General features: G+C 57.9%; 47 protein-coding genes, 2 tRNA genes and 3 rRNA genes (1 of these 52 only partly in view). 26 read left to right on the top strand and 26 right to left on the bottom strand.

Translation table 11 applies throughout. From position 1 onward, the window contains the following. From AB6729_RS08860 to AB6729_RS08835, 6 genes are all read left to right on the top strand, one after another. A protein-coding gene (locus AB6729_RS08860) for a YihY/virulence factor BrkB family protein (RefSeq protein ID WP_371081257.1) crosses the window boundary here: on the top strand, window positions 1-780 show its 3' portion. Its footprint begins 246 nt before the window's first position; 780 of the gene's 1,026 nt are visible here — the last part of the coding sequence; its start codon lies beyond the left edge, outside the window; the stop codon is at window positions 778-780. 70 nt (window positions 781-850) lie between these two features. Further along, window positions 851-2,296 carry a sodium:solute symporter gene (locus AB6729_RS08855; RefSeq protein WP_371081256.1) on the top strand — a complete coding sequence of 482 codons (1,446 nt, stop codon included), beginning with the start codon at window positions 851-853 and terminating at the stop codon, window positions 2,294-2,296. Between the two features lie 82 nt (window positions 2,297-2,378). Then, window positions 2,379-2,999, top strand: coding sequence for a hypothetical protein (locus tag AB6729_RS08850; protein ID WP_371081255.1), 621 nt, complete (start codon window positions 2,379-2,381; stop codon window positions 2,997-2,999). Continuing rightward, on the top strand, window positions 2,996-5,833 hold the full coding sequence (locus AB6729_RS08845; RefSeq protein WP_371081254.1) for an IPT/TIG domain-containing protein: 2,838 nt from the start codon (window positions 2,996-2,998) through the stop codon (window positions 5,831-5,833). The genes AB6729_RS08850 and AB6729_RS08845 overlap by 4 nt, the downstream gene beginning before the upstream one ends. A gap of 70 nt (window positions 5,834-5,903) precedes the next feature. Further along, window positions 5,904-7,235 carry an NAD(P)/FAD-dependent oxidoreductase gene (locus tag AB6729_RS08840; RefSeq protein WP_371081253.1) on the top strand — a complete coding sequence of 444 codons (1,332 nt, stop codon included), beginning with the start codon at window positions 5,904-5,906 and terminating at the stop codon, window positions 7,233-7,235. Between the two features lie 107 nt (window positions 7,236-7,342). Further along, window positions 7,343-8,515: a Gfo/Idh/MocA family protein gene (locus AB6729_RS08835; RefSeq protein ID WP_371081252.1), complete on the top strand. Its 1,173-nt coding sequence runs from the start codon at window positions 7,343-7,345 to the stop codon at window positions 8,513-8,515. 36 nt (window positions 8,516-8,551) lie between these two features. Here AB6729_RS08835 and AB6729_RS08830 read toward each other — a convergent pair whose 3' ends face one another. From AB6729_RS08830 to AB6729_RS08820, 3 genes are all read right to left on the bottom strand, one after another. Next, window positions 8,552-9,292 (bottom strand): class I SAM-dependent methyltransferase, encoded by a 741-nt coding sequence (locus tag AB6729_RS08830; protein ID WP_371081251.1) that lies wholly within the window; start codon window positions 9,290-9,292, stop codon window positions 8,552-8,554. 99 nt (window positions 9,293-9,391) lie between these two features. Further along, the gene (locus tag AB6729_RS08825) at window positions 9,392-9,832 is read right to left on the bottom strand and encodes a RidA family protein (protein ID WP_371081250.1); all 441 of its coding nucleotides are present in this window, start codon (window positions 9,830-9,832) and stop codon (window positions 9,392-9,394) included. Window positions 9,833-9,857: 25 nt separating this feature from the next. Further along, on the bottom strand, window positions 9,858-10,799 hold the full coding sequence (locus tag AB6729_RS08820) for a branched-chain amino acid transaminase (RefSeq protein ID WP_371082606.1): 942 nt from the start codon (window positions 10,797-10,799) through the stop codon (window positions 9,858-9,860). Window positions 10,800-10,887: 88 nt separating this feature from the next. On the opposite strand from AB6729_RS08820, the gene AB6729_RS08815 reads away from it, so the two are divergent. The 6 genes from AB6729_RS08815 to rrf all read left to right on the top strand — a co-directional run bounded on the left by AB6729_RS08815 (window position 10,888) and on the right by rrf (window position 18,935). Next, the gene (locus AB6729_RS08815) at window positions 10,888-12,423 is read left to right on the top strand and encodes a S10 family peptidase (RefSeq protein ID WP_371081249.1); all 1,536 of its coding nucleotides are present in this window, start codon (window positions 10,888-10,890) and stop codon (window positions 12,421-12,423) included. Between the two features lie 1,025 nt (window positions 12,424-13,448). Beyond that, window positions 13,449-14,950, top strand: a 16S ribosomal RNA gene (locus AB6729_RS08810). Between the two features lie 291 nt (window positions 14,951-15,241). Continuing rightward, window positions 15,242-15,318, top strand: a tRNA-Ile gene (locus tag AB6729_RS08805). Between the two features lie 52 nt (window positions 15,319-15,370). Next, a tRNA-Ala gene (locus tag AB6729_RS08800) sits at window positions 15,371-15,446 on the top strand. Window positions 15,447-15,725: 279 nt separating this feature from the next. Continuing rightward, window positions 15,726-18,673, top strand: a 23S ribosomal RNA gene (locus AB6729_RS08795). Window positions 18,674-18,818: 145 nt separating this feature from the next. After that, a 5S ribosomal RNA gene (gene rrf, locus AB6729_RS08790) occupies window positions 18,819-18,935 on the top strand. Together the 16S, 23S and 5S rRNA genes with 2 tRNA genes alongside form the textbook arrangement of a ribosomal RNA operon. Window positions 18,936-19,189: 254 nt before the next feature. Here rrf and AB6729_RS08785 read toward each other — a convergent pair. Next, a complete protein-coding gene (locus AB6729_RS08785; RefSeq protein ID WP_371081248.1) occupies window positions 19,190-19,870 on the bottom strand; it encodes a ribonuclease HI family protein in 681 nt (226 codons plus the stop codon). 116 nt (window positions 19,871-19,986) lie between these two features. Continuing rightward, window positions 19,987-21,678 (bottom strand): hypothetical protein, encoded by a 1,692-nt coding sequence (locus tag AB6729_RS08780; protein ID WP_371081247.1) that lies wholly within the window; start codon window positions 21,676-21,678, stop codon window positions 19,987-19,989. A 58-nt stretch (window positions 21,679-21,736) separates the two neighbouring features. On the opposite strand from AB6729_RS08780, the gene AB6729_RS08775 reads away from it, so the two are divergent. Next, the gene (locus AB6729_RS08775; protein WP_371081246.1) at window positions 21,737-22,192 is read left to right on the top strand and encodes a peroxiredoxin; all 456 of its coding nucleotides are present in this window, start codon (window positions 21,737-21,739) and stop codon (window positions 22,190-22,192) included. A 14-nt stretch (window positions 22,193-22,206) separates the two neighbouring features. On the opposite strand, the gene AB6729_RS08770 is transcribed toward AB6729_RS08775, so the two are convergent. After that, window positions 22,207-22,728 (bottom strand): hypothetical protein, encoded by a 522-nt coding sequence (locus tag AB6729_RS08770; RefSeq protein ID WP_371081245.1) that lies wholly within the window; start codon window positions 22,726-22,728, stop codon window positions 22,207-22,209. Window positions 22,729-22,897: 169 nt separating this feature from the next. On the opposite strand from AB6729_RS08770, the gene AB6729_RS08765 reads away from it, so the two are divergent. Then, window positions 22,898-24,067 (top strand): FAD-dependent oxidoreductase, encoded by a 1,170-nt coding sequence (locus tag AB6729_RS08765; protein WP_371081244.1) that lies wholly within the window; start codon window positions 22,898-22,900, stop codon window positions 24,065-24,067. Window positions 24,068-24,076: 9 nt separating this feature from the next. Here AB6729_RS08765 and AB6729_RS08760 read toward each other — a convergent pair whose 3' ends face one another. The 4 genes from AB6729_RS08760 to ftsZ all read right to left on the bottom strand — a co-directional run bounded on the left by AB6729_RS08760 (window position 24,077) and on the right by ftsZ (window position 29,642). Next, a complete protein-coding gene (locus AB6729_RS08760; protein WP_371081243.1) occupies window positions 24,077-24,793 on the bottom strand; it encodes a M15 family metallopeptidase in 717 nt (238 codons plus the stop codon). 32 nt (window positions 24,794-24,825) lie between these two features. Continuing rightward, window positions 24,826-26,421 (bottom strand): NAD(P)H-hydrate dehydratase, encoded by a 1,596-nt coding sequence (locus AB6729_RS08755; RefSeq protein WP_371081242.1) that lies wholly within the window; start codon window positions 26,419-26,421, stop codon window positions 24,826-24,828. A 69-nt stretch (window positions 26,422-26,490) separates the two neighbouring features. After that, window positions 26,491-27,882, bottom strand: coding sequence for a penicillin-binding transpeptidase domain-containing protein (locus tag AB6729_RS08750; protein ID WP_371081241.1), 1,392 nt, complete (start codon window positions 27,880-27,882; stop codon window positions 26,491-26,493). Window positions 27,883-28,025: 143 nt separating this feature from the next. Further along, window positions 28,026-29,642: a cell division protein FtsZ gene (gene ftsZ / locus AB6729_RS08745; RefSeq protein ID WP_371081240.1), complete on the bottom strand. Its 1,617-nt coding sequence runs from the start codon at window positions 29,640-29,642 to the stop codon at window positions 28,026-28,028. A 291-nt stretch (window positions 29,643-29,933) separates the two neighbouring features. Between ftsZ and AB6729_RS08740 the strand changes: the two genes are divergently transcribed. Then, window positions 29,934-31,259 carry a sugar porter family MFS transporter gene (locus tag AB6729_RS08740; protein ID WP_371081239.1) on the top strand — a complete coding sequence of 442 codons (1,326 nt, stop codon included), beginning with the start codon at window positions 29,934-29,936 and terminating at the stop codon, window positions 31,257-31,259. A 68-nt stretch (window positions 31,260-31,327) separates the two neighbouring features. On the opposite strand, the gene AB6729_RS08735 is transcribed toward AB6729_RS08740, so the two are convergent. The 5 genes from AB6729_RS08735 to AB6729_RS08715 all read right to left on the bottom strand — a co-directional run bounded on the left by AB6729_RS08735 (window position 31,328) and on the right by AB6729_RS08715 (window position 35,196). Then, the gene (locus AB6729_RS08735; RefSeq protein WP_371081238.1) at window positions 31,328-31,918 is read right to left on the bottom strand and encodes a hypothetical protein; all 591 of its coding nucleotides are present in this window, start codon (window positions 31,916-31,918) and stop codon (window positions 31,328-31,330) included. 28 nt (window positions 31,919-31,946) lie between these two features. Next, window positions 31,947-32,261 carry a type II toxin-antitoxin system RelE/ParE family toxin gene (locus AB6729_RS08730; protein ID WP_371081237.1) on the bottom strand — a complete coding sequence of 105 codons (315 nt, stop codon included), beginning with the start codon at window positions 32,259-32,261 and terminating at the stop codon, window positions 31,947-31,949. Then, window positions 32,258-32,545 carry a hypothetical protein gene (locus AB6729_RS08725; protein WP_371081236.1) on the bottom strand — a complete coding sequence of 96 codons (288 nt, stop codon included), beginning with the start codon at window positions 32,543-32,545 and terminating at the stop codon, window positions 32,258-32,260. The genes AB6729_RS08730 and AB6729_RS08725 overlap by 4 nt, the downstream gene beginning before the upstream one ends. Window positions 32,546-32,580: 35 nt before the next feature. Further along, a complete protein-coding gene (gene ftsA, locus AB6729_RS08720; protein ID WP_371081235.1) occupies window positions 32,581-33,810 on the bottom strand; it encodes a cell division protein FtsA in 1,230 nt (409 codons plus the stop codon). 81 nt (window positions 33,811-33,891) lie between these two features. Further along, window positions 33,892-35,196, bottom strand: a complete 1,305-nt coding sequence (locus tag AB6729_RS08715) for a cell division protein FtsQ/DivIB (protein ID WP_371081234.1) — start codon at window positions 35,194-35,196, stop codon at window positions 33,892-33,894. A gap of 141 nt (window positions 35,197-35,337) precedes the next feature. Between AB6729_RS08715 and AB6729_RS08710 the strand changes: the two genes are divergently transcribed. Further along, window positions 35,338-36,576, top strand: a complete 1,239-nt coding sequence (locus AB6729_RS08710; RefSeq protein WP_371081233.1) for an SGNH/GDSL hydrolase family protein — start codon at window positions 35,338-35,340, stop codon at window positions 36,574-36,576. 34 nt (window positions 36,577-36,610) lie between these two features. Here the strand turns inward: AB6729_RS08710 and AB6729_RS08705 are convergent, their stop codons facing one another. The 4 genes from AB6729_RS08705 to AB6729_RS08690 form a co-directional block, all read right to left on the bottom strand. Further along, a complete protein-coding gene (locus AB6729_RS08705) occupies window positions 36,611-37,081 on the bottom strand; it encodes a hypothetical protein (RefSeq protein WP_371081232.1) in 471 nt (156 codons plus the stop codon). Window positions 37,082-37,189: 108 nt separating this feature from the next. Beyond that, complete coding sequence (locus AB6729_RS08700) at window positions 37,190-37,348, bottom strand: hypothetical protein (protein WP_371081231.1); 159 nt, start codon at window positions 37,346-37,348, stop codon at window positions 37,190-37,192. Between the two features lie 49 nt (window positions 37,349-37,397). Beyond that, complete coding sequence (locus AB6729_RS08695) at window positions 37,398-37,808, bottom strand: hypothetical protein (protein WP_371081230.1); 411 nt, start codon at window positions 37,806-37,808, stop codon at window positions 37,398-37,400. A gap of 152 nt (window positions 37,809-37,960) precedes the next feature. Continuing rightward, complete coding sequence (locus tag AB6729_RS08690) at window positions 37,961-38,413, bottom strand: hypothetical protein (protein WP_371081229.1); 453 nt, start codon at window positions 38,411-38,413, stop codon at window positions 37,961-37,963. A 347-nt stretch (window positions 38,414-38,760) separates the two neighbouring features. On the opposite strand from AB6729_RS08690, the gene AB6729_RS08685 reads away from it, so the two are divergent. Both AB6729_RS08685 and AB6729_RS08680 read left to right on the top strand, forming a co-directional pair. Then, on the top strand, window positions 38,761-39,141 hold the full coding sequence (locus AB6729_RS08685; protein WP_371081228.1) for a DUF2314 domain-containing protein: 381 nt from the start codon (window positions 38,761-38,763) through the stop codon (window positions 39,139-39,141). Window positions 39,142-39,219: 78 nt separating this feature from the next. Continuing rightward, window positions 39,220-39,669 (top strand): transposase, encoded by a 450-nt coding sequence (locus tag AB6729_RS08680; RefSeq protein WP_371081227.1) that lies wholly within the window; start codon window positions 39,220-39,222, stop codon window positions 39,667-39,669. Between the two features lie 453 nt (window positions 39,670-40,122). On the opposite strand, the gene AB6729_RS08675 is transcribed toward AB6729_RS08680, so the two are convergent. After that, window positions 40,123-42,726, bottom strand: a complete 2,604-nt coding sequence (locus AB6729_RS08675) for a bifunctional (p)ppGpp synthetase/guanosine-3',5'-bis(diphosphate) 3'-pyrophosphohydrolase (RefSeq protein ID WP_371081226.1) — start codon at window positions 42,724-42,726, stop codon at window positions 40,123-40,125. Window positions 42,727-42,928: 202 nt separating this feature from the next. Further along, window positions 42,929-43,066, bottom strand: coding sequence for a hypothetical protein (locus tag AB6729_RS08670; RefSeq protein WP_371081225.1), 138 nt, complete (start codon window positions 43,064-43,066; stop codon window positions 42,929-42,931). 168 nt (window positions 43,067-43,234) lie between these two features. Between AB6729_RS08670 and AB6729_RS08665 the strand changes: the two genes are divergently transcribed. Continuing rightward, window positions 43,235-44,221 carry a right-handed parallel beta-helix repeat-containing protein gene (locus AB6729_RS08665; protein ID WP_371081224.1) on the top strand — a complete coding sequence of 329 codons (987 nt, stop codon included), beginning with the start codon at window positions 43,235-43,237 and terminating at the stop codon, window positions 44,219-44,221. Between the two features lie 80 nt (window positions 44,222-44,301). Here AB6729_RS08665 and AB6729_RS08660 read toward each other — a convergent pair whose 3' ends face one another. Next, complete coding sequence (locus tag AB6729_RS08660) at window positions 44,302-45,978, bottom strand: PQQ-binding-like beta-propeller repeat protein (protein WP_371081223.1); 1,677 nt, start codon at window positions 45,976-45,978, stop codon at window positions 44,302-44,304. A gap of 314 nt (window positions 45,979-46,292) precedes the next feature. Here AB6729_RS08660 and AB6729_RS08655 point away from each other — a divergent pair, with 314 nt between their 5' ends. Then, complete coding sequence (locus tag AB6729_RS08655; RefSeq protein WP_371081222.1) at window positions 46,293-46,751, top strand: helix-hairpin-helix domain-containing protein; 459 nt, start codon at window positions 46,293-46,295, stop codon at window positions 46,749-46,751. Window positions 46,752-47,230: 479 nt separating this feature from the next. Here the strand turns inward: AB6729_RS08655 and AB6729_RS08650 are convergent, their stop codons facing one another. Together AB6729_RS08650 and AB6729_RS08645 are read right to left on the bottom strand one after the other, a co-directional pair. Further along, the gene (locus AB6729_RS08650) at window positions 47,231-48,847 is read right to left on the bottom strand and encodes a PQQ-binding-like beta-propeller repeat protein (protein ID WP_371081221.1); all 1,617 of its coding nucleotides are present in this window, start codon (window positions 48,845-48,847) and stop codon (window positions 47,231-47,233) included. Beyond that, window positions 48,847-50,454, bottom strand: a complete 1,608-nt coding sequence (locus AB6729_RS08645; protein ID WP_371081220.1) for a hypothetical protein — start codon at window positions 50,452-50,454, stop codon at window positions 48,847-48,849. The genes AB6729_RS08650 and AB6729_RS08645 overlap by 1 nt, the downstream gene beginning before the upstream one ends. Before the next feature lie 531 nt (window positions 50,455-50,985). Here AB6729_RS08645 and tsaB point away from each other — a divergent pair. The 5 genes from tsaB (at window position 50,986) to AB6729_RS08620 (ending at window position 54,961) form a co-directional block, all read left to right on the top strand. Next, window positions 50,986-51,660 carry a tRNA (adenosine(37)-N6)-threonylcarbamoyltransferase complex dimerization subunit type 1 TsaB gene (gene tsaB, locus AB6729_RS08640; protein ID WP_371081219.1) on the top strand — a complete coding sequence of 225 codons (675 nt, stop codon included), beginning with the start codon at window positions 50,986-50,988 and terminating at the stop codon, window positions 51,658-51,660. Next, window positions 51,651-52,133, top strand: a complete 483-nt coding sequence (rimI, locus tag AB6729_RS08635; protein ID WP_371081218.1) for a ribosomal protein S18-alanine N-acetyltransferase — start codon at window positions 51,651-51,653, stop codon at window positions 52,131-52,133. Before tsaB ends, rimI begins: the two co-directional genes overlap by 10 nt. Window positions 52,134-52,185: 52 nt before the next feature. Then, window positions 52,186-52,830: a phosphatidylserine decarboxylase family protein gene (locus tag AB6729_RS08630; protein ID WP_371081217.1), complete on the top strand. Its 645-nt coding sequence runs from the start codon at window positions 52,186-52,188 to the stop codon at window positions 52,828-52,830. Between the two features lies 1 nt (window position 52,831). Then, window positions 52,832-53,671, top strand: coding sequence for a CDP-diacylglycerol--serine O-phosphatidyltransferase (gene pssA, locus AB6729_RS08625; protein ID WP_371081216.1), 840 nt, complete (start codon window positions 52,832-52,834; stop codon window positions 53,669-53,671). Between the two features lie 294 nt (window positions 53,672-53,965). Then, window positions 53,966-54,961, top strand: coding sequence for an Asd/ArgC dimerization domain-containing protein (locus tag AB6729_RS08620; protein WP_371081215.1), 996 nt, complete (start codon window positions 53,966-53,968; stop codon window positions 54,959-54,961). A 332-nt stretch (window positions 54,962-55,293) separates the two neighbouring features. Here the strand turns inward: AB6729_RS08620 and AB6729_RS08615 are convergent, their stop codons facing one another. Beyond that, window positions 55,294-56,124 (bottom strand): alpha/beta fold hydrolase, encoded by an 831-nt coding sequence (locus AB6729_RS08615; protein ID WP_371081214.1) that lies wholly within the window; start codon window positions 56,122-56,124, stop codon window positions 55,294-55,296. A gap of 224 nt (window positions 56,125-56,348) precedes the next feature. On the opposite strand from AB6729_RS08615, the gene AB6729_RS08610 reads away from it, so the two are divergent. Continuing rightward, window positions 56,349-56,978 carry a GDSL-type esterase/lipase family protein gene (locus AB6729_RS08610; RefSeq protein ID WP_371081213.1) on the top strand — a complete coding sequence of 210 codons (630 nt, stop codon included), beginning with the start codon at window positions 56,349-56,351 and terminating at the stop codon, window positions 56,976-56,978. Window positions 56,979-57,051: 73 nt separating this feature from the next. Here the strand turns inward: AB6729_RS08610 and AB6729_RS08605 are convergent. Continuing rightward, the coding region (locus tag AB6729_RS08605; RefSeq protein ID WP_371082605.1) for a hypothetical protein at window positions 57,052-57,129 on the bottom strand (78 nt) is incomplete at its 5' end.

Raw genomic sequence — 57,129 nt, 5'->3', positions numbered from 1 at the left:
CCCGCGTTGATTGCAATTTCATCCTTAATGGGATTGGTCGCGAAATCGTCGAGCCATTTGTACTTTGCACTGTTGAACAAGGTGGGACAGTTGATTCCGCCTTCTGCGTTTGCGCTGGTGACGGACACGTTTCGCCAGACGACGAGTGCATCCACTACGGGGAAAGTTACGTTCGGGTTGTTGTTCGCATTGTTCTCTGCAAGCGTAGGTCTATCCGCATTGCAGGACACACTGAACTCTGTGTATCGCGTGCGGGAAACTCGGCCTTTCTGGAAGGCGCGTGTGGAGGCGATGGGACTTACGCTGGTGGTGGGCGCACTGATTCTGGCGTCCGTGCTGGTTCTATTTGGCGGCGGTATTGCGGCGAACCATCTGACTCATATGTTTCGCGGCGCTTATGTGCTGGCGATGATTTTGCGTGGGTTGTACTGGATTATCGCGTCATTGTTGATGATCCTTTCATTTGAAGTGATGTATTGCTTCTGCCCGGATGTGCAGCATCGCGTATGGCGGTGGTTTACGCCGGGTGGCCTCGTCGCATTGCTGGGATGGATTGCGGGCTCTGTGGCGCTGCGTGTGTATCTGCATTACTTCAACAGCTATTCAGTGACCTATGGATCGCTTGGGGCCGTAATCATCCTGCTGCTGTGGTTTTATCTGTCCGGTGTGATGATTCTGCTGGGTGGTGAAGTGAACTCGAAGATTGAGCACGCGGTGGCGGAGAAGAAGATCATCCGCGGTGAGCTGCCTCCGGTATCGGCGATCGAGAGGGTGATGTGAATGCGGGGAAGGCGGCAAGTTGAGTCGTGCCGATTTCCCAGAGCTTCTGCCGGAGTAGACTCATTCGCACATGAGTCTTTATGGGATTGTGATTGGGCTGATCGTGGTGACACTGCTTGCGGTGTCGCTCTCGCGCGTTCGGCAGGTGCGTACGAAAGCGGATTACCTGGTGGCGGGGCGAACACTACCTGCGGTTGTGCTCGTCTTCACGCTGCTCTCAAGCTGGATCGGTTCAGGGTCGCTGCTGGGCGGCGCGGAGAACGCGTATCGTCATGGCTTTGCGGCGTTGTGGCAGGGCGGCGGCGGATGGGCCGGGTTGGCCCTGATCTTCTTCATTGCACCGCGTGCGCGCAAGTTTGCAAAGTTCACGATTCCGGATTTGCTTGAGGCTCGTTATAACCAGACGGCGCGCGTGCTTGGCGTGATTGCGGTGCTGTTCACTTACACGGCCATCACCAGCTATCAGTTGATTGGTGGCGGCGACATTCTTCATCTCATCTTTCCGGACCGTGTAAGCGCCGTGATGGGGCGCTACATTATTGCTGGCTTCGTCATTATCTTTACGGCGATTGCCGGCATGGGGTCCGTAGCGTATATGGATGTGGTGATTGGCTCGTTGGCAACGGTAACGATCCTGGTGTCACTCCCGATCCTGATTCATCTGACGGGCGGATGGCACGCGGTTCATGCGGCGCTTCCCGCAACGCACTTCATGGTGCTGGGTGACATTACGCCGGTGCAGGCGGTGGAATTGTTTCTGCCTACGTGCCTGTTGATGCTGGGTAATCAGTCGATGTATCAGAAGTTCTTTTCCGCGAAGAGCGAACGGGATGCACGCAACGCCGTGGTGGGGTGGGTGATTGGCACGGTAATTCTGGAGACAGCAATTGTGGCGCTGGCACTGGTTGGCTCCGCGATGTTCCCCACGGGAGAAGTGAGCCAGCATCCGCGTGAGATTCTTGCGTATGTAGCGATGAACGGACTGCGCGGCAACGCCATGCTGGAGTTCCTGGGGGCGCTGATGATGGGTGCGATCTTTGCCAAAATTATCTCCACGGCGAACAACTATCTTTTCAGTCCGGCGACGAATCTGGTGAATGATGTGTTCGTTCGTTATGTGCGCCCGACGGCGGGTGATCGCGAAGTTCTGCTGGTGTCGCGGTTGATGGTGGTGCTGCTGGGCGTGTGGGCGTTGTGGCAATCGCTGGGCACAGAGAGTGTGCTGAAGAAGAGTCTTTATGCCTACACGATTTATTCGGCTGCGCTGACGCCGGTGATCCTGGCGGCGTTCTTCTGGAAGCGAGCCACGGCTGCGGGTGCGGTGACTTCGATTGCGCTGGGAACTGTGGTGACGGTGGGATGGGATAGTGCGTGGGTGCATCGTGTGTTTCCTGCTGTGATTGCAGAGCGCGATGCGATTCTGCCGGCGCTGCTGGTGAGCCTGTTGGCACTGCTGATCGTGAGTTTGATGACGCCGAAGCCAACGGAGGAGCAGTTACAGCCGTTCCAGGTATGAGGACCTGAAGTTTGCGCTGCAGTGTGTCGATAAAGGACACATGCGGCGTTTTCACCTGAGTCTGTGCGGCAGGGCCTTCATCATGGCCGGGGTATGTATGACGCTTGAGGCGTCAATGCATGCGCAGCAAAGTATAGATGCATTGCGTTCCGCGGCGATGGCAAACGGGGCCGTTACCGTTGTCGATACAAATGGTTTGCCGTCTCCGCCATCCACCCTGGAAGATGCTCTGCATCAGCTTTACGCGAGCGCAGATGTGGTCTTCACGGGCGAAGTGACTGCGGTAGAACGCAATGGTGATGCCGTCACGGTGCGCTTTCAGGTGCTGGAGGGCATTCGCGGTGTGAGCGATGGCGCGACGTATGTGTTGCGCGAGTGGGCCGGGCTTTGGGTGGATGAGCCTTCACGCTACATCGTGAAAGAACAGCGGTTGATGCTGCTGCATGCGAATTCTGCATGTGGCTATGCGTCGCCTGCTGGCGGCGTTGGCGCATTCCCATTGCATGGCAATCGTGCGCAGGGAAACGTTGATCTGCGATGGCTGGCAGCGCAGGTTCCAACTTCTGCGCAACCTTCTATGCAGCCTGCGGCGCAGACTTTTGCAGCGGCTGATTCCGTCACAGTGGGCGATGTTTCGCAGATGGATCGCGTGATGGTGACCTCCATGTTGCGTGCGTGGCATCGCATGGAGATGGCTCAGTGAAACGGGCGGCACTGCTTGTTTTGTTTTTTTGTGTGGGCATTTTGCATGCGGCCAACCCGCGATGGGTGGCGGGATCGCAGTGGACCAATGCGGGCAAGCCGATGAGCTGGTATCGCAACGATGTGAAGTATTTTGTCGATGCGGGGCCATTGAGCTCTGCTGTGAATCACGATGCTGCCGTGTCGCTGGTGGATGCTGCGGCGTCTGTATGGAATCTCAGCGCGTTGCCGTTCACGTTGAAGAATGGTGGAGTGCTGGCTGAGGATGTCAGCTCGAGCAATGTGTACATGGGGTCAAGCGGACTGGTCTGGCCCACGGATGCTTCCAGCAGCAGCTATGCGTCGACACAGATTGCCGTGGTGCTTGATGCGGATGGCTCCATTACGGATGCGCTGCTGGGTTCCGGCGCCAGCGCGCCTGCCAATTGCCGCACGAATGGTGTGACGGAATCGGTGGATCTGTTTATTCAGCCGGGCAAGATTGCACATGCGCGCATTGTGGTGAATGGTCGATGCAGTGGAACTGTCGCGGAACAGCAACTGCAGCTTCAGTATCAACTGATGCGAGTCTTCGGCCGCGTGCTGGGGATTGGCTGGTCGCAGGTCAACGACAACGTTTTTACAGGGACGCCGGCGCCGACTTATGCACAGCAGATGCACTGGCCCATCATGCACCCGTTGGATATTATCTGCGGGCCATATACATACCAGTGCCTGCCGCAGCCGTTTACGCTGCGTGAGGATGACATCGCGGCCATGTGGCTGCTGTACGCGGATAGTACAACGTCCTATATCGCCGCGAACATGATCAAGATGAATGGCAATGTTTACTCTGCCGGAGCGCGACCCCTGGGTGGTATGAACCTTACCATCACGCGTTACCAGAGATGGGGAAGTTATGGCGTAGATGCTTTTCAGTCCGTCTCGAATGTCACTGGATTCAATATGTCTTTTGATCGGGGAAACCCGGTCACCGGGGCATCCGGAGATACACAGGGCATCTACGGGCCAATTCTGGGCGATGTTATGTCGACGTTTAATTTTGGCGCTATTCCACTCACGACCGGAACCTACGTCACGCTTTCTTCTGAGCCTGTGAACCCGCTTTACAAGGGGGCATATGCCGTGGGCCCGTACCAGATGGGAGGCCCTTCTCCTTCGGGATCGGCCATCTCCATTAGCAATGGTGCGTATTCGCCAGGCGCGAACGTCTACGTTTCGTACATGGTTCCTGACGCGGCGGCGGATTGTTCGGTTGCGCAGGATGGGACGGAGAGTGCGCCGGGGAGGGTTCCATCGAATGGCACATGGTCTTCGCGGCTTTGCGGTGTCGGTCATTCCTCATGGATGGGTTTTGCGGTGAAAGCAGGCCGGACCGCAACGGTGGAAGTAACGGCGACAGACGAAGCTGGCAATGCGACCAGCAGTAAGGCGATGCCATTGATCGGCATGTGGCATGGATCGGATGCCACGGGGACATTACCCGGACTTGCCGCACAGACAGTTGCTTTCAACGGCGCGCGTATCGGGATGTCGCAGTTGCGGGCCTCGTTTTCTGCAGCAGAGAATATTCGTTTTGTGATCACCGATGCGCGTGGTGATGGTCGTCCGGATTACACCTATCGTGCGCGTGTTCTTTATGCGGATGCGGTTTCGCCGACGCGGCTCTCCTCCTCTGGAGGAACGGTGGTCATCACGGGAACGGGGTTTGCGGCGGGAAACGTGGTCACCATTGGTGGCGTGGCTGCGAACGTTGTCAGTATTTCCTCCACTTCTATTCATGTGGTTGCGCCTGCGCTGGGTTCCAGTGGGGCGAAGGATGTTACCGTCACGGATCTTTCTACCGGCGGTTCCACCACGATCACCGGTGCGATCACTTATGGCGGCGCTTCGTCTGATGTACTTGCGATAACTTCGCAGCCCGCTGCTTCGGTTGTTGTGGGAGCGCCCACACTTCTCTCGCTGCAATTAACAGATGGGAGTGGTGCTGCTGTTCGTAACGGTGAGATTACTGTCTCGGCACCTGCGGGAAGCATCGTTGTGGGGGTATGCAACCTTGCGAAATGCGCGTTGGTGACGGATGCCAACGGTGTGGCGCAGACCTACATTACACCCAGCGCGGCTGGCGCCATCACGGTGCGTGCTGTTTCTTCGGGTGGCTCGGCGGTTCAGGCTTCGTTCACTGCGACGGCGGTATCGCGGGCTGTGACGTTGCTGCGGCCCACCGAGTATGTGGCCGCCGGTGCCGGGGCTGTCTTTACGCCTGCTGTGGTTGTTACGGAGAATGGTGCGGCGGCTGCCGGCACATCGGTCATGTGGACCGCGTCCACAACGCGCGCGGGATTTACTGCCTCTGTTTCCATGGCGAATGCATCGGGATTGTCGAATATCGCCACGACAGGATCGTTACGTGATGGTGAAGCGGCCACGGTGCAGGCGTGCGCGTGGAGTACGGTGTGCAGTATGCAGAACCTTATCGGAGTTGCCGCTGCGAATCTGCGTGTGGCGGTGGTCAGTGGCGATGCGCAGAGCCTCTCCGCGACGGATTCCCTCAGTAGGGTAGCTCTGCGCGTTTTGGATACGTACGGGAATCCTGTTGCTGGTGCAACGGTTGCGGTGTATCAGGCGGCGTCGGGATGGCAGCCCCCCTGCACCACCGGCAGATGCGCTACTGCTCCGGTCTACGGCACGATGGCATCCAGTGTCGTCAGTGATGACGATGGACTGGTGACGGTGTTGCCACTGCAATACGCGAATACCGCTGCGGTGACAAAGATCACGGCGTCTGTCGGGACGCAGGGAGCCATTACGATTACGCTGGTGAAGACGCCCTGATGCTCCCGGTAGCGACCAAGGCTTATCTTCGTGCATCAGACAGAGTGACCAGCAAGAAGGAGTGGCCTGAATGTCAACAGGTGGTGTGCGCAAACGGGTATTGATTGTGGGCGGCGGCTTTGCCGGATTGAAGGCCGCGGAAGCATTGAAGAACGCGGACGTCAGCATCACGCTGGTGGATCGTCGCAATCACCACACATTTCAACCACTGCTCTATCAGGTAGCACTTGCAGTGCTATCGCCGAATGAGATTGCACAGCCGATTCGTGCGATTCTTCGTTCGCCGAATACGCAGGTGTTGATGGATGAGGTGGTGGGTTTTGATACAGCAGCACAGCGCGCTTCGCTGAAGAGCGGCGTGCTGCTGGAGTATGACTACCTGATCCTGGCCACAGGCTCGACACATTCCTACTTTGGCAGGGAAGACTGGGCTCCGCTGGCGCCGGGGTTGAAGACGATTGAAGATGCGGTGGAGATTCGCCGCCGCGTGCTGCTTGCCTTTGAACTTGCTGAAGGCGAGATGCAGGAGACGGGGCGACATCCGGCGTTGAACTTTGTCGTGATCGGTGGCGGCCCTACAGGTGTTGAACTTGCCGGTGCGATCTCTGACATTGCGAAGCTGTATATCCGCCGCGACTTTCGCCACATTGATCCGGCAAAGGCGCAGGTGGTGATTCTGGAAGGCTCGCCCACCATCCTGGGCCCGTACCCGCCTGACCTGCAGAAGAAGGCGGTGGAACAGCTTGCGGCGCTTGGTGTGCAGGTTCGCACCAATACACGCGTGACCGACGTGAAGCCTGGTTACGTGATGGTGGGCGACGAACGCATGGATGCCGTGGTGACGTTGTGGGCTGCGGGTGTGAAGGCTTCCCCGCTGGGTGCGCTGTTGGGTGTACCGCTGGATAAACGCGGCTGCGTGATTGTGGATGGACAGCTTCATCCGGAAGGGCATCCCGAGATTTTTGTCTGCGGCGATCTTGCGGCTGCGAACAGCGAAGGGAAGCCGGTTCCCGGAGTGGCGCAGCCGGCCATGCAAATGGGCGAATATGCGGGACGGTCGATTGCCCTGGAAGTGCGCGGGGAACAGATGAAGAAGCCGTTTATCTATGCGGATAAGGGCGACATGGCCACCATTGGTCGCAGCGCAGCCGTGGCCAATGTGAAGTGGCCGTTCAAGGGTCACCTCAGCGGATTTCCCGCATGGCTCACATGGCTGCTGGTCCACATCTTCTTTCTCATTGGTTTCCGCAATCGCTTTTCGGTCTTCCGTAACTGGGCTTATACGTATGCGTTCTTTGAGGAAGGTTCTCGTCTTATCGTGGGCGACCAGACGCTGCCGGGATGGGATGCGCAGGACCACCCTGAAGGTGATCTGACGACGAAACCCATTTCGCAGTCCTGAGGGTCGGGCGGCCAACATTTTCCGCGCATCTTTACGCCGTATTGCAGCAGAGGGCATCTCCGTTTTCTCTGCTGCCGTCCCATCCCACCGAAAGGACGGATGACGATATGGCAACAGCGAAGAAGGTGGGGCAGGGAAGCAAGGTGCGGTATGCAGTGGTGGGTGCGGGATGGATCTCGCAGACAGCGCTCCTGCCCGGCGTGGAACACACCGGAAACTCTGAAGTGACGGCCATTGTGACTGGCCATGAATACAAGGCCGAAAAACTATCGGAAAAATACCCCACCATCCAGCACAGCTATAGCTACGAGGAATATGACCAGTTTCTGAAAGACGATGTTGCGGATGCGATCTATCTTGCAACTCCGAACTGGGATCATGTGGAACTTGCTGTCAAGACACTGGAGGCAGGGCTGCACCTGCTGTTGGAAAAGCCCATGGCTGTGAGTGTGGAGCAGTGCCAGCAGATCATTAAGGCATCGCAGAAAAGCGGTGCAAAGCTGATGGTGGCGTATCGATTGCACTTTGAGCCCGGCACGCTGAAAGCCCTGAAGATCGCGCGCTCTGGGAAGCTGGGCAAGCTCCGTTACTTCAACTCAAGTTTCTCGCAGCCGGTGAGCCGATTCAATCATCGTGCGAAGAGTGGCTACTGGGCCGGTCCGATTCCGGATATGGGCCCCTATCCCATCAATATGGTGCGCACGGTCTTTGGCGCGGAACCCATTGAGGTGTATGCAGCGGGATGGAAGACGGACGAGAAGTTCAACTTTGAAGATACCGTCGCTGTGACACTGAAGTTTGAAGAGGGCCGTATCGGCTCATTCGTTCTAAGCTACAACGCACAGGACCTGGATGATTTTCGTATTACGGGCGACTTGGGGTCGTTGTTCAGCAGTCCGGCATATGCCATGCCCGGCGGCATGAAACACACCCTGATGATCGGCGAGAAGGAATCAAACGAAAGCTTTGGGAAGACCGACCAGTTTGGCGGTGAATTGAAGTACTTTTCTGAGTGCGTGATCGAAGATCGTAATCCCGAGCCGGACGGGGAAGAAGGCATGCTGGATGTGCGCGTGCTGGTGGCGTGCGAACAATCGTTGAAGACAGGAATGCCTGTAAAGCTGCAACCCTATCGCCGTACGCGTCGCGCAACATTGGATCAGGAAGAAAAGCTGAGCCCTGTGAAGATTCCGGAGTTGGTCGGCGCGAACAAACCCAGTGAAGGCGGGAGCAATGGTGAAGAGCAGGAAGCTCCGCAGGAGGCTCAGCGCGTCGCGTAAGGATTCATGACGAGCGCAGTGATGAAGGCCCGCGAATTACGCGGGCTTTCTAGCGATGACGACTTTGAGTGGAGGGAACGTGGTGAGGAAGCTGCCGCGCTTTGCTGTGACTTCCAGCCCGTTGCGGTGGAAGTAATCTGCGTATTCGCTGGTGAGTTTGTAGTCGCTGATGAGCGCAATGCCGCCGGGCTTCAACACGCGCACAATGTGGTTCAGTGCGTAGGTGCGGTGCGACTTGCTATAGATGTTGTGCAGGCAGAGGTTCGACACGATGACGTCGAAGCTTTCCTTCGGGAAGGTTATGTCCTGTGCGGGTACGCTGACCAGCGTGCAGCGGTCGGCGATGCCTTCGAGTTGCAGGTTGTGCAGCGTGGCAGCTTCCGCATTGCCGCCCATGTCTTCGGTCGACCAGATGTCGATACCGGTGGCATGGCCTGTGGTGAGCTTCTTCGCAGCACCTGCAAGCAGAAGACCCCGGCCGCAGCCCACGTCCAGCACTTGCTCGTCACCACGCCATGTGTGCATGCGGAGGATGAAATCGCGATGTCGGAACTTGCCATACTTCACATAGAGCAGGAAGAGTAGAGCTTCGCCAATGAGAAACGCTGCGGGCCAGAGGAACATTGGCCGTGTTTCCAACGCAACCGGCCCAAGATGCAGCACGGGAGGAAGCAGCAGTCCCGCTAACAGACAAGCAAAGCCGATGAGAAACAGGTTGCGCATGACGGCAGGTGCGTCAACGCCGTAGTCGGTTCCGGGAGCGTGAGTTGGGGACATAAAAGAGACTCGTGTGCGAAGTGGCTACGAGTCTAGCAAACACAAGAAGGGCAGCCGTGCTGGCTGCCCTTCCTGAAGCTTTAGTTACGCTGCAAACTTCTATCGACCGGCGATCACGTCGATCTCAACCAGGCTTTCGCGCGGGATGATGGCTGCGATGGTTGTGCGGGCGGGGGGATCTTTGGGAAAGCGCTCGGAAAATATCTCGTTCATTGCGGCGTAGTCATCCATGTTGCGCAAGAAGACCTGCACTTTAAGCACGTTTTCCATAGACGATCCCGCGTTCTTCAGTTCTGCTTCCACCTGGTCAAAGGCATAACGAACGCACGAGCGGATGTCTTTCGGGTCTGCTGCGTTATAAGAGGCTTTGCCGGAGACGAAGAGCAAAGCTCCGAAGCCGACCGCAGGTGAGTACGGCGGCTTCGGAGTTGCGTTTGGATTTGCAGCAAAAATCTGCTTGGCAGATTTCGCCGCGGCTTTAGCGGCAGGGATGAATGCTGCAAGTGCAGTTGAGGTAGCAAACAAGCGTCGTGTCAGCATTACATCCCCTGAGTAAAGGTTCGTCTTACGCCTGAGTCAACTCTGCGCTTCGCACCTTGACCGGCGTGAGCCAGTTGTAGCGATCACTCTTACCGCCGTTGACCAGCGCGAAGAACTCATCGTGCAGCTTCTTCGTGACAGGGCCCATCGAGCCGTCGCCGATAAGGATGCGATCCACCGAGCGCAGGTGCGAAACCTCTGCGGCTGTGCCGGTGAAGAAGGCTTCATCGCACAGGTAGAGGAGTTCGCGCGGCATCGACTGCTCCACGACTTCAATGCCGAAGTCCTTCGCGATCTGAATGACCGAGGCGCGCGTGATGCCGTTGAGCACACTGTTCGCCAGTGGTGAAGTGAAGAGCTTGCCCTCGCGGATGAGGAACAGGTTCTCGCCCGAGCCTTCTGAGAGATAGCCGTTGCGATCGAGCGCGATGCCTTCCACGTAGCCGTTGATCTCGGCTTCCATGCGGATCAACTGCGAGTTCATGTAGTTGGCGCCGGCCTTCGCAAGCGACGGCATGGTGTTTGGCGCAAGGCGGTTCCAACTGGACACGCAGACGTCTGCGCCCTGGTTGCCCGGAACATACTTGCCCCAGGGGAAGTTTGCGATGTAGACCTCAACCGGCGACTTGAGCGGGTTGACACCGATCTCACCGTATCCGCGGAAAGCCACGGGACGGATGTAGCAGGGAGCTACGTTATTTACATCGACCACATCGACAACTGCCTGGCAAAGCTCGTCAAGGGAATAGGGAATCGGCATGCGATAAATGCGCGCGGAATCAATAAAGCGCTGCATGTGCTCACGAAGTCGGAAGATACCCGCCTTCTCGCCTTGTGTATAGGCGCGAATCCCTTCAAAAACGGACGAGCCGTAATGCACCACGTGCGACATCACGTGGATGTTGGCGTCCGCCCACGGAATCAGTGTTCCGTTGTGCCAGATTTTGTCTGTGGTTTGGATGGGCATTGGTTTGCTCCGGTTCTGCGCCGCAGGTTGCGGCGAGTTTTTAGTATAGCTTTCGCCCTTTGCAGGACTTGCTGATACGGTGTTACGCATGCGATTTTCCCTGCTTTCTCATCACCTGGCGCTGGCCGCTGTACTGTGTGTTTCTGCTTCCTGCTTTGCCCAGGAACACGGCGATGAACCGTCGCAGGGAACTCCTCCTGCTGCAGCAAAGGATGCAGCCAAGGATGCCAAGGACAAGCCATCGTTTCCGCCGTTGCCTGCAGATGCGCATGTGGACCAGAGCATTACTGTGGACGGTAAGCCGCTGAAGTACACCGTGACGGTGGGCACGCTGCCGGTGCGTAATGCGGACGGCAAAGTCGCGGGGCAGGTTGTCTTCACCTCCTATACAGTGCCGGGTGCGAATCGGCCTGTGACGTTTGCGTTGAATGGTGGCCCTGGCGCTGCCAGCGTTTACCTGAACTTTGGAGCCATTGGCCCAAAGCGTGTTCCATTTGGCGAGGACAACTCTTCGCCCTCCGATACGCCCACGCTGGTGGACAATCCTGGAACGTGGCTGGACTTTACCGATCTGGTCTTTATTGATCCCATCGGCACGGGCTTCAGCCGTTCGGAGGTGCCGGAGGCCGAAGCGAAGAAGTTGTTCTATGCACCAACCGCGGATGTGAACTACCTGTCGCGCATCATCTATGACTGGTTGCTGAAGAACGGCCGGATGATGTCGCGGAAGTATCTGATCGGCGAAAGCTATGGCGGTTTCCGCGGTCCGCGCATTACCCGCTATCTGCAGACGGAGCTGGGTGTGGGGCTGAACGGCGTGGTGCTGGTATCGCCTTATCTGAATCCGAGCATTACCGATAACGGGGACCTGTCACCGCTCCCGTGGATTGTGACCATGCCGTCGATGGCAGCTGCGAACATGGAGCGCCAGGGCAAACTGACGTCTGCAGCCATGAAGGACGTTATTGATTACGCCGAGGGGGAATATGCCACCGATCTGATCCGTGGCAGCTCTGACCCCGCGACGAAGGAACGCATGGTCACGAAGGTGACGCAGCTTACCGGACTGGACCCTGACTTTGTACGTGCCGAGGGTGGCCGCATCGAGCCGGACGTCTTTCTGCGAGAAGTTCATCGCAAGGAAGGCAAGCTGGGTAGCGTCTATGACTCGAATGTTACGGCGATGGATCCGTTCCCATATAACCGCGACCAGAAGACCGGCGATCCCATCCTGGATACGATCATTGCTCCGCTGACACAGAGCATGGTTCATTTCGTGACGCAGACGGTGGGATGGAAGGTGGATGCCCGATATAACGCGCTCAGCTATGACGTGAACCGTTTATGGGATCGTTCTGGCCGGGATGAGCGTAGTGGATCGGGAACGCAGCTGCGGCAGGCGGTGGCAGCCGACCCGAAACTACATGTTTTGATCGTTCACGGATGGAATGATCTGTCCTGCCCGTTCATGGGATCGATCGTTACGGTGAATCAAATGCCGGTAATGGGGTCTCCAAACAGAATTTCTATCAAGGAATACCCCGGAGGACACATGTTCTATACACGTCCAGCAAGCCAGGCGAGTATGAAACACGATGTTCGTGAACTTTTTGTAAATCACTGATGGATCAGTTACTTAGAAAAGGCTGCGGAGTGGTTTTCCGCAGCCTTTTCCACGTTTCAGGTTGCACTTGGTGGAGCCGCCCTGTAATGTCAATCAAGTCGAGCGCAGTTGTTGAGCGCGAAACGAAAGAGCGACGAAGTTAGTCGCTTGACGCAAACCGAAAAGGTTTGTATAAATGAAAAGTCAACCGGCAAGCGAACCGCTGCTAGTTGACACAAACCGAAAGGTTTGATATAACAGAAAAGTCGACAAGCGGTCAGTATGAAGCGGTCGAGTGGGTAGCCGGAATAACAGGCAGCCTGCAGCGTAAGTCTCGAAAGAGCAGCAAATCAGTCCAAGCGTTTGTCACGCGAGGTCAAGCTAAGAGCGAAAGTTCTGGCGGCCCATTCGACAAACCCAAGCACTGTACGAAAAGATTGGAAGGGGCTGAAGCCCCGAGCCAAACGTTTGTGACGTAAGTCCGCGATTTGCGCTTGAGATGTTTTGAGATTTTGTGAGCGGTAAATGTCTACGCGATATTTCGTAGAGTGCGTCTTCGCTAAGTAATGCTAAGTCGCCGCCGACTCCATACTGATAAGTAATCGTTGCCCGCGGGGCTAGCATCGACCAAGAGGATCGAGCAGGCGAGCTTAACAGTATAGAGGTGAGCGGGTTGACAAGCAAGCGAAAACGCGGTACTCTTAAGAAGTTGCAGCGAGGCAGTCGAGAGCGAAAGCGACGCGGTCCGGCGGTTAAGGATACGGCGAGCGAGTAGACGGGACGCGAAAAGCGTATAAGACACCAGCTCATACAAGTTCGAGGACACAACTGTCGAGTCGATGACTGACAGCGTCCTTGATCCAAAGCAGACGGCTTAGGCCTGATCTGACCAGGATCTTTGACAACATGGTTGAACGTGCCAGTCGTGAGAATCATTAAACCTTACGGTTTAGTCATCTCACTAGTTTTATCCTCGCAGCCTTTTCGAGCGCTGCGAGGCGGCTGACAGCTACGGACCTCCGTCCTGTAGCGCAGCCAACCAGTATTCAAACGAGAGTTTGATCCTGGCTCAGAATCAACGCTGGCGGCGTGCCTAACACATGCAAGTCGCACGAGAAAGGGTCTTCGGATCTGAGTAAAGTGGCGCACGGGTGAGTAACACGTGAATGATCTACCTCCGAGTGGGGAATAACTGAGGGAAACCTTAGCTAATACCGCATAACACTTACGAGTCAAAGCAGCAATGCGCTTGGAGAGGAGTTCGCGGCAGATTAGCTAGTTGGCGGGGTAATGGCCCACCAAGGCGATGATCTGTATCCGGCCTGAGAGGGCGCACGGACACACTGGAACTGAAACACGGTCCAGACTCCTACGGGAGGCAGCAGTGGGGAATTTTGCGCAATGGGGGAAACCCTGACGCAGCAACGCCGCGTGGAGGATGAAGTCTCTTGGGACGTAAACTCCTTTCGATAGGGAAGATAATGACGGTACCTATAGAAGAAGCCCCGGCTAACTTCGTGCCAGCAGCCGCGGTAATACGAGGGGGGCAAGCGTTGTTCGGAATTATTGGGCGTAAAGGGCGCGTAGGCGGTTTGGCAAGTTTGGTGTGAAATCTTCGGGCTCAACTCGAAGTCTGCATCGAAAACTGCCGGGCTTGAGTATGGGAGAGGTGAGTGGAATTTCCGGTGTAGCGGTGAAATGCGTAGATATCGGAAGGAACACCTGTGGCGAAAGCGGCTCACTGGACCATTACTGACGCTGAGGCGCGAAAGCTAGGGGAGCAAACAGGATTAGATACCCTGGTAGTCCTAGCCCTAAACGATGATTGCTTGATGTGGCAGGTACCCAATCCTGCCGTGTCGAAGCTAACGCGATAAGCAATCCGCCTGGGGAGTACGGTCGCAAGGCTGAAACTCAAAGGAATTGACGGGGGCCCGCACAAGCGGTGGAGCATGTGGTTTAATTCGACGCAACGCGAAGAACCTTACCTGGGCTCGAAATGTACGGGAATCACTTAGAAATAGGTGCGCCTAGCAATAGGCCCGTATATAGGTGCTGCATGGCTGTCGTCAGCTCGTGTCGTGAGATGTTGGGTTAAGTCCCGCAACGAGCGCAACCCTTATCTCCAGTTGCTACCATTTAGTTGAGCACTCTGGCGAAACCGCCTCGGATAACGGGGAGGAAGGTGGGGATGACGTCAAGTCCTCATGGCCTTTATGTCCAGGGCTACACACGTGCTACAATGGCCGGTACAAACCGCTGCGAACCCGCGAGGGGGAGCCAATCGGAAAAAGCCGGCCTCAGTTCGGATTGGAGTCTGCAACTCGACTCCATGAAGCTGGAATCGCTAGTAATCGCAGATCAGAACGCTGCGGTGAATACGTTCCCGGGCCTTGTACACACCGCCCGTCACATCACGAAAGTGGGTCGTACTAGAAGTCGGTGCGCTAACTCGCAAGAGGAGCAGCCGCCCAAGGTATAATTCATGATTGGGGTGAAGTCGTAACAAGGTAGCCGTAGGAGAACCTGCGGCTGGATCACCTCCTTTCTAAAGAGAAACCGATCCGGAAAGAAGAAACGTCTCGCGTATCGCGAGCACCTTGAGTGAGTTTCTTCTGGGCCGGACACCTTACTGAGCTTCGGCTTGGTAAGAGTCTGAACTAAGCCTCTCTTTGGTTAATGACTATCTGCACGATGGTCAACGGTCGACTTAGTCGATCCGCACGTTCAACTGTGTCCTCGAAAATCTTTCGAGAGCCAACTGCTTCGGCAGGGAGCTCAAGGGAAATAGGGGCTGCACTTGATAGCGACTGCGCTATCAGGTGCAAACCTCTGACCTGGGCCTGTAGCTCAGTTGGCTAGAGCGCACCCCTGATAAGGGTGAGGTCGGTAGTTCGAATCTACCCAGGCCCACCATCCTCTTGACGAGCCTCCTTGACGGAGATACTCTAATCAAGTTGGTGCGAATGGGGCTGTAGCTCAGTTGGGAGAGCGCCTGCTTTGCAAGCAGGATGTCATCGGTTCGATCCCGGTCAGCTCCACCAATACTCTCGAAAAGATAAATATCTGGATGAGGTTGAGACTTTATAGTCTGAGCCTTGGACAGAGTTTCGTCCAGCACCCCAGGGTGCAGCACGCAAAGCGTGTGTGATGTTTGACAACTGAATAGATTGGGTAAACATAACTACAAGGCTGAGCCGTCAGCTTGCAGGTAGTCTCTGCAAGACATGACGATTTAGTGTTGATGTGTCTTTAGGATAAGTAACAAGGCGAATATAAATGGACACTCGCCGCAGAGTAATCTGCGTGCGAGTAAATTCTATGAACAAGCTACTAAGGGCGCACGGTGGATGCCTTGGCAGAATCAGGCGATGAAGGACGTGGCAAGCTGCGATAAGCTTCGGGGAGCCGCACACAGGCGTTGATCCGGAGATTTCCGAATGGGGAAACCCACATACGCAAACCGTATGTATGTCTCACTGAATAAATAGGTGAGAACAGGCGAACGGGGGGAAGTGAACCATCTCAGTACCCCCAGGAGAAGAAAGAAACCTCGATTCCGATAGTAGTGGCGAGCGAACTCGGAATAGCCCAAACCCGTTTTATTTCGGTAACACGGGGGTTGTAGGGCCTGCAACAAGTAGAGTTACCAATCCAGTAGATAGTCGAAGCCCCTGGAAAGGGGCCCCACAGAGCGTGACAGGCGCGTAAACGAAATTTATCTGGACTCGAAGCAGGTACCTGAGTAAGGCGGGGCACGAGAAACCCTGCTTGAATCCACGGGGACCATCCCGTAAGGCTAAATACTCGATTCTGACCGATAGTGAACCAGTACCGTGAGGGAAAGGCGAAAAGCACCCCATTGAGGGGAGTGAAAAGTACCTGAAACCGTGTGCCTACAAGCAGTGGGAGGACTATGCCCGTAAGGGAATGTCTGACCGCGTGCCTATTGCATAATGAGCCGGCTAGTTATTCTTGTCAGCAAGGTTAAGCGTGAGCGAGCCGCAGCGAAAGCGAGTCTGAATAGGGCGTTAAGTTGGCAGGAATAGACGCGAAGCGGGATGATCTACCCTTGGCCAGGTTGAAGATGGGGTAACACCCATTGGAGGACCGAACCGGTGTTTGTTGAAAAAAGCTCGGATGAGCTGAGGGTAGGGGTGAAAGGCTAATCAAATTCCGTGATAGCTCGTTCTCTCCGAAATAGCTTTAGGGCTAGCCTCGGGTGATTTGCGTTGGTGGTAGAGACATGATTGGACTAGGGGGCTTTCCGGCTTACTGAATCCAGCCAAACTTCGAATGCCAATGACAACCAGCCCGGGAGTCAGACTGTGGGGGCTAAGCTTCACAGTCGAGAGGAAAACAGTCCAGACCGCCTGCTAAGGTCCCCAAATTATAGTTAAGTGGGAAAGGAAGTCGGAACGCTCAGACAGCCAGGAGGTTGGCTTAGAAGCAGCCATCCTTTAAAGAAAGCGTAATAGCTCACTGGTCAAGCGGTCCGGTGCCGACAATACAACGGGGCTAAAACTATATACCGAAGCAGCGGATGCACACTTTTAGTGTGCGTGGTAGGAGAGCATTCTCGCGACAATGAAGTACGACTGAGAAGACGTATGGAGTTTCGAGAAGAGACCCTGCCGGCATAAGTAGCGATAATGAAGGTGAGAACCCTTCACGCCGAAAGTCTAAGGTTTCCTGAGGAAGGTTAATCCGCTCAGGGTTAGGCGGTCCCTAAGCTGAGGCCGAAAGGCGTAAGCGATGGACATCCGGTTAATATTCCGGACCTCCCAATATCTCGTTATTACGATGGGGTGACGCAGAAGGATAGGCAGGTCGTCATATGGCTATGGCGGTCGATGCACGTGAAGCTGGACCAGATAGGCAAATCCGTTTGGTCTTAACAGTGAGGTGCAAAGCAAGCCCTTTAGGGTGTAAGCTGCTGATTTCATGCTGCCAAGAAAAACCTCTAAGGAGAGAGATTGGGAACCGTACCCCAAACCGACACAGGTAGACGAGGAGAATATCCAAAGGCGCTCGAGTGAAGGCTTGTTAAGGAACTCGGCAAATTAGACCCGTAACTTCGGGAGAAGGGTCGCCACGTTAGGGTTAATAGCCCGAGGTGGCCGCAGTGAAACGCGTACGGCGACTGTTTAACAAAAACACAGGTCTCTGCAAAGTCTAAAACGACGTATAGGGGCTGACTCCTGCCCGGTGCTGGAAGGTTAAAAGGAGGGGTTAGCGCAAGCGAAGCTCTGAATTGAAGCCCCAGTGAACGGCGGCCGTAACTATAACGGTCCTAAGGTAGCGAAATTCCTTGTCGGGTAAGTTCCGACCTGCACGAATGGAGTAACGATCGTACGACTGTCTTAACGAGTTGCTCGGCGAACTTGTAGTACCGGTGAAGATGCCGGTTACCCGCAGCTAGACGAAAAGACCCCGTGCACCTTTACTATACTTTTACTATGGGTTACGGCAATTGCTGCGCAGGATAGGTGGGAGGCTTTGATACCGGGATCTCGGTTTCGGTGGAGCCAACGGTGAGATACCACCCTGCGATTGTTGTGACTCTAACCTCCTCCCCTGATCGGGGAGAGGGACATAGTAAGACGGGTAGTTTGACTGGGGCGGTCGCCTCCTAAATTGTAACGGAGGCGCGCGAAGCTACACTCAGGCTGTTTGGAAATCAGCCGTCGAGTGCAAAAGCATAAGTGTGGTTAACTGCGAGACCTACAAGTCGAGCAGATGCGAAAGCAGGCTTTAGTGATCCGGTGGTTCTGTATGGAAGGGCCATCGCTCAACGGATAAAAGGTACGCCGGGGATAACAGGCTGATCATTGCCAAGAGTTCATATCGACGCAATGGTTTGGCACCTCGATGTCGGCTCATCGCATCCTGGAGCTGTAGAAGGTTCCAAGGGTTAGGCTGTTCGCCTATTAAAGCGGTACGTGAGCTGGGTTCAGAACGTCGCGAGACAGTTCGGTCTCTATCTGCTGTGGGCGTAGGAGATTTGAAGGGGGCTGTCCTTAGTACGAGAGGACCGGGATGGACGAACCTCTTGTGTTCCAGTTGTCTTGCCAAAGGCACGGCTGGGTAGCGAAGTTCGGTTATGATAACCGCTGAATGCATATAAGCGGGAAGCATGCCCTAAGATGAGATCTCCCAACCCGTAAGGGATAAGAAGGGCCCTGGAAGACCACCAGGTTGATAGGCTGGATGTGGAAGCGCAGTAATGCGTGTAGCTTACCAGTACTAATCGCCCGTTCGGCTTGATCATAGAATTTACTCTGCGCAGAAACTCTGCGATCCAAGAGATAATTCAACGCAAGCCAAGTAGTTATTAAGACAAATCCAAAATTTGGTATATCGTCTACTCAATCTATTCAGTCGTGAAACCTCGCACATGCGAGTTTCGACAATTTGCTGGTGATAATACCGCGAGGGTCACACCCGTTCCCATCTCGAACACGGAAGTTAAGTCTCGCTGGGCCGATGGTACTGCACGGGTAGCTGTGTGGGAGATTAGGTGATCGCCAGCATTACATCGAAAAGCCCACTCTTCGGAGTGGGCTTTTTTGCGTCTGCCTTCTTTTATAGAGGTTCGTTCCTAACTTCTCGATCACCGTCTTGAGCAATCCGCTTCGGAGATTGTCTGGACACCTCTGGGTGTTAATGTATCGGTTGATTCGTTCCATATGGCAGCGCCGCCCGTCATCCAACCGGGCGGCGCTTTTATGTAAGTCTGCAATCCATCCCATGAATTCAGAGATAGTTTGAAGGACACGTGCTTTCGCTATTCGCGGATGATCTTCACAAACACGCCGTCCGGTAGTGACTTTCCACCCAGTAAATGAATCGCGCCGTCGCGGACGAACCCTCGCAGCATTTCACCTGGAGGAGGATTGACTGCGGCTGGTTCAGTGCGTCTGGCTGCAGGATCAAGCTGTCGCGGTGCCGGAGGCGCAGAAGATGTCTGCGGATACGGTGTCGCTTTGGTCGCGGGGGATGCCTTACCCATGCCACGATCCATGGCCTCATTGGCGAGGCGGTCCGCGGTTTTGTTTTTGTGGCGCAGGGCGTGCGAGATGTTGAAGAGTTCCAGGCGGGCAATCCGTCGCCTGGCTTCTTCGAAGAGCGGTCGTAGATCGGGACTGTTGACCTTGTACTTGCCCTGGATCTGTTTCACCATCAATTCGCTATCGCTCACGACTTTTACACGCGTGTAGCCGTTATCCAAAACCCACTGGAGGACACCGAGCAGGCCGCTGTATTCGGCAAAGTTGTTTGTTTTGAAGCCCAGGAATTCGCTTAGTTCTGCGAGGACAACGCCATCTTCTTTCGCGATAACCGCGCCATAGCCGGCAGGGCCGGGATTGCCTCGTGCTCCACCATCGCAATGGGCCAAGAGAGTAATGGCTGAAGTATTGCGGGGGGACGAGGGCTGGGTTGACGCGAATAGATCTCCGGTAGACATTCGTTTATTGAAACAGCGAGTCCGGGAGTCAGCAAGGTCTCTGGTGTTGATCTTGACCTTCGGCGCGGTTGGGCAGGCACCTTGATGCGTTCTTGTATCTGGAACGGGCCTGTTGCTTATAGGACGGTGGTTCCGCTGATGAAAACCTGGTCTGTCTTGTTTCCAAGGAGACGATAGAGAGCGAATTGTCGTGAGCTGCCGTGACGAAGTTCCATGAGGATTTCGGCGCGGTTGGTTGCATCGGCGTCGACTACGTCAATGGGGCGGTAACGCGGGATGCGGTCGAGATGAAGGTTGTCGGTAACGCTTCGCATGGCCGGATGGAGTGAGCCGTCCGGGTCGGTGTTCGCGACGACGGTGACAAAACGCTCTGGGTGTTCGTCCGTGGCTGGAATGCGGGCGAAGAAGGTATAGCTGACGGGCGCGCTGAAATAGAGCTGGTAGGCGTGCATCTGTTCGTCTGCGAATGAGACGGAAGGCGCAGGCGGGGCCGTCTTAGCGTTTTTTGCACTGTGGCTGCGGCCAGTGGATACCTTGCCGGTTTTCGCTGGCCTGGCTGAGGGCTTAGGAGTTGTAGTCGTCTCTAAAGCATCGGTTGCGAGTGCTGGGTTCAGCACGACCGCTTTGGCCAGGTCTTCCAGGGCACTGAGCGCCGCCGCGCGTTCTGTGTTGCTGCTGAATTTGTAGGTGAAGTCGTGTTGTGGGCGGTCTTTCGCATCGCTTACCGCAATGATCGATTCCAGAGGTGTCGAGAGCGTGGAAGCTGTCGGGGCTTTCACTTTTACGACCGCCTGAGTATCGTCCTTTGCTGTGGTGAGAGCGCCACGGCGCAGGACAGGGCCACCGGACATGGTGTCTCCACCGGATATGGTGGCACCTTCTGCCACGGTTTCATTCGCCGAGGAGCGGACGTCGGTGGGCCCGGCTGCGCGTGTGTCGGCGGCTTTTGCGGTGCTGCGGCTGGCCAGTTCCATGGGATCTGGCGGCAGCGTATTCGGATCATCTTCATCGACGGTACGATGACGGATGGTGGGACGATCGGGGTCGTCGGCAGGGGAATTGTTCTGCGTAACGGTTGCCTCGGGTGGCTTCTTGGAATCCTTCTTGTTCGGCTTGCCCTGATCTCCCGTGTTGTGCGCAGAGGATTCCGGCGAACGATGCAGCGTGGGGCGCTCCGGATCGACGGCGTCCTTGTCTTTCTTGCCAGAACCGTAATCGTCCAGGGATACCTTTGCGGGCGTGTCCTCTTCGCGGCATTCCTCGGGAATCGCGGCCGCGGCGGCTTTGGGGTCGGCGGCAGGTGGTTTGGACCCGAAGTGGGGCTTGCTATCGTCCTTGGTAGCTTCCTGTACGACGTGGGCATTACCGCAGTTGGGGCGGATGCGGCCAGCCTTGGGCGCCTTTGGAACAGAGACATGGCCGTAACCGAACCAGCCGTCATCAAAGGGGATGTTCGCGGCGATGGCGCTTCCGGCAAAATTACGCGAGGCGATCAGGTCGAACACATTTTGTTGTATGCCACTCTTTTGTAGGTCGTAGCGGATGCCGGATTCCAGGGCAAAGGGAACAGGGCGCGCCAGATAAATACCGGCGTCTTCATAGTGGCCGCCAATAAAAAGCGACACGGGGATGAGGCGGGCCGCCTTTGGCTTGATGGGGTCGTCGCCAACATATTCGTACAAGGCTACGGCGCGGGTGACCTGATCCGGTTTGGCAACCTTGTGCATTTGCGCTACCGCCGCCACGGGCAGGGAGCACAACACGGTTGCGGCAGAAAGCCATCGGAGGGCGGACGAACGGGCGCGCATACTACTCCATTGGACGGTGAAACGTTCTCAACAGCATACGCGGCGTAAGCTAGGAACTATGAAGATTGGCGACATCGTAGACTTTACGCTTCGGGATCAGGATGGCAACAGCGTCTCTCTTTCACAGTTTCGCGGATCGCCCGTGGTGCTGTTTTTCTACCCGCGTGCCGACACGCCGGGCTGCACCGTGGAAGCCTGTGAGTTTCGCGATATCTACGGCAAGCTAAAATCCGCAGGCGCGGTGTTGCTGGGGATTTCACGCGATACGGAGGGGAAGCAGAAGAAATTTGCCACAAAGTTTTCGCTGCCCTATACGCTGCTGGCGGACCCGGAACTGGCTGTGGCCAAGCAGTTTGATGTGGTTCGCGATGCCACCATGTATGGCAAGCCAGTGATCAAGATTGAGCGATCCACGTTTCTGTTTGATCGCGAGGGTAAACTTGCAGCCGAATTTCGCAAGGTGAAGCCGGAAGGGCATGCAGCAGAGATGCTGGAGGCTATTCGGAAGGCCTAGCTGCACGCGACGGCTTAGTAGGCAGGAAAAATCAGGGTTTGCTGGGGGACGACGGTCGCCTCTGTGCCCTTTGCAGGGGCAGCATCGGCTGTCAGCCGCAGACCCTGTTTGCCTTGTACGGTAATGACCTCGCTCAACTCATCCTGGCCGTTCATGCGGACAATCTGAAGACTTAGTTCGCCGGCGCTGGACATCTGCCCGGCCGCAGCAACAGCGACCACCGTAAGCTCGACGGGGCTTCCTGCTGGAGCGTTGCCGATAGCCTTGACCAATTTCCCGTGCAATCTCTGGCCGTTGGCCGCATGTGCGCTGTCCACAGCCTGATCCAGATGAACCTCAATGGGGGTTCCCGCGGCGACGCCCAGGTTATTGCGCATTGTCGCAATGGGAAGGGAAGCGCCGCTGCTTGCAGTTCCGTTGCTTCCCAGGATGGAGAGCGTATCCTGCGCAGGCGGAGCCGAAGCGAGAGGGCTGCTCTGCGCTGGCAGGCTGCATGCAAAAAACAGCAGGAACGCACTATGCATAATAATTCGCATCAGCAATTGGGATGAATTCTGTTAGCGGGTGGGTTGTCGCGCATTCTGGCGTCGTACCTGGTTTTGTGAGCTATCCGAACGTTCCGTAAACGCATCCGTTCTATAAAGATCGTGACGAAAATCCGGTCATGTGACCGTACTGTGAAATGTGCGAAGGGACCCGGGAAGTATGGCGACACGCATGGAAGACGTGATCATAGTTGGCGCGGGACCAACGGGACTGTCGCTGGCTGCAGAGTTGCGACGTCTCGGCATTGGGGCGATGTTGTTTGATCGGCTGGTGGAAGGCGCGAATACGTCACGTGCGACCGTTGTTCACGCGCGAACGCTGGAGGTGCTGGAGCCACTTGGCATCAGCGACACAATGGTCGCGCGAGGCATTCCATTGCGCGCGGGGCACCTGCGAGAAACAGGCGGCGCTATTAAAGCAACGATCGCGTTTGATGAACTGCCAACGAAGTATCCATTTGCATTGGCGCTACCGCAGAACCTGACGGAAGAAATTCTGGCGACGAAGCTGCGCGCATTGGGTGGATCCATTTTCCGCCCCATTGAGGTTACGTCTCTGACGCAGACACCGGATTGCGTCACGACAACGTATACCGCTGCAGGAACGCTTGTGCAGGAACTATGCGGGCGCTGGGTGGTGGGTTGCGACGGGATGCGCAGCACGGTGCGCCAGGCGGCGGGCATCGCCTTTACCGGTGGCGACTATGAGGAGTCGTTCGTGCTGGCGGATGTGAAGATGGACTGGCCACTTTCCTCGCACGCAGCGGCGAACACGCTGGAGTTATTCCTGGGGGACCAAAGCATCACACTGGTTGCTCCGCTGCCGAACAACATCTGGCGCATCATTGCCACGCAGGAAAATCCGCCACAAAATCCTGCGGTAGAGGATTGCCAGCGGATTCTGGATGCACGCACCGTTCCCGGCGCGAAGGTGCATCAAGTGGTTTGGTCTTCGCGATTCCACATTCATCATCGTGTGGCGAGCAAACTGCGGCAGGGGCGTGTGCTCATCGCTGGCGATGCGGCGCACGTGCATTCGCCTGCAGGTGGGCAGGGAATGAACACAGGCGTGCAGGATGCGGTGTCGCTTGCCAGCGCGCTGGTCGTAGCGATTCGCAATGGGGATGAATCGGAACTAGCTGCGTGGGAACAAAAGCGTCTGAAGATTGCGCATTCGGTTGTGAACACTACGGACAAGATCACGAAGTTGGCGCTGTCCGCGAACCCACTGACACACCTGCTTCGCGAGACTATGCTGGGGGTGTTCGGACATGTGCCTGCTGTGGGACACGCGATGGCGAGACGACTGTCGGAGATTGATAACCGTTAGGTAGGTTTCCTATCGAATGTTTTCGAAGGGAACATTCAGGATGGGGTACTGCTTCCAGTCGCGGTAATCGAAGTGCCACCATTCGGTGGGGTTTATCTCGAAGCCTTCTTTTGTCATGGCGTGGCGAAGGATACTGCGTAACTGGCGTTCTTCCGCAGAGCCACCAGAGTAATCTGCGTAGGCGCGCTCCGTCATCTCGTCGTAGCCGCTGGGCATGGTGACTTCTTCGCCTGTCTTCAGATCGTATAGAGACAGATCCACAGCGCATCCACGATTGTGTTTCGATCCGGCTTTCGGATCGGCGACGAACATCTTTTGATGATTCGGAGTGGCGTCCCAGAAGATTTTTGTCACGTACCACGGACGGTATCCATCATGAATGATGAGGCCGTAACCAAGCGGACGCAGTGCATTGCTGGCGCGTGCTAACGCTTCAGCAGCAGGGCGTTGCAGGAAGGCGCGTGCCTGTGTATAGACTGGCGTGCCAAGGAAGTTGTTGGTACTCGCATAACGGATGTCGAGCTTGATGGTGGGATCAAGTGTGATGAGTTCCACCAGATCCGGTGTGCGGAAGTCTCCGGCTTCTTTGGGTGGCTGTGCCTGAAGCGCCTCTGCGCGAAGCTCCTCCACGGGATGCAGCGGCGTGATGCGGAAGGAAGGCACCTGTGCACGCAGCATGGTGCATGCAAGAACCGCGCCGCAGAAGAAATGAAGAACTCGCTTCATGAGGTTGATGTTTGCATGAGATGGTTGCAGAATCAATCGTGCAGACCGCAGATCCATTCGCCTATGTTGTCTGAGGTGCGATAGCGGAAGGCGCCGCTGAGATGAGCGACGGTATCTGTTGCGAGTACTGTGTGCTCGTCCATCTGGCGCGATGCGAAGTCACCTGCAAGGCCGTGAAGATATACGGCGGCTTCTATGGCTTCGCGTGACTGGTGGGTTTTTTGCGCAAGACATGCAGCAATAATTCCAGTGAGGATATCGCCGGAACCGCCCTTTGCCATGGATGGATTGCCGGTGGTGTTCACAGCAACCGAACCATCAGGGTGTGCAACAAGTGTGCGCGCACCTTTCAGCACCAGCGTTACGCCATGCTGCTGCGCGAAGCTGCGTGCAAGGTTCAGCCGGTCTGCCTGTACTTGCTTTGCTGTGATGCCAAGCAGTGTTCCCATCTCACCGGGATGTGGCGTAAGAACAATGGTGCGTGTGCCGTTACGTGAAGCTTCCTTCAGCTTTTCTGTCTGGCCCTTGAATGCGTTGAGCGCGTCGGCGTCGAGCACGAATGGGATATCTGTTTCAAGAACCAGGCGGCGGACAAACTCGGATGCTTCCCCCTCTGTGCCCAGGCCGGGGCCAATGGCAAGAACGGAGATTTTCTTCAGCCATTGGTCTTTGGTGCCAAGGTTCGCAAGCGCAACGGAGCCGGTCGCATCTTCCGTGAGCGGATGTGTCATGAGTTCCGGCGTGATCAACGCAACGGTATTCAGGATTGACTGCGGCACTGCTGCTGTGACCAGTCCGGCACCCGCACGCAGCGCGGCCAGCGATGCCATGGAAGGTGCGCCTGCTTTGCCTGCTGCACCGCCGATGAGCAGTACGTGGCCGTACATACCCTTGTTGGATTCAAAAGGGCGTGGCGATTCGAAGATATGTTTCGCGGTGCCTGTCCATGTGAGCTTTTGCTCGCTTGCGATGGCTGCATCAGGAGAACCAATGGGTGCGATAACGACTGGGCCGAAGACATTCGGCGCGGTGAGGTGTCCGAATGCGTGTGCGAGCTTGGGGGCGGTGAATGTTACGACTGCATTCGCGCGGAAAGCTCCTTCGGCGTATGTCTCCGTAAAATTTGCATCCCATCCGCTGGGCAGGTCGACAGCGATAACGAGAATGGTTGTATCTGCAACAATGTCGCGCGCTACGGCTGCGGGGCCTCGCAACGGTGGCGTGAAGCCTGTGCCGACGAGTGCATCCAGGAGAACGTCCGCTTCACGAATCGCATTTGGTAAGGCCTCCTTTATTGCGGTCTTATCTGCAAGAATGCGAACAACCGAACGATCCAGCGATTCGTAGGCCGCAGCCGCATCGCCTTTCAGCTTCGCAACATCTCCCAGAAGAAACACTTCCACGTTGCAGCCGGATTGCAGCAGGACACGTGCTGCCACCAATCCATCGCCGCCGTTATTGCCTGTTCCGGCCAGGATGAGGATGTTCTTTGCTGTTGGGTACTGCTGCCGTGCGAATTTTGCCACGGCAGTTCCTGCGTGTTCCATCAGTTCGCCAAAGGGGACACCGAAACGCTCGGCGGTGGTGCGGTCTGCGGCAGACATCTCGGCAGCGGTCAGTATCTTCATGCTGGTTTCCATTCTAAGAAGAAGAGCCCGGCGATGTGCCGGGCTCTTCTTTCGATGCATTATGACCGATTAGCAGGTGGCTGCATTCACGGCGCAGGGCTTGGCAAATCCCGTTGGCAGCGGAGCCGTTGCAGGCGTTCCCGTTGTCTCGGTTGCAGGGATGCTGCTGGTCGGCAGCGCCGCAGGTGTGGGGCTTTGACCCGGGATTGCGGTGGTGGCTGCCGATGGATCGGTCGCCGGTGACGTCGCTACCTGTGGAACAGCGTGTTGCTGGAAGTAACTCTTGTCTGCAAGCGCACGGTAAAAGACGCCGGTCAGTTCCGCTGCCTTGGGGCCGAAGGTAGGACGTCCACCAGTGAGGAAGAAGACAGTGACGATACGGCCATTGGGACCATCGCCGTAACCCGCGAACCAACCGAAGCGGGTCCCATTGTCAGAGCAGGTGCCGGTCTTGCCGAAGATGGGGAATTCGCTGAAGTTTGTGCGAAGGCTGCGCGCTGTACCGTAGGAAGCATCCACCGCTCCCGCCATTCCCGGCAGCATGTCCGGGATGTACTTCTGGATGTTCAGCGTGCGCTTCAGGCGCGGCTGGAAGCTGGCAATCTCTTCCGGTGTGGTGGGGTGCTGCAGATAGAAGAGCGAACCGCCGTTGGCAATGGCGGACACAATCGCGCCAAGCTGGAGCGGCGTCATCTCAACGCTTTCGCCGAAGGAGCACATCTTGCCCACGCCGCCCTTGGATTCCGGCAGCGGATGGTCCGGGTAAATGCCAAGTTGTTCGCCCGTAATGTTGTATCCCGCAAGCTCGCCCAGGCCAAACTGGTTGGCGTAGTGCTTGACGGTTTCAAACCCCATCTGGCGGCCCAACTCTTCAAAATATGGGTTGATGGAACGGGCAAGAGCGTAGGTCAGGTCGACCTTGTAGCCGCGGCCCAGGTTCACAGGCGTGTCCTTGGTGATGAGGCCTTCGGAGAGCGCCGCCAGCGCCACCGTTAGTTTGATGGTGGAACACGGTTCCGCGCCGGGACCCAGCGCCTGCTTCTGATTGACCATGGCCAGAACGCGGCCGTTCTGCGGGTCAATGGCCAGCGCGGTGCCATTCATGTTGCCCAGCGCCTGGATCAGAGAGGCGCGGACAAGCGGATCTTCTCCGGCGGTAACGTCGCCCAGGGTGATGTTGTCTACGTTGGTGGTAAAGGAGGGTGCGTTGAAGTGTTCGACGTAACGGACACGGCGAACCACGCGGCGTTTGCCGTGGGTCACGACGACGACATTCGTGGCGGTGACCGCTTTACGAGTCTTCGTCTTCTTTGTTCCGGCGTGCGCTGTGGAAACATGCGCAAGCTGTGCCTTGCCGTGGTGGGCTTGTTTACTGTTCTTTGTCATGGCAGGCATGGCCACAACAGCGGAAAGAGCAAGCAGGGAACAGGCCGCAACACGCAGACGCGGGAAAAAACTCATCGGCACAAACTCCTTCATAGACTCGCCACGCGAGCAACGCATGGTGGGAAGGACTCCCGGTCCGCGGTTCCATTGCCGCCGATCTCCCGGTCCATGCTGATTTAGACGTCCTTCGCTGCAATCGGGACGGTTGAGTGGCTTCGTTACAGGCTTCCCCGGCGCAAAAATGCGGGAATGTCGAGTTCGTCGTGCTCTTCCTGCGGTTCGGCGGGCGCTTGTCCTGAAAAAGTCGGTACGCGGACGTCGGTGCGCAGTGTGGGTTCTTCCGTCGGGTGAGTGCCGTCTTCCGTGCGACGCGGGCGAAGGAAAAAGTCGTCGTCAAAGACGCTGGCCGGCACAGGCACCAGTTCCGAGGGGTCCTGCTGTCTGGAGAAAGTCTGCGGTGGCTCAGGCGAAGTGGTGAAGATCGGATTGGCGGTAGCGGCAGGCGTCTGCGGTTCCGCATGGAAGACAGGAGCAGATTCCGTGCGAATGGGCTGCGGTTGGGCCGAGAACGCTTGCGCCTGCGGCGTTTCCGCTGATTGCGGCACAAAATTCTGCGGTTGTTGCGCTACCGGAGTGGGCGTTCCAAAAGTAGGTTGTGCCACGGGAAATGTCTGCTGCGGAACTGTCCGAACCGGCGGTGCTGCAGGTTGCGGGGGCGGAGCCTGATGCTGGACGGGCGCAGGGGGCGGTGCCACGTAACGCGGCTGAATGGGCGGGACGTAACCCTGTTCCGCGGCGGCTACTGAACGGGCCGGGCCGGGTTCCAGAAGACGCTCACGACGCTCCAGACCGTCCTGCTTCGGCTCCTTGAAGCCGGTGGCGATGACGGTAATTTTGATCTCATCGCCCATCTTCTCGTCCTGTACTGCGCCGAAGATGATGTTGGCATCTTCGTGGGCAGCGTCCTGGATGAGCACGGCTGCGTCGTTGACTTCGCTGAGCTTGAGCGAGGACGAGCCGGTAATGTTGATGAGGATGCCGCGTGCGCCGTCGATGGCACCCGCCTCCAGCAGGGGCGATGCCATGGCAGCCTGGGCAGCTTCGCGCGCGCGGTTGTCGCCGCTGCGGACGCCGGTGGCCATCACGGCATATCCCATGCCCGCCATGGTGGTCTTCACATCGGCAAAGTCGCGGTTGATGATGCCGGGAATGGTGATGATGTCAGAAATGCCCTGCACGCCCTGACGCAGCACATCGTCGGCAATGCGGAAGGACTCGAAGAAGCCCGCGTCCTTTGCAACGGCCAGCAGTTTTTCGTTCGGAATCACAATGACGGTATCGACGGCTTCCAGAAGTTCCTGCAGGCCGCGTTCCGCCTGCATCATGCGGCGCTTGCCTTCAAAGGAGAAGGGCCGCGTGACGACAGCAACAGTGAGCGCACCCATTTCGCTGGCCAGCGATGCGATAACTGGTGCCGCACCGGTGCCGGTGCCTCCGCCAAGGCCGGTGGTGACGAAGACCATGTCCGCGCCTTCCAGGGCTTCGATGATCTTGTCTGAATCTTCCAGTGCGGCGCGGCGGCCCACGTCAGGGTTTGCACCTGCGCCCAGGCCGCTGGTGAGCTTCACGCCAAGCTGCAGCTTGACCGGCGCCATCGAAGTCTTCAGAGCCTGCACATCAGTGTTCGCGGCGATGAACTCCACGCCCTCCACGCCTGCGGCGATCATGCGATTGACAGCGTTGTTTCCGCCGCCGCCTACGCCGATGACCTTGATCCGCGCGCCGCGCTGCATGTCGTCGTGGTAGTGGATTCGCAGATCTTCATCGGGCATCATGGTGGGGACTCCTTCACTCCGGCAGGGGGAAAACACAATCGCAAATGCGAAACAGCTTTGCGCATTTGCACAATGCGCTTTTAGTGATTCTGTCACGTTGGGCAGTGAGGATGCTCGTGCAAAACTTCGCCGAAGTGCGCGCGGAGTTCCATACTTGATTCCTCCCATGCAATTTCATAAAAGCATGGTCTTTTAAGAGGCCTTACAGGAAAGACGACCCCGAAGTTTCGTGGAATGGGTTCGTCCATGTAGAGTGCGCTGTAAGCACTTTCAGGCAATTTTCGGAGGCGTATGCAGATCAATGCGCAGGTAATACGCGCAACAGCAGTGGCCGGTCTCGGCGGCTTGCTCTTTGGCTTTGACACGGTTGTAGTTTCCGGCACCAACGCCTCTTTGACAGCGCTTTATCACCTGTCGCCGAGCGGACTCGGCTTTACCGTAGCTTCCGCACTGATTGGCACCGTGATTGGCGCCCTGACCGCAGGTATTCCGGGCCAACGGCTGGGCCGCCGCGACAGCCTGCGGATCATGGCTGCGCTGTACTTCGTTGCCGCACTGGGCTGCGCCTTTGCGTGGAGCTGGCCCTCGCTGATCGTCTTCCGCGTCCTTAGCGGCCTGGCAATCGGCGGCTCCAGCGTGCTGGGTCCCATGTACATCTCTGAGCTTTCGCCGACGCAGTACCGTGGACGTCTGGTGGGATTCTTCCAGGTGAACATTGTCGTCGGCGTCCTGATCGCCTACCTGTCGAACTACCTGATCGGCGCGCTGAAGCTTGGTGCAACCGAATGGCGCTGGCAATTAGGCGTGGCGGCGATTCCGGCTGCGCTGTTCGTTGTGGCGCTGTTTGGCATTCCGCGCAGCCCACGCTGGCTGGCCATGATGGGCCGCAGGGAAGAAGCCCTGAAAGTGCTGAACCTGATTGGCGATCCCGATCCGGAAAAGCGTCTGCAGCGTATTGAACAGGAAATCAACGAAGAGCGCGCCGTGGCCCATATGCCGCTCTTCCGCAAGGCACACGCCCGCGGCATCTTTGTGGCGGTGACGGTTGGTGCGTTCACGCAGTTTTCCGGCATCAACGCCATCCTGTATTACCTGAGCGACATCTTCCGGCTCTCCGGCTCTACCAGCCTTTCGAGCGCGGGGCAGTCTGTGGCCGTGGGCGCGACAAACCTGGTGGCAACGCTGATTGCGATGTCGCTGATCGACAAGATCGGTCGCAAGAAACTGCTGCTGACTGGCACATTTGGCCTTGTGATCTGTCTGTTCCTGGTAGGCCTGGTCTTTCACATGGATTCACACAAGACTCTGCTGGTGTGGCTGCTGATGGCGTACATCGCATGTTTTGCGTTCTCGCAGGGAGCCGTGGTGTGGGTATACATCAGCGAAGTCTTCCCGACTGCGGTTCGCGCTAAGGGGCAGGCCCTGGGAAGCTCATCGCACTGGATATTCAACGCGATCATTTCGTACGCGTTCCCAGTGATGCTGCGTCGCTCCAGCGCCGCGACCTTCTGGTTCTTCTCGGCCATGATGGTGTTGGACCTGGTGCTTGTGAGCACCCTGTATCCGGAGACAAGCAATGTATCGCTGGAAGACATTTCAGCGCATCTGAGCCACTAGAGCAATGTGTATGGCAATGAAAGGAGGCCCGGCTTTTGCCGGGCCTCCTTGTGTCATCCATTCAATTCTTAGCGATTGCGGAGCGTGTGAAAGACGATACCAACGCTTACCGATTCCACAGTGTTGGACTTCACGCCACCCATGCCGATGTTCTGGCCAATGCCCACTTCAGGAAGGCGTACTGCCATAAACGGCAGCAGATTGATGTCCAGTCCGCCGACGACGCGATAGGCGAAAAAGTTGTCAATGCGATCGCGCCGATTCCATCCGAAGAGCACTTCGCCGTATGGCGTCAGGAAACCTTTGTCCGCGGAGAAGCTGGCGCGGACGCCGCCCAGCGCGCTGTCCATGCGGAATGCATTCTGGCCAGAGAGAACGTACGAGGCAGACTTGTTGCTCTTGTAAATATCGCCGCGTACGTCGACGCCCAACAGGGCCGGTCCCATCTGTTTCCACTGGTAGTACACGCCGCCACCGCCACCAATCGCGCGATCGACGCCATCGTTATACGAGCAGGGCAGAGGAGCGTCCTTGCAGGCCACACCCGCCGCACGTTCTGCGTTGATAGTGCCGTAAACGCCCAGCTGGGCATTTGCACGAACCGTGACGAGAGGCAGGGCAGCTGCCGCCAGAACCAGATGCAGGAACTTCAACTTCATATGCTATTGAGTTTACCGGACGGCTCCGCTATGGGCGGTTTTTCTCGAAGAAAGCCGCATAATCTTCGCCTCGATAAGCGATGTTCAGTACCTGCACCCTGGTTTCGCGTACGCGGAACTGCACACTTACGCTTCTTCGAAAGCCTATGACTCGGACGTCTTCGCCAAGCTCGGCATAGATGTTGCCTCGATGGGGAAAGCGGCTGAGTTCCATGCAAAATGAAACCAGATCCTCCATATAACGCAACACAATGCGCTCGTCTGTCTTTTGTAGGAGGAAGCGATATAGCTTCTCAAGCTGGCTGTCGGCACGCCTGGAAAATTCAACGGAATAAAGCTTCACGCAGTGAGTTTCTCGAGTGACTCACGGCGCGTGCGGAATCTTGCCGCAACGTCTTCTGCCGGAATGGCACTGGATGGGTCCTGATCCAACTCCTGCGCAGCTTCACGTACGGCCCGTACTGTCTCCGGTGTTAACGTCGATTCCAGAAACAGGGTGGTCTGCGCATGGGAACGCAGCGCCTCTACGATTGCTTCTTCCGCTGATTGAAAATGACCGAGCGCGATCTCGTCAGCGAGAAAGTGTTCAACGTCGTCTGGAAGAGTTAGCGTAATCGCCTTCTGCATAGGTATCCACCGTATTTGAAGGATACAACCGGCAGCTAAAAGCTGCCGGCAAACAGAGATTTCAGCTTCTGCTTCAAACCCATCTCTTCGCTGGCGCGGCGCACCTGTGTGCGATGGGTGTACAGCAGCATTCCGATGGCCGTAGCAAACTCCGGTCCGGCGAGTTCCTGCGGCATACGCGACAGCGGCACCGGTGATCCTACGCGTGCCGGTGTGCGTAGCAGGCTTTCGGCCACATCCAGCAGCCCTGCCAGTTTTGCACCGCCACCGGTCAACACGGCGCCGGTTCCAAGAGCTTCCAGCACGCCACCCTGGCGAAGATTGTCACGCAGCATGGTGAATAACTCGCGTGCGCGGGGTTCCAGAATCTCTGCCAGAAAGCGCTGGCGGACAAGCCGTGGCGCTGTCGAGCCGCCGGTAGACAGGTTGCCACCGACCTCAATCTCATTCAGCGAGGGGACGCTCGTCACAACGCAGTTGCCATACATCAACTTCAGCTGCTCGGCCTCTTCTGTGCTCACGTGCAGGCCGACGGCAAGGTCATTCGTAAAGTGATCGCCGCCAATGGGCAGGACGGCGGTATGTGCCACCGATCCCTCAAAGAACACCACCATTTCCGTAGTGCTGGCTCCAATGTCAGCAAGGCAAACGCCCAGTTCGCGTTCGTCGGCGCTGAGAACAGATTCAGCCGAAGCGATACCTTCATAAACCGTGTCCACCACTTCGAGACCGGCGCGGTTGGCACATGTCACCACGCTCTGGGCCACGCCTCCGCTGCAGGTGGAGAGATGCAGATTCACTTCCAGCTTGGTGCCCACCATGCCGATGGGATCGTGAATGCCGGGCTGATCATCCAGGATGAATTCCTGCGGTAACAGGTGCAGAATCTCGCGATCTGCGGGCAGTGCTACGGAACGTGCGCGATCCACGGCAGCGCGCACTTCTTCGCGCGTGATCTCTCGCATGCGGCTTCCCATGGAGATACCGCCACGTGAATTGATGCCCTTTACGTGCGTCCCGCCAATGCCGACGACGGCCGTTTCAATGCCGATCCGCGTCATGCGCTCGGCGGTCAGGGCTGCACGGTTGATGGCATCGGCCGCGGGGCCAAGCTCCGCAATCAGTCCCTTGCGCATGCCTTTGGAACGTTCAATCCCGTGGCCGCGATAACGCAGCACGCCGTCCTGCAACTCCGCCACCAGCACACAGCTCTTCTGGCTGCCGGCGTCCAGTACGGTGATCAGGTTGTCGTTCTTCTCTTTCACAGAACGGGACGGCTCCTATGTGCATGATACTTGGGTACTGCGACCCCTCTTGCGTTTGCAAAGGGAGATTATTCCTGACGGCTACTCAGTCTTCGCCGTTGTCTTTGTGGCGCTGCGGGCTTTCTCCCGCTTTGCCATCCATGCTTTGATCGCTTCCACACGTTTGCGCGTGGCGGCTTCCTTTTCCTGTGCCTTTGCGGATGTCTTGTGTGCGGCAGGCGCATGGGGCTTCGGCTCTACTGACTTTGCGGGCATGTTCACTGCTGGTGCTTTTGCCGCGGGAGCAGACGCTTTCACCGGAACATTGGCCTTCGCCACCTGGACAGGCACACTCTTCTGTGCGGGTGCAGCATCCTGTGCTGAAGCGACATTCGGAGCCGCAGGCCCGTTCACGACGGTAGAGTCCTTGGTTGGCATCTGCAGTACAACCTGCCGTTCGTAACGCATGTCCACACCATTCAGGCGGGGATACGTGGTGTGCCACTCTGCAATGTGTTCCTGAAACTTATGGAAGCGCTTCAGGAAGTCCTGCGTGCCAAAGTGCACCATTACATCCTGATTGCTATAGGGGATCAGCGCCTTCACATCCTCAGGATCGGAGAGGTCCACCTCGCTCAACTGCGCCGACGTATCCTTGCCATCCGAGTCCAGATCCTTCAGGAATGCCGCATAAAGCTGCATCTTCTGCTGGCGTGATGCTGCCGCATCCGCTGTTTTAATTCCTGTGATGACGGGGAAGGTATAGCGTGCGTTGCCGGGAGCGTCCGGCGGAATATCCAGCACCACACCGCTGGCATCGATCAAGCCAATATCCCCACCCTGTCGCAGGTAGGCAACAGGAACGCGCTCCGTGACATGCACTCGCAGGCGATTTGGCAGCAGCCGCATCACCGTGGCATGTTCTACCCACGGCATCTGCTCCAGTTGCGTCCGCCGTTCTTCGAGTGGAACGTGGAAGATATTGCGATCCACATCTTCACCAAAGACGCTGAGCATCTGGGCGCGCGAGAGATGGCTGTTGCCATCCAGCTCCATCTGCTGCGAGGAAGTGATGCGAAAGGTATCGCTGGTGGTCATGTAATGCAGGACGGCATAGCATCCTGCGGCAAGTACGCCCAGCGACAGACCGACGGAAACGCCCGCAATGATCCAGCCATTGCGTGTCCTGGGAATCAGGCCGCGACGAATGCGACGATTACGCCCGCTGGCGCGGAGGAAGGCCTCTGTGTCGGCGTCTTCGGCAAAGTCGTCCACCATCTCACGACGTGGACGCACGGATTCAACCGCAGGACGGCGGAAGGGGACGGGTTCGGGGCGCAAGGCCACGGCGTCCTCGTCATCGAGGACTGCAGCGACTGCGCCGCCATTCTTTTGAAGCTTCCGCATGCCTGAGCAGGGCCGCGGAGAATCGCCTGCGGCCATCTTACAGTGCTGAGATGTGGCATCCGTACGGAAACAGTGGTGTGCCGGAACCTAAGTGGGCAATCCCTCGGCGGCCGGTGACTGCGACCGAATACAATTTCGCCCATGCGACTTTCTCTTGCTGCGCCGTTGTTTGTCCTGGCCTCTCTTCTGCCTGCTGCTGGATTTGCTCAGAAAGATTCGGATTGGGTGGGTACCTGGACCAGCGCGGCGATGCCTCTGGCGCAGCCCTCTGACAAGGTCAAGCTGCCGCTGGGGTATGACGATGTGGCCGTGCGTCAAGTCGTACACATTAGTCAAGGGGGCAAGCGGCTGCGTGTTGCCTTTACCAACGAGTTCGGCACTACACCGCTGCACATTCGCGCGGCGCACATGGCGTTTCTGGCGGCGGGATCGAAGATTCTCCCCGCAACGGATAAGGCCCTTACCTTCGCGGGGAACCCGGAGATCACCATTGCTCCCGGCCAGTTTGCCTATTCCGATGCCGTTAAGGAGACGGTGCCGACCTTCTCCGATGTCGTGATCACGACTGCCATTCCGACGCAGACGATGCCGACGATTACTTATCACTCGCTTGGAATGACGACGACGTGGTTTGCGCCAGGCGGCGATGTGGCAGCGCCGGAGTTTGAGTCTCCAGACGTAGCGGTGCCGAGCGTTCTTAAGACGAGTTCCTGGTACTTCCTGAAGGACGTCGAAGTGGATAAGGCGAGGCATTCCGCCGCCATCGTTACCATCGGCGATTCCATTACGGATGGTGCGCGGTCTACTCCGGATATGAATCGGCGGTGGCCGGATCAGCTTGCTCCTCTGTTAGCTGCCAATAAGAAGACCAGGCGGCTTGGCATCCTGAATGTGGGCATTAGCGGGAACCGCGTGCTGAAGTTCGGCGCGGGGCCCAGTGCGCTGGACCGCTTTGACCGGGATGTGGTGAAGCAGCCTGGGGCGAAGTACGTGGTGCTGATGGATGGGATCAACGACATTGGCAACATGCATCGTGCGCCTGTGGACGCGATCACTGAGAAGGAGATGCTGGACGCTTATACGACGCTGGCCAACAAGGCGCATGCCGCGGGGTTGAAGATCATTGCCGCGACGCTGACGCCGTATGAAGGTGCGAAGTATTACAGCGAAGATGGCGAACAGATACGCGAGCATCTGAACACGTTCTTCCGCACCAGCAAGCTGTTCGATGGTGTGATCGACTTCGACAAGATCATTGCCGATCCGCAGCATCCGCTGCAGTTCAACCCGAAGTATGATTCAGGCGATCATCTTCATCCTTCGGACGCTGGTTATATGGCGATGGCTGCGGGAATTGACCTGAAACTGTTCCGCAAATAGCGATTGATTCGCTGTTTTTGCGCTGTTTCTGCAGCTACTTTTTGGCCAGCTTGATGGTCTGGTGCAGGGTCTTGTAGCAGGGGATGGGGTCTGCGGCGTGCGTGTTGAGCATGTCGCGGACGCTGCCGTCGTAGAGGACGGAGTCGCCGGGGCGGAGGAAGATCTCCGTGGCGCGGGCGTCGCATTCCGGTTCGCGCGTGACCTTCATCTCGAAGACCTGCTGGTTGCGGAGCAGGTCCTGGCGGACGGGCAGGCCGAAGCCGGGATACTGGTCGACCAGCTTGACGAACTGGTGGTCGCTGCCTTTGACGCTGACGTCAGCCAGGTAGACGTCCTGATTGCCGGCAAAGCTCTGGTGAGATGTGCTGCTGGCGGCCAGGATGCGGACGCGGGCCTTCATGGGCCTGGACTGGTTGGTAAATGGTGTGGGTGTTGCGGCGGTGAGCGTGGTGGCGATCCCCAGCAGTGCAGGTAGAGCGGTCCATCGCATGGGGTTTCGGTTCACGTTCGCCTCCAAGACGGAAGTTTACTCTACCGACCACGATTCCGGCTGCGCGGGTTTGGGAGCAGGACGACATCCTCGTCCTGCTGCGCCGTAATGGGACAGGACCGCTTACTGCTTGGTCTTGAGGATGAGCTTCTGGAGGCGGCCGATCTCCTCGCGGTGTGTGGCCAGGACGATGTTGCGCTCAAGGGTGTTGGGCTGCTTTACGACCTCGTCCCATGCGCTCTGCTGTGTTGCGAGGGCTTCCTTTGCTTGATCCAGATTCATGGTTTCTGCCTTTCGTCGTATAAGTTGCAGGTTGGTTGAAATATTGGACTTAATCTGAGAAAGGCATGCCGAAGGAGAGTACGGCGCACCGTGGGGGGCGGTGGAGACGTCCCATCACCTGAATGTGTTTGTCCATCTCATTCCAGATGCACAGGGCGAAGTCGTTCAGGTAGAGGAAGCGCAGTTTGTCCGCTGAGGTGCCTTTCTCGGTGTATATGCTGATCTCGTTCAGGCGTTGCGTTTGTGCAGAAGCAATCAGATAAGGCCACATGCTGATGGCGGGAGTGTTGTCCGGGTTATCCAGCTCCAGGCGACTTTGCGAGAGGATGGCATAGCGAGTTGGCTGTTGCGAACGGCGACAAAGCTCGAGGCCGACGGGTATTTCTGGCGCCCAAACAGGTCTTGGTGCAGGTTGCAGAGCGCCGTAAAAGACGACATCTTTCGTTTCGTACGTGGTCATATCCACTCCAGACGGCTGACTTGCGGAAGTGCGCTCGTCTAGAGGTAAAGTCCCGGGGAGGGACTAGAGGCGAGAAAGAGGTACTGCTCCAAGCATAGTCCTTTCCGCGAGAAACTGCTGGATGCGCGACATTATGTTCAACGGCTGCGACTTTAGCGCGTATCGCGTTCGGGTGCGAGGGTGTCGCCTTCGGGAGTGATCTCCACGTCGTGGACGGGTTCGACGGCGTAGCTGTGGTCGAAACGGCGGGAGACGCAGTTGGTGCTGGCGAGCTGGAGACCGTAGAGCAATGCGGTGGCTCGGGATTGCTCGAGGCGGCCTGCGGCTAAGGCGTTGAGCACGGTGGAGATGGCCATCTGGACGGAGGTTCGGTCTTCCAGCGGGCCGAGGTCGAGTGTCTGGCTGGGCGCGGGTTCCATGCCGACGAGCGTGCCAGACTTGTCGAGAACGGGAAGCATGACCTCAGAGCTTCGCTGGGGAGCGATGGCTCTGCGATGCTGCTGGTGCAGGCGGTTGTGGAAGTAGCAGAAGTCGGCTTTGAGAAGGCGCGGCGATTGGCAGCGGTCTCCGTTGGAGCGGATGTGACGGCAGATTCGGTAGTTCATTTCTCTCGTTTCCTCGTTGTTCGTTTCTCTCGTTGCTCTGGGGAAAGACGAAGGCCAGCCTTTCGGCTGGCCTGTGGCGGGGAGGGGTACCCCCTCCCCTGTTTTTCTAAAATCGTCTTTCTATTGGGGTTACGGCGCTGGTGTCGCTAAAATCCTCTTTCCATTGTGGTTAGGGGCAAAATCGTCTTTCTAAAAGGGTTAGGGCCGCGCGATGCGCGGCCCTTTCTTGTCCTGTTTCTATTGTAGTGAGTTGGGGGAAATAACATGCCAACTCTATTTGCTTTGGTTTGTTTAGGTTGGATGGTTTTGGGACTTGACAGCTTCCAACCTCAACCTTACTTTCAGGTATGCCTGAGGATGATGAGAACCTTGTAGCGGTGTCCGGTGACAACGACGCCATGTACGCTGCGATTAACGAGGCTCGCGCCACTTTTCGCCAATTTCTAGATCAGTTCTTTGCGCAGAGACCCAATCAAACGTCGTTCCTGGTGAAAATCTGTTTTGAAGACGGCGATGCTGTTGAGCATGTCTGGATGGCTGATCTCGATCTTGCGTCCGATCCTCCGACCGGTGTTGTTGCGAACGAACCTCAAATATCAACGCTGACGTATATGCAGCGGGTGCCAATCAATCTTTCGCAACTGAGCGACTGGATGTATTTCGAGGACGAGTGCCTGGTTGGTGGGTTTACGACGAGGGCGCTAAGTTCGAGTACGCGGGGGAATTGAAAATGTTCTTTCGGAAGGGCAGGGCTTCAGCCCTGCCGTACACTGCCGTTCAGGAGTTAGGCTTTAGCCGCTGAGGGAATGAAGGCTACGGATCGCGCAGATAACTTCGGGACTTACTTTGTTACGGTGAATTGCGCTTCGAAGCGGCGCCTATTTCACATGGAGCGGAATGCGGCGTTGATGTTTGAAGTGCTTCAGCAGTATCGGGAGCACTATAAGCTGCATTCGTTTGTGATCATGCCGGATCATCTGCATGTGTTGTTGACGCCTTCGAGTACGTTGGAGCGCTCGATGCAGTTGATTAAGGGTGGCTTTTCGTTTCGGTATCACAAGGAGTTTGGTGGGCTACGGGATGTTTGGCAGAAGCGGTATACGGATCATCGCTGCCGGGACATCTCGGATTTTGAGACTCATAAGCGGTATATCGAGATGAATCCGGTGGTGGCGGGGCTTTGTGAGAAGGCGGAGGAGTATGCGTGGTCTTCCGTTAGCTCCCGGTTGTGTGGGGGAGATTCCCTCCGGGGCTAAAGCCCCCTCTTTTAGCGGGTGTTTACGGCAGGGCTGAAGCCCTGCCCTTCCGAAAGAAGTCGCGCTTCGCGCGATGGAGCGTCTTTCGCCGCTTGTTTGTCAAGTAATCGGAGATCGAATTATCGGGAGATGTCTTGTCGCACGATATGTGCTATGCCGCCATGACAGGGGCAACCGCATAAGAATGGAAAAACTCCATCATAATAAACACCACAGAGTTCATGTTTATGTCGAGCGCAGGCGATGCTTTGGGAAATAGGGGCGCCAAATTGAGGGTACTAACTCTGTACGTAACGTACCCGGCACTGGACTGTTTGCTGTTCTTATTTTCCTTATCTGGCGTGTTCGTCTTTTCGCAGTCGACATAATGCTTGCTCTCTTGAGGAACAAGCGAGCATTCATTGAGCCGTTTGCCGAATTGAAAAGGTCACGCAGAAACATGGATATCAAACTTTAGATTTTCGAGACGCGTTGGACTTCGCGGACGCCTGGGACTCTTCTTAGGTCTACGGTGAGTTTGTTCAGGTGGCGTAGGTCGAGCGTCTCTACTACGAATTCGACGGTGGCTGTAGTGCCGTCGTCGTTGGCTCGGCTGTCGACGGAGCGGATGTTGGTGTCGTCGTCGGAGATGATGGCCGTTAGTTCTTTGAGCATGCCGCTGCGGTCGTCGCAGGTGATGATGAGGCGGACGGGGTAGCGGGTGGGCTTGGGGCCGCCTGCTGCGCTGGGGGCTTCAGGGGCCCATTCGACGTTGATGCGGCGGTCGCTCTCGTATAACAAGTTCTGGACGTTGGGACAGCTTCGGGCGTGGACGGCGACGCCTTTGCCCCTGGTGACATAGCCCACGATTTCTTCGCCGCGGATGGGGTTACAACAACGGGCGCGGTAGACGAGTAAGTCGTTCTGACCTTCGACCTGGAGTGACTCAGAACCTTTGCCGAAGTAGACGCGCTTGATGGCGTCGGACATGCCGGCGAGGGTGTTTCCGGGGCCGGCGGGTGCGCCGGAATTGATACCCGTGCCGGTACTGCTCGTTGCTCCCGCTGCTCGTTGTTCGTTGCTCTCGTGGCCTTCGGCGTTGTGGCCGGTGGTGCTGCCGGGGACTAACTTATTCAGCGTTTGGCGTGCGCTGTACTTACCGAAGCCGATGGCTCCGAGTAAGTCGGCTGCGTTGCCGAGGCCGTAGTCGTTGGCGGCGCGAGTGTAATCCTCGTCAGATACCTTATGCAGACTTACTTTGAACTTACGGGCTTCGCGCTCAAGTAACTTACGACCTATCTCAATGGCGCGTTCGCGCTGATGCTCGTTGAGCCAGTGCTTGATCTTGTTGCGGGCACGTGAGGACTTGACGAAGCTGAGCCAGTCGCGCGAGGGCGTGTGGCCGGTCTGCGTGGTGATTTCGACGATGTCGCCGTTGCGGAGACGGTGGCGCAGGGGGACGATGCGGCCGTTGACCTTGGCGCCGGTGGTGGAGTGGCCGACTTCCGTGTGGATGGTGTAGGCGAAGTCGATGGGGGTGGCGTCTTTGGGCAGGACGACGACTTTGCCCTTGGGGGTGAAGGTGTAGACCTCTTCGGGGTACAGGTCGATCTTGAGGGTCGACATGAACTCGTTGGGGTCGGTCATCTCCTTCTGCCATTCCATGAGCTGGCGGACCCAGGCGAGGCGCTGCTCGTCCTTGGCGTTGACGGTTTCGTTGGCCTTGTATTTCCAGTGGGCGGCGATGCCGTCTTCGGCGATGCGGTGCATCTCCTCGGTACGGATCTGGACTTCAAACTGGTAGCCGCCTTCCCCTACGAGCGTGGTGTGCAGCGACTGGTAGAGGTTGGGGCGCGGCATGGCGATGAAGTCCTTGATGCGGCCGGGGACGGGGCGCCAGATGCTGTGGAGGAGGCCGAGGATTGCGTAGCAGTCCTGCACGGTCTGCGTGATGACGCGGACGGCGAAGAGGTCGTGGACGGAATTGAGTTCGGGTGATCCGCCCTCGGCGGCGTGCGCCTGCAGCTTGGAGTTGATGGAGTAGAGGCGCTTGATACGGAACTCGACGCGGCCGGGGAGGCCGTGACGGGTGAGCTCGAGGTTGAGGCGGTCCGCGATGGTGCTGAGGAATTCGGAGCCGCCGCGGTTGCGGAGCATCTCGACGTCCTGCGCGAGCTGGAGGTAGCGTTCGGGATCGACGTACTGGAAGGCGAGGTCTTCGAATTCGCCGCGGAGCTTACCCATGCCGAGGCGGTGGGCGAGTGGCGCGTAGATTTCGAGGGTCTCTTTGGCGATGCGCGTCTGCTTTTCCGGCTTCAGGTGCGCGAGGGTGCGCATGTTGTGCAGGCGGTCCGCCATCTTGATGAGGACGACGCGGATGTCCGAGACCATCGCGAGGAGCATCTTGCGGATGTTCTCGGCCTGGTGGTCTTCCTTGTTCGCGAACTTGATGCGGTCGAGCTTGGTGACGCCTTCGACGATGTGCGCGACCTGGGGGCCGAAGCGACGGGAGATCTCCTGGGTGGAGACGTCGGTGTCTTCGACGGCGTCGTGGAGGAGGCCTGCGGCGATGGCGGTGGAGTCCATCTTCATTTCGGCAAGGACCTGGCCGACTTCGAGGGGATGGATGACGTAGGGTTCGCCGGAGGCGCGCTTCTGGCCTTCGTGTTGCGAGAGACAGAAGAGCCATGCGGCGCGGATGATTTCGAGGTCGTCGGCGGGGCGCGCGTCGTGGACGGTTTCGAGGAGGGTTTCGAAGTCCGCGTCGATCTGCGTGGTGAGCGCGGCGGGGAAGGTTGGGAGGTATTGCGCGGACCGCGGGTTGCCGGAGGGCTGCGGCGCTGGCGTGGTTTCTGCGGGCGTCAGCGAGCCTTCGGGTTCGGCGAGATTCGCAGCGTTGTCCATCTCCAGCATGGCTTCGATGCCGTTGGCGACGGGAAGAGTTGGCGCACGGCGATGGGAATCCTGCGGCGACAGCGGCGTGAGCGCGGGTACAGCCGCCTCGAGATTGCGACCGGAGTCGCTCGAGGAGGGGTCAGAATTTCCGGGATTCGCAGGAGACGCCTGCGGCAGGTCCATGAGCCATTCTAGCTTGCGTCGATGGATGAGGCGAACCCCATGGAGCTGCGCAGGAATGGAAATGCCATGTGGAGGAAGAGGGGAGTATTTCTGACATGCAGCTAGGGTGCTTCTTCACACATACTCCAACGTTGCCGGAGTTTGCAGCCGAGACAACGTTGGAGTATGGGGTGTTCTTTGCCTGTCGGATGCGGAGTAAAGCTTAGGAGCCGCCGAAGACCGCATCGACGACGCCAGCACCGCCACTGATTTCAGCTGCGGACAGGGTTACTACCTGAAGCGTGGGGGCTACCCAGCGTCGTGGAGCAGAGGATGTGGCAGGGACGATCAAAAGTGACATGCGAACTTTTCTCCAAAGGAAGGATAGAACCGTTTCTACATGGAAAGAGGAAATTCGTCTATATCAGGCGATATCAAAACAGGATATTTACATGGCGCAGGATAGCTGAATATGGCGTGGAATAAGTACACTTAGCTGTTTCCATTTCATCCCATAGGAGTTTTCTCTGTGCGCCTTGCAAAGATAGTGCTTATCCCCTCATTGTTTCTTACCCTTACCGCTGCTGCCTCCGCTCAAGCTACCCGGACGTGGATTTCCGGTGTTGGCGATGATGTGAATCCTTGCAGCCGTACCGCTCCCTGCAAGACGTTTGCCGGTGCGATTTCCAAGACTGCTGCGGGCGGTGAAATTGACACGATGGACCCGGGCGGGTTCGGGACAGTGACGATCACGAAGTCCATTACGCTGGATGGTGGTGGATGGGTTTCGAGCATCCTGTCCTCAGGAACAAACGGCATTAATATCAACGCGGGTGCGGGTGACACGGTGACGTTGCGCAACCTGACGATCAATGGTGCAGGCACCACGCTTGGCCTGAATGGCGTGAATATCCTGAACGCGGCCAATGTTCATCTGGAGAACGTGGTGATCCAGAACTTCAGTAACAGTGGTGTGTCTGTGGGGGCAAGCGGAGCTGTTACAGCGACGTTGGATCATGTGTTGATCCGCGATATTTCGGGGCCTGCGATTGCGGCTACGGGTGCAAGCTCTTCTGCGGTGGCCTCGGTGAACATTAAGGACTCCAGCTTCCAGACTTCGAGCACCGGCGTAAACGTGGGGCAGAATGCGAAGGCAGTCGTGACCGGTTCCACTGCCTCGGGTAACACCGGCGCCGGCTACACCGTGAACGCCAATGGCAACCTTACCGTGGTGTCTTCTTCTGCCGGGGTTAATGCAGGCGCAGGATTCGCGGTGAATTCCAGCAGCGGTAATCCGACACTTACTCTTATTAGCGCGACAGCCGCATCGAACACTGGCGCAGGTATTGCGGTTACCGGTACAGGCACGACGGTTCTTCGTATGACCGGTTCTGCACTGCTTGGCAATGGCGGCGGTATCGCAGGAGCCGGGACCACTTACCTGGGAACCTATGGTGATAACGAAATCACCAATGGTGTGACCGGCGTAACGACGATTCCGGGAACGAAGCAGTAAGTACATCCAGCAGACTAAAAAGCAGATGGCACACAGGAGTTCCTGTGTGCCATCTGCTTTTTGTGTTGAAGCAGCTCTGGTTACTGCGTGGGGACTTTCAGGCCGAAGGCGTAGACGGTGTTGTCGGCGGTGGCGAAGGTGATCTGGCCGGGGCTGAAGCTTAGGCCGCTGGTCGTTACAGGGCTGGTGATCTGGGTGCCGCTGTTCCAGAGAGGTTTGCCGGTGGCTGCGTCGAGGGCGTAGAGCGTGGCGTTGGTTTTGCGGCTGCCTTTGCTGAGAACGAAGATGACGCCGCTGATGGCGATGGGCGCGGATGGTGTGCTGATGGTGGCGGAGGTCCATGCCGGTTCGAGCGACGTGGCGGTGAGCTTGTAGGCGTGGATGGCTCCGGTGGTGGCGCTGGTGTCGACTGCGAGCAGGTAGCGGGCGCCGTCGCTCTCGAAGGTGGTGAGAGCGTTTGGAGTGAAGTTGGTTTCTGCTGCGCTGGTGATGTCGGGTGTGCCCGCCGCGGCGGTGGCGGAGAGGACGTGGATGCGGCCATCGGCGGTGGTGATGGCGAGTTGTTCCTTGTTCGTTCCGTCGCGGAAGATGACGGGTTGCGAGTGGAAGGTTGTGCCTGAGGGCGCGGGGATGTCGAGGCGGTGGGTGAGTGTTTTCGGTTCGAGTTGTGCGATGGCTTTGGGAGTGGCGACGTTGAGGATGCCCGATTCTGTGAAGGCGGGGATGCCTACGATTGGTCCGGTGGCGGATTGCCATTTTGTCGGCGCGGGTTGCGGCGAGTTGGGGTCCATGCCGGAGACGATGGGGTGCGAGACGTCGAGAGCGTAGACGGAATCGGATGCCGGGCCGCAGTTGCTGGCGGTGCTGGCGTAGATGGTGTCGTCGATGTCGATGAGTGATGACACGCCGGTGCCTGCGGGTAGGAATGGTGTGGGTTTGTGCAGTTCTTTGAAGCTGCCCTGGCTGATGCCGTGCAGGATGCCGTCGGTCGTTACATAGAAGAGTGGTTGCGAGCCTTTGTAGAGGCCGGTGCCGGGGACGGGGCCGGTGCGGACGGGGCCGGTGATGGGCTTGTTGTCTGCCGGGATGCCGCCGGGGCCGGAGGCTCCTCCAATGGCTGGGCCGTTGGGTGCGGGGGCGTTGGCTGGTGCGGGTGTTTGCGTGGATGCTGGTGCGGGAACAGGGGCTGCGACGGGACGTGCACGCGCGACTTCACTCAGGTTCACGCCTGCTCCGGGAGCGGAGACGGAGGAGTGGTAGCCGCCCTTGCGGCCTGTGCTGGTGACCGGTGGCGGGACGAGTGGGGTGAGTCGTCCGATGGGACCTGCCAGTGCTGTGGGGCATGCTTTGGCCGTGGTGGTGAAGTGCTTGTCGAAGTAGGCGCGGCCGAGGTCGTAGTCGATGGAGAAGAGGGCGTTGGTGCCGCCGACTACCGTCAGAGCTTTGAAGCCGGTGTAGGCGATGAAGGTGTTGACCTGAACGGGTTCAGAGAGTGCATTGGTTGCGTTTTTGACAGGGACCTTCCATAGGAGCTGGAAGTCCTTTGCGGTTTCCGGGGTGATCTGGACGTCGGCGGGAACGGAGCGCGAACGTTGTGCGTTCATGGCTGCGGTGGTCCATTCCGGGCCGGTGCGGGAGAACTGGGCGTGTGCGGTGCTGGTGAGGAGTGCGGCGAGGAGGATTGCCCTCAGCGGGTTGTTTAGGGTGGCATGGATGGCCCGGCTAAAGCCGGGCCCCTTCAAAGCGGTCGGGCTCATCGCTTCGCGCTTCGCGTTTGTTAGTCGCGCTTTGCGCGATACCCAGGTTAGCTTAGCGAACCTGGGGCACCCGGGTTCCGTGGTTTCCTTTTGCGTTGTAGTGGGCAGAGGGGAAAGCAGGTCCTTCGACTTCGCTGCGCTTCGCTCAGGATGACGAACTTCGTTCGTATGGCTTCGCTGTTGACGAGTTTCGTTCGTGTGAGCCTCGCCATTTTGGGAAACAGTCACGGTGCCGCCTTTGGATTGAATCGTTTCAGAAAAAGAGGCTACCGGGGCAGTGCGCTGCCGTCAATCGGTGTTAGGATTCGGGCGTGATGCGGCGTTCTCTTTTCTTCGTTTGCGTTCTTGGTTGCATGTCTGGAACTGCGTTGGCGCAGTTGCCGGCAGGGCATGATGCGGCGCTGGTGCAGAAGAAATGTACCGTGTGCCACGACGCCGACCGCGTGATGAGCCAGCGGCAGGATGCCGATGGTTGGCAGACCACTGTGAACAAGATGAAGGCCCTGGGCGCGCCGATTGATGCGGCAGAGCAGAAGAAGATTGTGGCGTATCTGGCCGCGGCGTTTCCTGCGGAGATGGGGCCGAAGCTGAATATCAACCAGGCTTCGCAGGTGGAGCTGGAAGCGGCGTTTTCGCTCAGGCGGAAAGAGGCTGCGGCGGTGGTGCGGTATCGGGAATCGGTTGGCGGGTTCAAGTCGGTGGAGGACTTGAAGAAGGCTCCGGGGATGGATGCGCGGAAGGTGGATTCGAAGAAGGCGGATTTGACGGTTTAGCTTTCCCTCCGGGGCTAAAGCCCCTTTCCTTGTTTGATCTTTTACGGCCCGGCTGAAGCCGGGCCCCTTCAAAGAGACGCACATTCGTGCGTTGGATCGCTCCTTTGGAGCGATACCCAGGTTAGCTTCGCGAACCTGGGGCACCCGGTTTTTGTGGCTGGTGGTTTGTTTGGGTTTCCTTGTGCGTTGTAGAGGGTGTATAGGAATGCAGGTCCTTCGGCTTCACTCAGGATGACGGTCTTCGACCGTTGGAGCTTCGCTGGTTTTGTGGTTGGAAGCTTGTGGGGTCTTGGCAGGATGCGAGTTCATCGGGATTCTTCGCTGCGCTCAGAATGACCGCTTTGTGCGTATGAGCTTCGCTGATTGTGCTGGCCTGTGCATATGAGCTTCGTTGGTGTGTTTTCAGTGACTAAACGAGAAAGGCCCGCTGTATGCGGGCCTTTCTCGTTTTCGTTGCATTTGGAGCGAACGACGTGGAGTTAGAGGCCGAAGCAGTAGACGTTGCCGTCGTAGCTGCTCATGTAGACCTTGCCGTTGGCTACGGTGATGCCGGTGAAGTGGTTGAAGGAGGTGATGGTGTCCTTCGAAGACCACAGTTCCTTGCCGGTTTCCGCGTCGAGGGCGTAGATGGTGACGTGGTTGGATAATGCGGCGCGGTTGGAGGAGTCGAAGTTCAGGCCGATGTCCGGCCAGACCTGCTGCGTGTCGTCGCCCGAACCCCAGGTGTAGACGACGCCGTTGGCGATGACGGGCGGCTCGCCACGGAACATGTCACGCGAGACCCACACTGGCTTGTAGACGGGTTTGCCGCCTTCTTCCACCAGTTTGAATGCGCCTACGCCGCCCTCCTTGGTGACAGGCGTGTTCTCAATGGGGAACTTGAACTTGGAGTGCTTCGGTCCCCAGAAGGGAACGAGAACCCAGCGTGTGCCGCCCTTGTCTTCCCACGAGGAGACGGCGCCCCACGATCCGGCGGAGGCGAAGTCGACGGCTTCGTTGCAGATGTAGTCGGTCTTGATGAATGGCTCGTGGTGATCTGCAGAGCCGCCGGGGTTCTGCGGATCGAGGAGATACAGGCGGCATTCCTTACCGGAGGCTGCCATATATTGCTTGCCATGGAAGGTGAAGGCTGTGGGGGTGTTGTTGGGATCAAGGTCGCGACGGCGTAGCCAATCCCAGTTGGGCGGCGTAAACCAGTCTTTGACTTCCCAGTGACCTTCTTTCAAATGGAAGCCGACGACGGAGTTGCCGAGGACGAGGCTGTTGGGGTTCGTCGGGTTGTAAGGGCCGTCGCCGGTGGTGGTCCAGACGGTGCCGTCGGAGGTGATGACGGGACCGCGGCGACCCCAGAGGCCGCCACCGCCGCCGAAGCCCTTGGAGGTGGTTACCTTGCCATAGTCCGGGCCGGGTGTGACGACAGCGGAGAAGATGCCGCCGCGGCCTGCCCAGATGATGCTGCCCTTGTAAAGCTGCAGGGCGAACTTACTGGTGGAGCCGCCCTTGATGGGTTCCTGGATGTCTTCGCCGGTGACGTTGGAGAGCGTGTGCAGGGTGCCGCCGCCGTCGATGACGTAGATGGGGCGGACGCCTTTGGCATCGGGTTCGCCGATGACGGGGACGTCGGTGGAGCCGCCGGGGTTGAGGAAGTTGTAGTGACGCGTGTCCCTGGGCGGCGCGGGCATCTGGCGGGGCTGGCCGTCAGGCCCCATGCGGGTTTCCGGCTCAGGCGTCTTGTAGGTGAAGTGGTGCTGGAAGAAGGGTTTGCCGGACTTCGCGTCGAAGGCGTAGAGCGTGTCGCCGACGCCGAGGATGTAGACGATCTCCTTCGGGCCTTCTGCGGTGGGTACGTTCTGGACGACGAGCGGATCCATGAGAGTGTGGAGGCCCTGCGGATAGACGTCGGTCTTGGTCTTCCAGAGGAGCTTCAGCTTGCCTACGTTGGTCTTGGAGAGGATGTGCTCATCCTTGTTCCAGCCGGAGCGTTCGACGTCGCCGCCGGACATGAGCCAGTTGCCGTTCTGGGCAACAGCCATGCCGCAGCCGAGGACGACGGTAGCGATGGCGGAGAGCGTTTTCAGTTTGGTGGTGTTGAACATTAGCGCTCCTCCGGAATGCCGAATTGCAACAGGGTGTTGTCGTGGGTGGTGACGTAGATGTGACCGTTGGCGGCGGCGAGCGGCGTGTTGGCGTACGACGTGATGGCCGCGCCGCTGTTAAAGACTGCTGCGCCGGTGGCGAGGTTGAAGATGGTCAGCTTTGCCGGTTTTGCTTCCTTCTGGACCTGGGCGACGGTCTTGAGTTTGCCACTGGCGCTGGTAAGGCTGGTGGGCAGGCCGGAGCTGAGGCCAGCGACCAGGCCGCCGATGCTGACAGGGCCGACGGGTGTGAGCATGTCGCCCGAAGACCATGCCGGGATGAGTTTGGCGCGACCGGAGGAGGCGTCAAATTTGAACGCGACGATGGCGCCGTGGGTGATGGGTCCTTTGGAGCCGGGGAAGGTGGTGACTACCGTGCCGCGGACAGAGGCGAAGACGTAGCGGGTCTTGGTCTTGTCGTCGACTGCGGTGGCGAAGTGGCCGAAGATACCTGCGCCATTGCCCGATTTCACGAGAGCTTCCGAAGCGAACAACGGTGAGTGGTGGTCGCTGCCGCCGGGGGCGGATGCGTCCAGCAGGTAGACGTGACCGGAACGATCGCCTGCGAGGATGTATTCCTTGCCACCTTCGGTAAAGACGGCGGGTGTGACGCCTGCGTCGCCGGGATGGAAGGTGGGTTCGCTGGCGGGTGTGAAGTAATCCTTTACGGTCAGGGTTGCCGCGTCGAGCTTGAGCAGTGTGTCGCTGTAGTTGCCTGCGACGTCGCCTTTACCGGTGGGAACAGTGCCGTAGACGAAGTCGCCCTTGAGGTCGATGGCGGTGCCACCGGCGCCGGCGAAGCCTTCGCCATTGGTGAGGAAGCTGACAGGCTCCGTCCACTTGGGTTGTGTCTTGAAGGGCTTGTCCGGCTCGTTTTCGATCGTCGGCGGGGTGAAGGTGGAGGCGTAAAGGCCGTTTGCTGTGCCGTTGCAGCCGTTGATGGTGGCCGCGATGAAGGTGTCCTTGGCGCTGATGTTCAGGGCGGAGATGTTGGCACCGGCGGGCGCGAGTTTGGCCGGTGGGACCCAGCTATTGTTGGAGTCCTGCTGACGCATGGTGTAGACGTAACCGTCCTCACCGATGTTCCAGAGAAAACCGAGGCGACCGAAGCCACCACCGCCGAAGCGGGAAGTGCTGGAGAGTCCAGCAAGGACAGGGGCGGCCGTGACGCCGCCGGGGCAGAGAACGGTGGGGGCGCTGGCCTTCACGGTTTCTTTGCCGGGGACTGTGGTGGCGGTCTTGAACTCGTAGTTGAGGTCGGCGTCGTTCTGGAAGGTGGTGCCGGAGGCAGAGCCGGTCCAGAGGAACTCATGGAAGCCGGTGTAGCCGATGACCTGGGAGATGTCGATGGTGGAGGTGATGGAGTTGAGACCCATGGCCTTCACAGTGGCGAACTTGTGCTTGTAGAGGAGCACTATTTTGCTGGCGGTCTCCGGGGACAGATGGGTGTCCTGCTGGGCCCAGCCATCACGTTGAGGATTACCGGCCACGGTAGGCCAGTTGGCTGCCCATAGGCAGGCGCAGGAACTGGCCGCGACGCAAAGCGACCAGAGAGCTTGTTTCCGCATGCAGAGACCTCACTCAATTACAGAAAAGTGCATGTCCATCGGGAGGGTTTTGAGACGTCTCACAATGGGATGTAAAAAACGGCTTCCGACAGGCCCATGTGGCGGTGCGTTCGGAGAACGCGTCCCAGTGGTCTCGAGTGGAAGCGAACTGTTTATTCCATTCGCGGGGAGGGGTTGTCAAGAGGTTGTTTCGGAGTGTCATTACGGTTGCTTGTGCGTTTCAGAGGGTGTGTAGGAATGCAGGTCCTTCGACTTCACTTCGTTTCGCTCAGGATGACGGTCTTTGACCCGTATGAGCTTCGCTGGTTCACGCTTTCGCGTGAATGGAGCAGCTTTGCTGCTCGGCCCACATCTCAGAATCGAGATGTGGGGCACCCGGCGAACCTGGGGCACCCGGTTTTGTGGTTGGAAGCTTGTGGGGCCTTGGCAGGATGAGAGTTCGTCGGGATTCTTCACTTCGCTCAGAATGACCCTGGGATCGGGATCGGGGTGTTGCACCGTGCGCTCTGTGGCGGTGGGTATCATCAGGGAATGGCTTGGTTGCTGCTTCTGGATACGTGTGGCGAGGGCGGCGGTGTTGGGCTGGCGTGTGTGGATGGGGCGACGGCTGCGCTGGTTGCCGAGCGTTCACTGCCCGGGCGCGAGACGCAGGAGCGTCTGATGGGTGCGCTGGATGAGGTCTTTGCCGAGGCTGGTGTTAGGGGCTCGGAGTTGGATGGGATTGCGGTGGTGCATGGGCCGGGGTCGTTTACCGGGGTGAGGATTGGGCTGGCTGCGGCGAAGGGGCTGGCGGAGGCGCTGGATGTGCCGTTGATTGCGGTTTCGCGGCTGGAGTCGCTGGCTTCACAGTTTGTTGGACAGAGTTCCGACGCAGCTGGCGAGACGGTACAGGCGTGGCTGGATGCCGGTCGTGGTGATGTGTTTGTGGGGCGATATCGCGGCGCTGTGTGTGAAGAGGAAGTGATGCTGCCGGGAGGGGCTGCCGTTGCTGGCGCTGGCGATGGGCCGGTGGTGGTGATGGAAGATCGGCTGGCGGAGTTGGTGCCGGGTGCGGTGCGGGTGAACGCGGTGGGTGTTCGCGAAGCCATGGGAATTGCGCTGCGTAAGTTCCTGGCCGGCGAATTTGCGGATACGGCGCTGCTGGATGCGAATTATCTCCGCGTGCCGGATGCGGAGTTGGCGCTGCGAGCCCGGCAATGCGCGTGACCGTGCGCACTGCGGTCGTCGATGATCTGCCGCAGGTGTATGCGATTGCGGCGGCGAATCCCTCTGCACCGCAGTGGACGCTGGCGCAGTTTCAGGAGATTCTGTCGCCGAATGAAAGCATGGTGACGCGGCAATTGCTTGTGGCAATGGCGGATGTGACGGTGGTAGGATTCGCCGTGGTCTCCGCAGTGACTGTGGTGTATCCAGTGGAAGCGGAGCTAGAGAGTATTGCTGTGTCGCCGGAATGGCAGAGGCATGGCGCGGGCCGGGCGCTGATGCAGGATGTTTTGCGGTGGGCGGCATCGGTGGGCGCGGCTGAGTTGCGGCTTGAGGTTCGGATGAGCAACGCCGCAGCGCAAAAGTTGTATGAAGCGAGTGGTTTTCACACCTGCGGGATGCGCCCCAGGTATTATGCAAATCCCGTGGAAGACGCCGTTTGCATGATTCGCGCGACGATGGCAGGGGAATTGTAAGGTAGCGAAACTCTCCGACGGGAATCCGGCGACATAGGTATCATGGAGCAGTATGGTTCGTGATGGCATTTTCTACGCGCTTGGTCTGATTGTGGTCGCGCTGTTGCTTTGGCGATTGACGGGGTCGATTGGCATCAGCGTGATTCCGCTGGTGTTAGCGGTTTTCTTTCTGTGGTTTTTCCGCGATCCTGCGCGGCGGATCCCGAATGGGCCAGGTGAGATTGTGTCGCCGGGCGACGGCAAAGTCACCGAGGCGGAGTGGATTGAGACGCCGGATGGCAGCCGTCTGCGTCTGAGCATCTTCCTGAACGTGTTCGATGTTCACGTGAACCGGTCGCCCATTGAAGGCACAGTGAAGCTGGTGAACTATAAGACCGGCCTGTATCTGAACGCCATGCGTGCGGACAGCAACGTATTGAATGAACAGAACGTTGTGGTGATTGAGAACGAGAACTGTTCAGTACAGGTGAAGCAGATTGCCGGACTGCTGGCGCGGCGCATTGTGTGCTGGGTGAAGCCGGGCGATACGCTGCAGCGCGGGCAGCGCTTTGGGTTGATCAAGTTCGGTTCGCGCGTGGATGTGCTGATGCCGTCGGATGCGAATCTGAAGGTGCGCAGTGGCGATCGCGTGAAGGGCGGAAGCACGGTGTTGGCCGTGGTGCCGATTTCGACCGGTAGCACGGCGGTGGAAGGTTAGCGTGGAGCCTCGCAAAGGAGGCCGGCCAAGACGCGGGCTGTATGTGTTGCCGTCGATCTTTACCGGCGGCAATATCGCGCTTGGTTTCTATGCCATTACACAGAGTATGCGTGCGACGGCCACGGATTACGCGGCTTTTGACCATGCGGCGTTGGCGATTGCGTTTGCGCTGCCATTCGATGCTCTGGATGGCCGCATTGCGCGTATGACGAATACGGAAAGCGACTTTGGCCGTGAGCTGGATTCGCTGGCCGACGTGATTACGTTTGGTGTTGCGCCCGCGATCCTGGCCTATACGTGGGGCTTTCGTATGTTGCCGCAGATGGCGTATCCCATCCTGCATCAACGGCTGATTGCGTTTGGGCTGATTGCGGCGTTTCTGTTTTTGATCTGCGGTGCGTGCCGGTTGGCGCGGTTCAATGTAGCCATTAATCCAAAACCGAGCAATCCGGGAAGGCCGGGGCGCAGGTACTTTGTGGGTATGCCGATTCCGGCAGCCGCAGGCGTGATTGCCAGCGTGGTGCATTGCTTCAACGGGTCACCCATTGATAATCCGTGGATTGCGCTGGTGTGGTTGTGCCTGCTGCTGTTTACGGGATTCCTGATGGTGAGCCGGTGGCGCTTCTGGAGCGGCAAAGAGATCACGCTGGTGGATAAGCAGCCGGTGCGGTTGCTGGTGCTGCTGGTGCTGATGGCCGTGCTGCTGGAGGAGTTCTCAGAGTATCTGCTGATCAGTATGGCACTGGCGTATATGGTCAGCGGCATGTGGGCACGGCTGATGTATGCGGCGCAGAGTCGACGGGCGCGGCGGATGGGGATGCCGCTGCCGGGAACGAATTAAGGTACTTTGTACCGTTCTCGAAACGCTGCGCGTTTAACGCGCAGCGTGAATCCGGGACTCGCTCGGTTGGTGGTGAACGGTAGAGCGGGCCGTTGGCCCTTTGGTTTTCATCGCGGGCTCACCCAGGCCTTCGGCCTGGGCTAATATAGCGGCGCGCCCTTGGCGCTTGTTGCTGTGGTCAGTCCGATTAGTTCGTACGCTGTGCGGGAGATTAGTTCCTACGCTGGGCGGGAGATTAGTTCGTACGCTGTGCGGGAGAGTCGAGAGGGACTCCTGTGCATCTGAAAGAGAGATATGGCTAAGACGAATTACCGCATTGCGGTGGTAGGTGCAGGGTCGCTGTTGGGCAAAGAGATTGGCGACGAGATCGTTGAGAGTCCGCTGGCTTCTGCTGTGACGATCCTGCTGGATAACGAAGAGGCGAGCGGCATGCTGGAATCCATGGGCGACGAAGCCGCGTTTCTGCAGACAATGGAGCCTGCGGCGCTGGAGAACGTGGACGTGGCGATCTTTGCGGATGCGAAGATGCTGCGTGAGTATGCCGGTACGGCGCGTGCGATGGGCGCGGCTGTGGTCGACGCGACAGGCACGGATGTGGATGCGCCGGTGCGGTTGCCACTGCTGGCCGATGGAGTTCCGTTGGATCTGGAGACAGCACAGGTGCGTGTGGCTCATCCGGTGACAACGATGCTGGCGTTGGCATTGACCCAGGCTGGGCGTGTGGCTGCGGTGAAGGCTGCGTACGCCACGGTGCTGCAGCCTGCGAGTGAGAATGGGCGCGCATCGCTGGATGAGTTGCAGCAGCAGAGCATTAATCTTTTGAACTTCCAGTCGGCACCGACGGAGGAGTTTGATACGCAGGTGGCGTTCAACCTGTTGCCCGCGCTGGGTGAGGCTGCGAAGCATCCGCTGGTTGCGACGGAAGAGCGCGTGGTGCGCGAGTTGAAGTCGCTGCTGCCGGGCGGCCCTGTGCCAGTGTTGCAGTGGCTGCAGGCGCCGGTGTTTCATGGATTTTCTGTGTCGCTGTTTGTGGAGTTTGAGAAGCCGGTGATGCTGGAAGCGGTGAGTGCTGCGATCACGTCGGAATCGATGGACCTGGTGGGCGAAGAGGGTGACCCGCCGAGCAATCTTTCGTCTGCCGGACAGGGGCAGGTGCTGGTGCAGGTGAAGGGCGACGGCACTCGCTATGCCGTATGGATGGCCGCGGATAATCTCAAGTTGACGGCGAGAACTGCTGTGGCTTGCGCGCTGGAACTGACGCGGCTAAGGCCGCTGGGCAAGGTGCAGTAGAGAAGCAGCGAGTCAGCGAGTCAGCTACAACACTTCTGTTTGTTTTCAATTTTGCTGCACATGCGAAAGCCCCGGATGCCGGGGCTTTTTGCTGTTTCATGATCCTCGTCCGGGTTAGCGAATGACGGGATGAAAGAAGATGAGGCAAAGAACGCCCACAACGCCAAGGCTGATAACAAACGGCTGCCAGAGGCGATCCGGTAGGGACAGTTCTTCGTGATGGTGGTCGCTCATGAAAAATCTCCTTCTGGAACACTTCTATCGTACCCGATTTGTGCGTGGGCTTCGTACGCGTCCTTTGAGTACGAAGCCCTTTGCAGGCGATATTCGTGTCAGCTGCGGATGAACGCCAGCAGGTCCGGGTTGATGATGTCCGCGTGCGTGGTGCACATGCCGTGGGGAAATCCTTCGTAGAGCTTCAGCGTGCTGTTTTTCAGAAGCTTCGCGGAGAGCACACCGGCGTCCTGGTAAGGGACGATCTGGTCGTCGGTGCCGTGCATGACGAGTGTGGGGACAGTGATGGCTTTCAGGTCTTCTGTGAAGTCGGTTTCCGAGAAGGCCTTGATGCAGTCATAATGCGCCTTTGTGCCGCCCATCATGCCCTGACGCCACCAGTTACGGATCACGCCGTCGCTTACTTTCGCACCGGGACGGTTGAAGCCGTAGAACGGGCCCGCGGGCACGTCGATGTAGAACTGCGCGCGGTTGGCTGCAAGAGCTGCGCGGAAGCCGTCGAAGACTTCGATGGGAAGGCCGCCGGGATTGCTCTCGGACTTGACCATGATGGGAGGCACCGCGCCGATGAGGACTGCCTTTGCTACGCGGCCGGGTTTGGAACGCGCCACGTAACGGGCTACTTCGCCGCCGCCGGTGGAATGGCCGATGTGTACGGCGTTCTTCAGATCAAGTGCGTCGGCGAGCGCGATGACGTCTGCGGCGTACGTGTCCATTTCGTTGCCGGTATCTGTCTGTGTGGAACGGCCGTGACCGCGGCGATCATGCGCGATGACGCGGTAACCATGCTGCAGGAAGAAGAGCATCTGCGTGTCCCAGTCGTCCGCACTGAGAGGCCATCCGTGATGGAAGACGATGGGTTGTGCGTCCTTCGGGCCCCAGTCCTTGAAGTAAATGCTGGTTCCATCCTGCGTGGTGATCGTATCCATGTGTTCGTCTCCTGATTGTTCGTGGTTGTTCGAGAAGAGCTTCGCTGTTTTAGAGAAGGGCAGCGGTATTTCAGTATCGCCGCCCGTGCGGAGACTGACTGTGAAAAACGGATGGTATTGCTGGCGGGGCACGGCTACACAGGCTTAGATGCGGAGCCTATACTCACTTCGTGCGCTCCCTTGGGATTTTTATACTCACCAGTTGCCTGCTTGGCTGCACTTCGATGCGGGCGCAGGTGCGTGTCATCAATGATGGATTTCCCGGTGAAAACACTGAGGAACTGGATTCGCGCATCGACGGTGCATTGCGTGCCTATCATCCACAGATCGTGGTGCTGTTTGTGGGCGCGAATGATGCGTTGAATGATAAGAAGCTGCTTCCCAGCGCCTATACCGAACGGCATCTGGAAGCAATGGTGAAGAGCAGCACAGCCACGGGCGCGCAGGTGGTGATGGTCCAGATCCATACCCCGGATATGGTCCAGCTAATGAAGCGGCACAAGCTGGAAGAGTATGAAGGCGTTGGGCCATTGCAGCGTCTTGCGGTGGTGAACGATTTCATTGCCCAGGTTGCGCAGAAGGAACATACGGGACTGGTTCGTTTTGGCGATGTTCTGAACAAAGCCGGTGGCGCGAACCATAAGCTCAGCACCGATGGCGTTCACCTGACGGCGAAGGGCTATGGCCTGTTAGCGCAAGCTGTCCACCTGCAGCTTCCCGCGAACCTGCCTGCGAATACGACCATTCTTTGTTTTGGTGACAGCCTTACTTATGGGATTGGCGTGCGGCCTCCGAATGGTGCGCCGGAGACGCCGGAAACCTATCCTTCGCAACTGCGTTCCTTGCTCAGGTAAATCAGGATGGAGACAAGCAGAAGGGGCGAGCCTGTTGGCTCGCCCCTTCGGTATTGCGTTGTACTTGTTCGAACTACTTGACGATTTCGGCGATGGCGCCAGCGCCGACGGTGCGACCGCCTTCGCGGATGGCGAAGCGGAGACCCTTTTC

The organism is Terriglobus sp. RCC_193 (assembly GCF_041355105.1).
GTDB lineage: Bacteria > Acidobacteriota > Terriglobia > Terriglobales > Acidobacteriaceae > Terriglobus.
Note: the sequence above shows the minus strand (reverse complement) of the source record. Positions and strands in the feature narration are given on the sequence as shown.

Excerpts from the sequence above, each read along its gene's own strand:
- AB6729_RS08815 (WP_371081249.1), top strand. The coding sequence starts at position 10,888 with ATGCGATTTTCCCTGCTTTCTCATCACCTGGCGCTGGCCGCTGTACTG.
- AB6729_RS08715 (WP_371081234.1), bottom strand. The coding sequence starts at position 35,196 with ATGCGGAAGCTTCAAAAGAATGGCGGCGCAGTCGCTGCAGTCCTCGAT.
- AB6729_RS08770 (WP_371081245.1), bottom strand. The coding sequence starts at position 22,728 with ATGCGAATTATTATGCATAGTGCGTTCCTGCTGTTTTTTGCATGCAGC.
- AB6729_RS08710 (WP_371081233.1), top strand. The coding sequence starts at position 35,338 with ATGCGACTTTCTCTTGCTGCGCCGTTGTTTGTCCTGGCCTCTCTTCTG.
- AB6729_RS08645 (WP_371081220.1), bottom strand. The coding sequence starts at position 50,454 with ATGCGGAAACAAGCTCTCTGGTCGCTTTGCGTCGCGGCCAGTTCCTGC.
- AB6729_RS08725 (WP_371081236.1), bottom strand. The coding sequence starts at position 32,545 with ATGCAGAAGGCGATTACGCTAACTCTTCCAGACGACGTTGAACACTTT.
- AB6729_RS08735 (WP_371081238.1), bottom strand. The coding sequence starts at position 31,918 with ATGAAGTTGAAGTTCCTGCATCTGGTTCTGGCGGCAGCTGCCCTGCCT.
- AB6729_RS08610 (WP_371081213.1), top strand. The coding sequence starts at position 56,349 with ATGCGGGCGCAGGTGCGTGTCATCAATGATGGATTTCCCGGTGAAAAC.
- AB6729_RS08760 (WP_371081243.1), bottom strand. The coding sequence starts at position 24,793 with ATGAAGCGAGTTCTTCATTTCTTCTGCGGCGCGGTTCTTGCATGCACC.
- AB6729_RS08785 (WP_371081248.1), bottom strand. The coding sequence starts at position 19,870 with ATGTCTACCGGAGATCTATTCGCGTCAACCCAGCCCTCGTCCCCCCGC.
- AB6729_RS08700 (WP_371081231.1), bottom strand. The coding sequence starts at position 37,348 with ATGAATCTGGATCAAGCAAAGGAAGCCCTCGCAACACAGCAGAGCGCA.
- AB6729_RS08660 (WP_371081223.1), bottom strand. The coding sequence starts at position 45,978 with ATGAGCCCGACCGCTTTGAAGGGGCCCGGCTTTAGCCGGGCCATCCAT.
- AB6729_RS08830 (WP_371081251.1), bottom strand. The coding sequence starts at position 9,292 with ATGTCCCCAACTCACGCTCCCGGAACCGACTACGGCGTTGACGCACCT.
- AB6729_RS08840 (WP_371081253.1), top strand. The coding sequence starts at position 5,904 with ATGTCAACAGGTGGTGTGCGCAAACGGGTATTGATTGTGGGCGGCGGC.
- AB6729_RS08695 (WP_371081230.1), bottom strand. The coding sequence starts at position 37,808 with ATGACCACGTACGAAACGAAAGATGTCGTCTTTTACGGCGCTCTGCAA.
- rimI (WP_371081218.1), top strand. The coding sequence starts at position 51,651 with ATGCGCGTGACCGTGCGCACTGCGGTCGTCGATGATCTGCCGCAGGTG.
- AB6729_RS08680 (WP_371081227.1), top strand. The coding sequence starts at position 39,220 with ATGAAGGCTACGGATCGCGCAGATAACTTCGGGACTTACTTTGTTACG.
- AB6729_RS08765 (WP_371081244.1), top strand. The coding sequence starts at position 22,898 with ATGGCGACACGCATGGAAGACGTGATCATAGTTGGCGCGGGACCAACG.
- AB6729_RS08675 (WP_371081226.1), bottom strand. The coding sequence starts at position 42,726 with ATGGACCTGCCGCAGGCGTCTCCTGCGAATCCCGGAAATTCTGACCCC.
- AB6729_RS08775 (WP_371081246.1), top strand. The coding sequence starts at position 21,737 with ATGAAGATTGGCGACATCGTAGACTTTACGCTTCGGGATCAGGATGGC.
- AB6729_RS08850 (WP_371081255.1), top strand. The coding sequence starts at position 2,379 with ATGGCCGGGGTATGTATGACGCTTGAGGCGTCAATGCATGCGCAGCAA.
- AB6729_RS08780 (WP_371081247.1), bottom strand. The coding sequence starts at position 21,678 with ATGCGCGCCCGTTCGTCCGCCCTCCGATGGCTTTCTGCCGCAACCGTG.
- AB6729_RS08835 (WP_371081252.1), top strand. The coding sequence starts at position 7,343 with ATGGCAACAGCGAAGAAGGTGGGGCAGGGAAGCAAGGTGCGGTATGCA.
- AB6729_RS08855 (WP_371081256.1), top strand. The coding sequence starts at position 851 with ATGAGTCTTTATGGGATTGTGATTGGGCTGATCGTGGTGACACTGCTT.
- AB6729_RS08690 (WP_371081229.1), bottom strand. The coding sequence starts at position 38,413 with ATGAACTACCGAATCTGCCGTCACATCCGCTCCAACGGAGACCGCTGC.
- AB6729_RS08620 (WP_371081215.1), top strand. The coding sequence starts at position 53,966 with ATGGCTAAGACGAATTACCGCATTGCGGTGGTAGGTGCAGGGTCGCTG.
- AB6729_RS08755 (WP_371081242.1), bottom strand. The coding sequence starts at position 26,421 with ATGAAGATACTGACCGCTGCCGAGATGTCTGCCGCAGACCGCACCACC.
- AB6729_RS08615 (WP_371081214.1), bottom strand. The coding sequence starts at position 56,124 with ATGGATACGATCACCACGCAGGATGGAACCAGCATTTACTTCAAGGAC.
- AB6729_RS08655 (WP_371081222.1), top strand. The coding sequence starts at position 46,293 with ATGCGGCGTTCTCTTTTCTTCGTTTGCGTTCTTGGTTGCATGTCTGGA.
- AB6729_RS08750 (WP_371081241.1), bottom strand. The coding sequence starts at position 27,882 with ATGAGTTTTTTCCCGCGTCTGCGTGTTGCGGCCTGTTCCCTGCTTGCT.
- AB6729_RS08825 (WP_371081250.1), bottom strand. The coding sequence starts at position 9,832 with ATGCTGACACGACGCTTGTTTGCTACCTCAACTGCACTTGCAGCATTC.
- AB6729_RS08740 (WP_371081239.1), top strand. The coding sequence starts at position 29,934 with ATGCAGATCAATGCGCAGGTAATACGCGCAACAGCAGTGGCCGGTCTC.
- AB6729_RS08670 (WP_371081225.1), bottom strand. The coding sequence starts at position 43,066 with ATGTCACTTTTGATCGTCCCTGCCACATCCTCTGCTCCACGACGCTGG.
- AB6729_RS08685 (WP_371081228.1), top strand. The coding sequence starts at position 38,761 with ATGCCTGAGGATGATGAGAACCTTGTAGCGGTGTCCGGTGACAACGAC.
- AB6729_RS08820 (WP_371082606.1), bottom strand. The coding sequence starts at position 10,799 with ATGCCCATCCAAACCACAGACAAAATCTGGCACAACGGAACACTGATT.
- AB6729_RS08630 (WP_371081217.1), top strand. The coding sequence starts at position 52,186 with ATGGTTCGTGATGGCATTTTCTACGCGCTTGGTCTGATTGTGGTCGCG.
- tsaB (WP_371081219.1), top strand. The coding sequence starts at position 50,986 with ATGGCTTGGTTGCTGCTTCTGGATACGTGTGGCGAGGGCGGCGGTGTT.
- ftsZ (WP_371081240.1), bottom strand. The coding sequence starts at position 29,642 with ATGATGCCCGATGAAGATCTGCGAATCCACTACCACGACGACATGCAG.
- AB6729_RS08650 (WP_371081221.1), bottom strand. The coding sequence starts at position 48,847 with ATGTTCAACACCACCAAACTGAAAACGCTCTCCGCCATCGCTACCGTC.